General features: G+C 49.3%; 44 protein-coding genes and 1 other RNA gene (1 of these 45 running past the window's edge). 5 read left to right on the top strand and 40 right to left on the bottom strand.

Going from position 1 to position 57,671, the window contains the following annotated elements; translation table 11 throughout:
• The 5 genes from PGS38_RS00800 to PGS38_RS00780 all read right to left on the bottom strand — a co-directional run.
• Positions 1-1,175 carry the 5' portion of an aspartate kinase gene (locus PGS38_RS00800; RefSeq protein ID WP_117800910.1) on the bottom strand. Its footprint begins 145 nt before the window's first position, so only the first 1,175 of its 1,320 coding nucleotides appear in the window; its start codon is at positions 1,173-1,175; its stop codon lies off the left edge, out of view.
• A gap of 134 nt (positions 1,176-1,309) precedes the next feature.
• Complete coding sequence (locus PGS38_RS00795) at positions 1,310-2,629, bottom strand: glycoside hydrolase family 32 protein (protein WP_117801219.1); 1,320 nt, start codon at positions 2,627-2,629, stop codon at positions 1,310-1,312.
• A gap of 117 nt (positions 2,630-2,746) precedes the next feature.
• On the bottom strand, positions 2,747-3,607 hold the full coding sequence (locus PGS38_RS00790; RefSeq protein WP_022461494.1) for a carbohydrate ABC transporter permease: 861 nt from the start codon (positions 3,605-3,607) through the stop codon (positions 2,747-2,749).
• Positions 3,607-4,479 (bottom strand): carbohydrate ABC transporter permease, encoded by an 873-nt coding sequence (locus tag PGS38_RS00785; RefSeq protein WP_022461493.1) that lies wholly within the window; start codon positions 4,477-4,479, stop codon positions 3,607-3,609. The genes PGS38_RS00790 and PGS38_RS00785 overlap by 1 nt, the downstream gene beginning before the upstream one ends.
• 27 nt (positions 4,480-4,506) lie before the next feature.
• A complete protein-coding gene (locus PGS38_RS00780; RefSeq protein ID WP_117760371.1) occupies positions 4,507-5,880 on the bottom strand; it encodes an ABC transporter substrate-binding protein in 1,374 nt (457 codons plus the stop codon).
• Between the two features lie 312 nt (positions 5,881-6,192).
• Here PGS38_RS00780 and PGS38_RS00775 point away from each other — a divergent pair, with 312 nt between their 5' ends.
• Positions 6,193-7,221, top strand: coding sequence for a LacI family DNA-binding transcriptional regulator (locus tag PGS38_RS00775; RefSeq protein ID WP_055266684.1), 1,029 nt, complete (start codon positions 6,193-6,195; stop codon positions 7,219-7,221).
• A 114-nt stretch (positions 7,222-7,335) separates the two neighbouring features.
• Here PGS38_RS00775 and PGS38_RS00770 read toward each other — a convergent pair whose 3' ends face one another.
• The 8 genes from PGS38_RS00770 to PGS38_RS00735 form a co-directional block, all read right to left on the bottom strand.
• Complete coding sequence (locus PGS38_RS00770) at positions 7,336-8,031, bottom strand: L-ribulose-5-phosphate 4-epimerase (RefSeq protein ID WP_022461490.1); 696 nt, start codon at positions 8,029-8,031, stop codon at positions 7,336-7,338.
• Between the two features lie 34 nt (positions 8,032-8,065).
• Complete coding sequence (locus tag PGS38_RS00765; RefSeq protein ID WP_334294899.1) at positions 8,066-9,658, bottom strand: xylulokinase; 1,593 nt, start codon at positions 9,656-9,658, stop codon at positions 8,066-8,068.
• A gap of 32 nt (positions 9,659-9,690) precedes the next feature.
• Positions 9,691-10,809, bottom strand: a complete 1,119-nt coding sequence (locus PGS38_RS00760; RefSeq protein ID WP_118639903.1) for a GntR family transcriptional regulator — start codon at positions 10,807-10,809, stop codon at positions 9,691-9,693.
• Positions 10,810-11,196: 387 nt separating this feature from the next.
• The gene (locus tag PGS38_RS00755; RefSeq protein WP_243104817.1) at positions 11,197-11,814 is read right to left on the bottom strand and encodes a DUF5662 family protein; all 618 of its coding nucleotides are present in this window, start codon (positions 11,812-11,814) and stop codon (positions 11,197-11,199) included.
• A complete protein-coding gene (locus tag PGS38_RS00750; RefSeq protein ID WP_117804038.1) occupies positions 11,792-13,687 on the bottom strand; it encodes an alpha-amylase family glycosyl hydrolase in 1,896 nt (631 codons plus the stop codon). Before PGS38_RS00750 ends, PGS38_RS00755 begins: the two co-directional genes overlap by 23 nt.
• A gap of 96 nt (positions 13,688-13,783) precedes the next feature.
• On the bottom strand, positions 13,784-14,539 hold the full coding sequence (locus PGS38_RS00745) for an exodeoxyribonuclease III (RefSeq protein WP_117509068.1): 756 nt from the start codon (positions 14,537-14,539) through the stop codon (positions 13,784-13,786).
• An 81-nt stretch (positions 14,540-14,620) separates the two neighbouring features.
• Positions 14,621-16,081, bottom strand: coding sequence for an aminotransferase class I/II-fold pyridoxal phosphate-dependent enzyme (locus PGS38_RS00740; protein WP_158576401.1), 1,461 nt, complete (start codon positions 16,079-16,081; stop codon positions 14,621-14,623).
• 114 nt (positions 16,082-16,195) lie between these two features.
• Positions 16,196-17,260, bottom strand: a complete 1,065-nt coding sequence (locus PGS38_RS00735) for a branched-chain amino acid aminotransferase (RefSeq protein WP_117509070.1) — start codon at positions 17,258-17,260, stop codon at positions 16,196-16,198.
• Between the two features lie 278 nt (positions 17,261-17,538).
• On the opposite strand from PGS38_RS00735, the gene PGS38_RS00730 reads away from it, so the two are divergent.
• The 3 genes from PGS38_RS00730 (at position 17,539) to PGS38_RS00720 (ending at position 22,229) form a co-directional block, all read left to right on the top strand.
• Entirely contained in the window at positions 17,539-17,907 is a 369-nt protein-coding gene (locus PGS38_RS00730) for a DUF1292 domain-containing protein (RefSeq protein ID WP_118639905.1), read from the top strand.
• Between the two features lie 215 nt (positions 17,908-18,122).
• Positions 18,123-18,446 (top strand): helix-turn-helix domain-containing protein, encoded by a 324-nt coding sequence (locus PGS38_RS00725; protein WP_117800904.1) that lies wholly within the window; start codon positions 18,123-18,125, stop codon positions 18,444-18,446.
• 189 nt (positions 18,447-18,635) lie between these two features.
• Positions 18,636-22,229 (top strand): ABC transporter ATP-binding protein/permease, encoded by a 3,594-nt coding sequence (locus PGS38_RS00720; RefSeq protein ID WP_118639906.1) that lies wholly within the window; start codon positions 18,636-18,638, stop codon positions 22,227-22,229.
• A gap of 94 nt (positions 22,230-22,323) precedes the next feature.
• Here PGS38_RS00720 and PGS38_RS00715 read toward each other — a convergent pair whose 3' ends face one another.
• The 11 genes from PGS38_RS00715 to PGS38_RS00665 all read right to left on the bottom strand — a co-directional run bounded on the left by PGS38_RS00715 (position 22,324) and on the right by PGS38_RS00665 (position 37,397).
• The gene (locus tag PGS38_RS00715) at positions 22,324-23,634 is read right to left on the bottom strand and encodes a M18 family aminopeptidase (RefSeq protein WP_118639907.1); all 1,311 of its coding nucleotides are present in this window, start codon (positions 23,632-23,634) and stop codon (positions 22,324-22,326) included.
• A gap of 240 nt (positions 23,635-23,874) precedes the next feature.
• A complete protein-coding gene (locus tag PGS38_RS00710) occupies positions 23,875-25,800 on the bottom strand; it encodes an ABC transporter ATP-binding protein (RefSeq protein WP_118639908.1) in 1,926 nt (641 codons plus the stop codon).
• Between the two features lie 3 nt (positions 25,801-25,803).
• On the bottom strand, positions 25,804-27,552 hold the full coding sequence (locus PGS38_RS00705; protein ID WP_117760378.1) for an ABC transporter ATP-binding protein: 1,749 nt from the start codon (positions 27,550-27,552) through the stop codon (positions 25,804-25,806).
• On the bottom strand, positions 27,546-28,007 hold the full coding sequence (locus PGS38_RS00700; protein WP_242991099.1) for a MarR family winged helix-turn-helix transcriptional regulator: 462 nt from the start codon (positions 28,005-28,007) through the stop codon (positions 27,546-27,548). The genes PGS38_RS00705 and PGS38_RS00700 overlap by 7 nt, the downstream gene beginning before the upstream one ends.
• 236 nt (positions 28,008-28,243) lie before the next feature.
• The gene (locus PGS38_RS00695; RefSeq protein WP_118699889.1) at positions 28,244-30,031 is read right to left on the bottom strand and encodes a cobaltochelatase CobT-related protein; all 1,788 of its coding nucleotides are present in this window, start codon (positions 30,029-30,031) and stop codon (positions 28,244-28,246) included.
• Positions 30,032-30,042: 11 nt separating this feature from the next.
• The gene (locus tag PGS38_RS00690) at positions 30,043-30,954 is read right to left on the bottom strand and encodes an AAA family ATPase (RefSeq protein WP_118699890.1); all 912 of its coding nucleotides are present in this window, start codon (positions 30,952-30,954) and stop codon (positions 30,043-30,045) included.
• 185 nt (positions 30,955-31,139) lie between these two features.
• On the bottom strand, positions 31,140-32,597 hold the full coding sequence (locus PGS38_RS00685; RefSeq protein ID WP_118699891.1) for a radical SAM protein: 1,458 nt from the start codon (positions 32,595-32,597) through the stop codon (positions 31,140-31,142).
• Between the two features lie 229 nt (positions 32,598-32,826).
• Positions 32,827-33,285: a cyclase family protein gene (locus tag PGS38_RS00680; protein ID WP_117800885.1), complete on the bottom strand. Its 459-nt coding sequence runs from the start codon at positions 33,283-33,285 to the stop codon at positions 32,827-32,829.
• 323 nt (positions 33,286-33,608) lie between these two features.
• A complete protein-coding gene (gene aspS / locus PGS38_RS00675) occupies positions 33,609-34,943 on the bottom strand; it encodes an aspartate--tRNA(Asn) ligase (protein ID WP_330425640.1) in 1,335 nt (444 codons plus the stop codon).
• A 387-nt stretch (positions 34,944-35,330) separates the two neighbouring features.
• The gene (locus PGS38_RS00670) at positions 35,331-36,503 is read right to left on the bottom strand and encodes a metallophosphoesterase (protein WP_022463295.1); all 1,173 of its coding nucleotides are present in this window, start codon (positions 36,501-36,503) and stop codon (positions 35,331-35,333) included.
• 93 nt (positions 36,504-36,596) lie between these two features.
• Positions 36,597-37,397 carry a PHP-associated domain-containing protein gene (locus PGS38_RS00665; protein ID WP_055218178.1) on the bottom strand — a complete coding sequence of 267 codons (801 nt, stop codon included), beginning with the start codon at positions 37,395-37,397 and terminating at the stop codon, positions 36,597-36,599.
• A gap of 296 nt (positions 37,398-37,693) precedes the next feature.
• Between PGS38_RS00665 and PGS38_RS00660 the strand changes: the two genes are divergently transcribed.
• Positions 37,694-38,716, top strand: coding sequence for a hypothetical protein (locus PGS38_RS00660; RefSeq protein ID WP_118749852.1), 1,023 nt, complete (start codon positions 37,694-37,696; stop codon positions 38,714-38,716).
• A gap of 21 nt (positions 38,717-38,737) precedes the next feature.
• On the opposite strand, the gene PGS38_RS00655 is transcribed toward PGS38_RS00660, so the two are convergent.
• The 16 genes from PGS38_RS00655 to PGS38_RS00575 all read right to left on the bottom strand — a co-directional run bounded on the left by PGS38_RS00655 (position 38,738) and on the right by PGS38_RS00575 (position 57,412).
• Positions 38,738-39,286: a TetR/AcrR family transcriptional regulator C-terminal domain-containing protein gene (locus PGS38_RS00655; protein WP_055226495.1), complete on the bottom strand. Its 549-nt coding sequence runs from the start codon at positions 39,284-39,286 to the stop codon at positions 38,738-38,740.
• Positions 39,287-39,406: 120 nt separating this feature from the next.
• Positions 39,407-41,005, bottom strand: coding sequence for a sensor histidine kinase (locus PGS38_RS00650; RefSeq protein ID WP_243036448.1), 1,599 nt, complete (start codon positions 41,003-41,005; stop codon positions 39,407-39,409).
• Complete coding sequence (locus PGS38_RS00645) at positions 41,002-41,685, bottom strand: response regulator transcription factor (RefSeq protein ID WP_055218183.1); 684 nt, start codon at positions 41,683-41,685, stop codon at positions 41,002-41,004. Before PGS38_RS00645 ends, PGS38_RS00650 begins: the two co-directional genes overlap by 4 nt.
• Before the next feature lie 258 nt (positions 41,686-41,943).
• Entirely contained in the window at positions 41,944-43,047 is a 1,104-nt protein-coding gene (locus tag PGS38_RS00640; protein ID WP_117801211.1) for a glycerol dehydrogenase, read from the bottom strand.
• A 550-nt stretch (positions 43,048-43,597) separates the two neighbouring features.
• A complete protein-coding gene (locus PGS38_RS00630; RefSeq protein ID WP_118594709.1) occupies positions 43,598-44,887 on the bottom strand; it encodes an ATP-binding protein in 1,290 nt (429 codons plus the stop codon).
• A 223-nt stretch (positions 44,888-45,110) separates the two neighbouring features.
• A complete protein-coding gene (locus tag PGS38_RS00625) occupies positions 45,111-46,661 on the bottom strand; it encodes an ATP-binding cassette domain-containing protein (protein WP_117509081.1) in 1,551 nt (516 codons plus the stop codon).
• A gap of 313 nt (positions 46,662-46,974) precedes the next feature.
• The gene (locus PGS38_RS00620; protein ID WP_119188730.1) at positions 46,975-47,883 is read right to left on the bottom strand and encodes an aminoglycoside phosphotransferase family protein; all 909 of its coding nucleotides are present in this window, start codon (positions 47,881-47,883) and stop codon (positions 46,975-46,977) included.
• Positions 47,884-48,069: 186 nt separating this feature from the next.
• Positions 48,070-48,546 carry an LURP-one-related/scramblase family protein gene (locus PGS38_RS00615; protein WP_022463307.1) on the bottom strand — a complete coding sequence of 159 codons (477 nt, stop codon included), beginning with the start codon at positions 48,544-48,546 and terminating at the stop codon, positions 48,070-48,072.
• Positions 48,547-48,745: 199 nt separating this feature from the next.
• Positions 48,746-49,103, bottom strand: a transfer-messenger RNA (tmRNA) gene (gene ssrA / locus PGS38_RS00610).
• A gap of 128 nt (positions 49,104-49,231) precedes the next feature.
• Positions 49,232-49,702 carry an SsrA-binding protein SmpB gene (smpB, locus tag PGS38_RS00605; RefSeq protein WP_022463315.1) on the bottom strand — a complete coding sequence of 157 codons (471 nt, stop codon included), beginning with the start codon at positions 49,700-49,702 and terminating at the stop codon, positions 49,232-49,234.
• A gap of 19 nt (positions 49,703-49,721) precedes the next feature.
• Positions 49,722-51,551 (bottom strand): ribonuclease R, encoded by a 1,830-nt coding sequence (rnr, locus tag PGS38_RS00600; protein WP_416388404.1) that lies wholly within the window; start codon positions 51,549-51,551, stop codon positions 49,722-49,724.
• Positions 51,552-51,774: 223 nt separating this feature from the next.
• Positions 51,775-52,011, bottom strand: coding sequence for a preprotein translocase subunit SecG (secG, locus tag PGS38_RS00595; RefSeq protein WP_055226503.1), 237 nt, complete (start codon positions 52,009-52,011; stop codon positions 51,775-51,777).
• 85 nt (positions 52,012-52,096) lie between these two features.
• Entirely contained in the window at positions 52,097-53,440 is a 1,344-nt protein-coding gene (gene eno / locus PGS38_RS00590; RefSeq protein ID WP_118601218.1) for a phosphopyruvate hydratase, read from the bottom strand.
• Between the two features lie 561 nt (positions 53,441-54,001).
• Entirely contained in the window at positions 54,002-55,543 is a 1,542-nt protein-coding gene (gene gpmI, locus PGS38_RS00585; protein WP_022463319.1) for a 2,3-bisphosphoglycerate-independent phosphoglycerate mutase, read from the bottom strand.
• A gap of 180 nt (positions 55,544-55,723) precedes the next feature.
• On the bottom strand, positions 55,724-57,013 hold the full coding sequence (locus PGS38_RS00580; RefSeq protein ID WP_055267016.1) for a homoserine dehydrogenase: 1,290 nt from the start codon (positions 57,011-57,013) through the stop codon (positions 55,724-55,726).
• A gap of 15 nt (positions 57,014-57,028) precedes the next feature.
• Positions 57,029-57,412, bottom strand: coding sequence for a RidA family protein (locus PGS38_RS00575; protein ID WP_055218381.1), 384 nt, complete (start codon positions 57,410-57,412; stop codon positions 57,029-57,031).
• Between the last annotated feature and the right edge of the window lie 259 nt (positions 57,413-57,671).

The following is a 57,671-nucleotide window of genomic DNA, read 5'->3' as shown; positions in this document are numbered from 1 at the left end:
AAAATCCTTCCGGCTGTGCCTCTCGTTCTTCTCATGCCGCGTCCTACAACAGCAATCAGCGCCAGATCGGATTCAAGATCAATAGAATCCGGCTGTACGGCACGATGCAGTCCTGCGATAACCTGCTGTTCTTTTGCTGCAAACTCACTCTGATGAACAAATACCGTCATGGTATCGATGCCGGACGGCATATGTTCGAAGGAAAGATTGTTGTCCTCAAAAACACCGAGCACTTTTCTGCCAAAGCCGATCTCGGTATTCATCATGCTCTTCTCAACCGTGATGGATGCAAAGCCTTTCTTTCCGGCGATACCGGTGATGGTGAATTTCGGTTTGCTGCAGGTGTTCTCCACAATCATGGTTCCCGGATCCTGCGGTGCGTTGGTGTTCAGCACGTGGATCGGGATTCCCTCCTGACGGAGTGGGAAGATGGAGTCCTCATGAAGGACGGTAGCTCCCATGTAGGAAAGCTCACGCAGCTCACGGTAGGTAATGGTGGAAATGACTTCCGGATCCTTGACGATACGCGGATCGGTTACCAGGAAACCGGAAACATCGGTCCAGTTCTCGTAGATGTCAGCGTGTACGGCCTTTGCCACGATGGAACCAGTGATATCGGATCCGCCGCGGGAGAAGGTTTTTACGCTTCCGTCCGGTTTTGCGCCGTAGAATCCAGGAACGACTGCGTTATCCAGATCTTTTAAACGCTCGGAGAGCACTTCGTCAGTCTTGTCTGCAAGGAAGTTTCCGTTCTCGTCGAAGCAGATCACTTCTGCAGAATCAATATACGTATATCCCAGATAATTTGCCATCACGATACCGTTCAGGTACTCTCCGCGGGATGCGGCGTAGTCCTCTCCGGCTGCTGCGGCAAAGTTTTCTGCGATTTTTTCAAATTCCGGGGAAAGATCCAGGCTGAGGTTCAGACCGTCGATGATCTCCTGATATCTCGCTTTGATGTTCTGCAGTTTCTTCTTGAAATCTCTTCCAGCAACTGCAGTGCGATAGCAGTCATACAGCATATCGGTTACTTTCGTATCAGCAGAATTTCGTTTTCCAGGAGCGGAAGGTACCACGTATCTTCTTCCCTCATCTGCGCGGATGATGTCTCCGACCTTCTTAAACTGCTCTGCGCTCGCGAGGGAGCTGCCGCCGAATTTTACTACTTTCTTCATAATAATCTCTCCTTGCGTTCTTTTCGGATATCTTTCGAAATCTCGTTTTTCAGCCCGTCACTTTAACGTTAGAAAGCTGTTACGTACTAGATTAGAACAAAATCCCGTATGCGTCAAGAACTTTTTGGGCTGATTCATTCATTCCACAGATAAATTTCCGGTTTTTTCTCCATTTTATAGGAGAATGTCTCTCCAAGCCCGTAAACCGCCTGGCTTAATACGTACTCGCCGTTGTTTGCATAAATTTCGATCATATTCGGATCCACGAAAATCTCAAGAAGATCGCCCTCTTTTAACTGCGGCGTCTCGGCATGAAGCCATCCTTTTGCACCGGATGGATAGACATCCGTGCGGTCTGCGCAGACTTTTCCGCTCTGCCGCCAGATCTTATAGCCGCCGATTTCCAGGCTCTCACCCTCTTTTAATTCGGCGCGGATCATGGCACACTCTCCGCATGCCGAAACGAGGGAATCCGTCTTTTTGCAGAATCCGTCGCGGATCGCAGGCAGAACACGGAAGTAAATATGATCGTTCTGTACATCCACCACACGCGGCAGGCAGAACATGCCTTGCCATATACCATCTACCGGTTCCGGCATCCGAAGCCATGCGATGGAAATCCGGTTTCCGTCCGCATCCGTCATGGTCTGCGGTGCATAGAGGTCACCGCCGCAGTCCAGAAGCTGCCAGTTCTCCGGAAATTTCATTGTGCAGGTTTTTTCATCAAACTCAGGCAGCATACAGATCGCCCGATCCGCATAGCCGTCGGGGTCCTCGATCAGTTCCATCGGGGAGAATACAAAGACGCTGCGTCCGTTTACGTTAAAGAGATCCGGGCACTCCCACATCCAGCCGAGCTTCTGTTTCGTCGTCGCCTGTCCGGCCAGATGCCAGTGGGAAAGATCCTCACTCTTATAGAATAATGCCTCGCCCTTGTGATCCTTCGTCGTGCTTCCAAGCACCATATACCATGCGTCGCTTCCCTTCCAGACTTTCGGGTCACGCGTGTGCGTATTGTCGCCGATTTCCGGATCGGTGAGTGCCGGGATAACAACCTCCTTATCCCCGAAGACATCAAAATGCATACCGTCCTTCGAAGTAAGGTGAAGCTGCGCCGAGGTAAAATCCTGATCAAGGCACTGATGAATATCCTTCGGATTTACCTGATTATAGTGAACACCCGTGTAAAAGAGATGCATCACGCCGTTCTCTTCTACTGCGCTTCCGGAAAAGCAGCCGTTCTGGTCCTCGGAAAGACTCGGGAACAGGGCAACGCCGACATGCTCCCAGTGAATCAGATCCGGACTCACCGCATGGCCCCAGTGCATGGTGCCCCAGCGCGGCGCGTACGGAAAATGCTGATAAAAAAGATGATACTGTCCCTTATAATAAATCATGCCGTTCGGGTCATTCACCCAGTTGCCCGGCGCTTTTACGTGTAATCTGTTTTTCATGTGTTTGATTTCCTTTCTGTCTCTTTCTTGTTGTCTCTGATAAGAAAAGCCGGAAAAAGAAAGCATTTTTAATTCCGCCCTCCTTTGCCCGGCTTGTTCTTGATTTCTATGATTTACTTATTTAACTGCTCCGGCTACGACACCGTTGATGATCTGTTTCTGCAGTGCCACGTACAGAATCAGGATCGGGATGACGCAGAGCAGAAGACCTGCCATGATGGTTCCGTAATCTGCGGAGTAAGTTCCGTAGAAGCTGTAGGTGGAAAGCGGCAGAGTCAGCAGCTTTTTGTCGGTCAGCACCAGGGACGGCAGCAGGAAGTCATTCCAGAATGCCATCGCATTCATGATTACCATGGTGGAAATGATCGGCTTTAACAGCGGGAACACGATGCGGAAGAAGGTCTGGGTGTGGGTACAGCCGTCGATGTAAGCGGCCTCCTCCAGCGCCAGCGGGATACTTCCGCGGATGAATCCGTGGAACATGAACACGGACATCGCCATGGAAAATCCGGTGTGCATGAAGATCAGGGTCAGTCTGTGGTTCAGAATGTTTAAGGTTCCGCCGTATACACTGACAAGCGGGATCATGATTGCCTGGAACGGAATGATCATGGATGCAACCATCAGTGCAAAGATGATATTGGAAAATACGTTGACATTACGCACGATGTAGTAAGCCAGCATGGCTGCGAGTACCGTAACCAGTACGGTTGCTGTTACGGTTACAACCAGAGAGTTCTTGAAGGCATTCAGGAAGTTCATCTGATTGAATGCTTTTACAAAGTTGTCAAACGAAAGACCTTTGATCGTAAACAGCCAGGAGAACGGGCTCTTGATGATATCACGTTTCTGTTTTAAGGAGTTGATGATAACCATGACAAACGGGAACATGAACGCACAGAAAACGATGATCATAAGGAGCATAGCCAGCGCGTCAGTTACTTTTTTCTTTGTTCCGCCAATTTTCTTCTGATTCATTATGCTTCAACCTCCCTCTTCTTGGTGGTGTATACCTGAATACCACTGATGCAGGCTACAATGATAAACAGGATAAAGGCTTCTGCCTGGCCGACACCGAACTGTCTCGATGTGAATGCTTTCTCATATACGTGCATGGCTGCCATCTCGGTGGTTCCGTACGGAGCACCGCCGGTTAAGGACAGGTTGACATCGTATACCATGAACGCACGGGACAGGGTCAGGAAGAGGCAGATAGTAACGGAGGACATCATCAGCGGAAGGATAATGTTTTTCATTTTTACCCAGCCGGATGCACCGTCGATGCTTGCCGCCTCGAGCACGTCCTCGGAAAGTCCCATAAAGCCGGCGACGTAGATCAGGATCATATAGCCTGCCAGCTGCCATACTGAAACGAGCACCAGCGCTGCAAATGCTTTGTTCGGGGTAGAAAGCCAGGAAATTTCAAACAGGCTCCATCCTGTGGTCTCACCGATGCTGACGAAAACACGGGAGAATACGAACTGCCAGATGTATCCAAGTACGATACCGCCGATCAGGTTCGGGGTGAAAAATCCGGCGCGGAAGAAGTTCTGACCTTTGATGCCGCGGGTCAGGATATAAGCCAGTAAAAAGGCGATCACATTGACGAGAACAACAACCGCAATGACATATTTAAAGGTTAACAGCAGGGATTTCCAGAACTGCGCGTCGCGCATAACGGCTGCGAAGTTGGAAAGTCCTACAAAGTTTTTCACGCTGGAAACACCGTTCCAGTCGGTTAAGGTCAGGTAAATACCGTAGATAAACGGTACCATGACGACTGCCAGGAAGCAGAACAGGCCCGGCAGCGCAAATACACAGAAATCTTTTCCCTTGTTGCTTGATTTCATTTTCGTTCCTCCTTCATATCCTCCGGCTTACTGCTCATCCCAGTATGCCTGGATGGAATCTATCAGTTCCTCGCGGTCACTTCTTCCGGCCAGATATTTCTGCATTGCCGCACCAAGGACAGACCAGTGATCGTTCGGCACGATCGCAGATGCGTTGAATGCTCCGCCGTTCTGTACTTTTTCGTAAATGTCGCGGCTTAACGGATCGCTTGGCTCGTTCGGGTTGTTTTTAAACGGAGGGATCAGGCTGCAGGTCTTTACAACCATCTGCTGTCCGATCTCACTGTAAACCAGCCAGTTCAGGAACTCTTTTGCTGCTGCTTTCTGCTCGTCGGTAGCCACGATATCATCCAGCATGATCTGTTTGGACGGGGATGCCTGGATTTTGCTGTTGACGAAGTCGTCCGGATCATTGTTCAGGAAGTATGGAAGGAAACCGTACTCGTCGGTCGTCTCGGCTCCTGCCTCCTCAAGGTTCGGCCATGCCCAGTTTCCGTTGAACCAGAAAGCGGTTTTTCCGTCTGCCAGGTCAATTGCCATCTCATCGTAATCTGCGCCGAGTGGATCGCCCTTTGCTACGTTGTACTCTTTTAACAGGTCAAAGGTATTCAGGAACTCGTTCATGCGGGTGTAGTCCGGCAGATATAAGGTTCCGTCCTTCAGCTCGTTGATGACTTCTGCTGCACCGTCGGAGGTTCCGTTGTATGTCTCGTAGATGTACTGCAGCTGGTGTGCTCCAAGGGACCAGTCTTCTTTTGCCATGGAGATCGGATTCTTCATTCCGTTGTCCCGCAGGCTCTGGAGAAGTGCTGCGAAATCGTCCTGGGTTTTGATATCGGATGGATCGAACTCGGTACCTAAGGTATCTTCAATCACGCTCTTGTTGTAGATAATACCGCGGCCCTCGATACAGAGCGGGAAGCTGTAAACCTTTCCGTTGATTTTGGTCAGGTACTCTTCTGCCTCGCCGGTCCATGCTTCATTGCTTAAGTCGGCTGCTTTTTCTTCTGCCAGTGCAATGACATCGGTCGTATCCAGAATGGAAAGTGTCGGCGGGTTTCCGGAGTTGTAGAGGCTGACTACTTTGGTATAAGGAGAATCGCCGTCCGTTACCGGCATGATCTCAATATGTACGCCTGCTTTCTCCTCGAACACTTTTGCAATCTCTTCCAGTGCTGTCTGGATTTCTGCTTTTGTGTTCATGATGACGATACTCGTTCCGGAAAGCGACGTATCGTACTGGAAGGTATCAGTGGTCATGTCGATCGGCACTTCTTCTTTTACTGCGTTCGGGTCATCCGGATCGCTTGCGAAGCCGAAGGTGCATCCGGTCAGTGCAGAAGTAAGAAGCACGCCGGACATTCCAAGAGCTGCCGCCCTGGCACTAAATTTCTTTCTCATCACAATTCCTCCTGTTATCTCTGGACAGCTGGTCCTGTCCTTCGTTTTGTGTAACCGGTCAAGTAACCGGTTACTTTCGTTGTCTTTATCATAGCATTGACAGTGGGTTTCGTCAATATTTTCTTTACTTTTCGTGATTTTCCATAATTTTGTTTTTGGCTTTTGTGGAACTTTTACAAAACCGGTTACTTAACCGATTCCCGCTTGTTCCGGCGGGCGAGAAATGTTATACTATATTCATATATTATTTGTTTTTTTCTGAAAGCTTACATGATTCACGCAACACTTTTGAAGGGAAGGACACTTGAACTTATGGCACGAAAAAAAAATGTAACCTTTAATGATATTGCACAGTATACGCATTTTTCCAAAACAACCATTTCCCGGTATTTCAACAACCCGGATTCCCTGACACCGGAAAATCAGCAGATCATTTCCGATGCACTGGATAAACTGAACTATAAAGAAAACAAAGTGGCAAAAATTCTCGCGAACGGACAGACCGAATTTGTCGGCGTCCTGATCCCGAGTCTCTCCATGAACTACTATTCCGAGATGCTGAATCAGATTCTTGCTTCTTATGAGAAATATGGCTATAAATTCCTCGTCTTCGCCGGAAACGGCCACGACGAGACGGAGCACCGCTACATTCAGGAGCTGATGTCGTACAAAATCGAGGGCCTCATCGTCCTCTCCCATACACTCTCCTCCCGCGAACTCTCCGATCTGCAGATCCCGGTCGTTGCAATTGAGCGCGAAGACCAGTTCGTCAGCAGTGTCAATACAGACAACTACCTCGGCGCGTACGAAGCGACTTCGCTTCTGATTCATAACCACTGTGATGTCCTGATTCATCTGAACTCACCGACCAAAGAAAATGTTCCTGCCTACCGCCGTCTCGCCGGTTTCCAGGATGCCTGTGTAAAGGCCGGTGTACCGCACAAGGTTATCATTCGGGATTTTGGACTCTCCTATCAGGAAGCCGCAGCACCGCTGCAGGAAATCTTTGACAACATCGAACAAAAATATGCCGGTCAGAAAAAGGGCATCTTCCTCTCCAACGATGATCATGCCAATATTCTTTTAAATCTTCTGATCCGCAAATACCATACCCTGCCGGACGATTACGAACTCATCGGCTTCGACGGTGCGCCGATTTCCGAGCAGGCTATCTATCCGATCAGCACTGTCGGCCAGCAGATTGACCAGATTGCAGACGAGGCTGTTTCCCTTCTGGTCTCCCAGATGCAGGAACGGAAAAAACGCCACCCGGTGCCGCTTGCCGAGCCGGTTCACAAGACCGTTCCGCCGCTTCTGATCCGGCGTCAGACGACCACTTGATTTTAAAAGCAGATTTCTATCATAAAAATGTTTTTATCAAAAAAGTGTCATCCACCTGCGGGCTGTGTGCCCTGCAGTTTGTGGATGACACTTTTCTTATCTTCTTACTCTTTTTTAGTTCTGTCCGTAATAAGCATTTGCACCATGTTTACGGTAATAGTGTTTATCCTGCAGCTCCTGCGGTGCCGGCTGGATTCTCGGGTTGATGGTCTCGGCACGGTATGCCATTTTGGCAACCTCTTCGAGGACAACAGCATTGTGAACAGCCTCATGCGCATCTTTGCCCCAGGTGAACGGTCCGTGGTTCTTGCAAAGAACGGCCGGAACGGCTTTTACATCTTTTCCCATCCGTTTGAACTCATTGACGATCAGATGGCCGGTGTTTTCCTCGTATGCCTCGTCAATCTCTTCTTTTGTCAGGCAGCGCAGGCACGGTACTTCACCGTAGATGTAGTCTGCATGGGTTGTTCCGTAGCACGGAATGCTTCTTCCCGCCTGTGCCCAGCTTGTCGCATAGGAGGAATGGGTGTGAACAATGCCGCCGATCTCTGGAAATGCTTTGTACAGCTCCAGATGGGTCGGGGTGTCAGAAGACGGACGGTAGCGTCCTTCTACTTTGTTTCCGTTCAGATCCATGACAACCATATCGTCCGGTGTCAGCAGGTCGTAATCCACGCCGCTTGGTTTGATGACGAACAGACCGCTTTCCCGGTCAATCTCGCTGACATTTCCCCAGGTAAAGGTAACCAGTCCGTATTTTGGAAGAAGCATGTTGGCTTCGTATACTCTTTTTTTCAGTTCTTCTAACATTGTGTTGTCCTTTCTGTCTTTCCCAAACGATGGTTCATTTTAAGCTCTCTACTGCTGCACGCTCAATCGGCAGGCCTTTTTTGTAGCGCTCGGTGAATACTTCAAATCCAGCGACGTCTGCCGGGTCCGGATCCATCTTGGTTCCAGCATTTCCTGCGAAGACTTTTGCATCGAGGTAATCCTCGAGTGTTTCATTCTCTTCTTTATTGATCATATAAGAAGCCAGCAGTGCGATGCCCCAGGCTCCGCCCTCTCCTGCTGTCTCCATGACGGAAACCGGTGCGTCGATTGAACCTGCGAGGATCTTCTGGCCGACACCTTTTGTCTTGAAGAGACCGCCGTGGCCGAGAATCTGGTCGACCTGAACATGCTCCTCTTTCATCAGGATATCAAGGCCGACTTTCAGGGCGCCAAGGGAAGTAAACAGGTTGACTCTCATAAAGTTTGCCAGATTGAATTTCGCATCCGGAGTACGCGCGAAGACAGGACGGCCCTCGTTGAATCCGGTTACGTGCTCGCCGGAGAAGTAGTTGTAGGCAAGGAGTCCGCCGCAGTCTGCGTCGCCCTCCAGGGCTTTGTTGTACAGCTTGCCGAACAGATCATTCGTGCTGATTTCCATGCCGAAGGTCTGCGCAAATTCACGGAAGAGATTGACCCATGCATTCAGATCAGAAGTACAGTTCTGGCAGTGCACCATGGCAACCGGATGACCGGACGGGGTTGTTACCATATCGATCTCCGGGTATACTTTGGAAAGGTTCTTCTCCAGAACGATCATAGCAAAAACGGAAGTTCCGGCAGACACGTTTCCGGTTCTGACGCGGACGCTGTTTGTTGCTGCCATACCTGTTCCGGCATCTCCCTCCGGCGGGCAGAGCGGAATGCCTGCTTCCAGATTTCCGGACATGTCGAGAAGTGCGGCACCTTCTTTTGTCAGAACACCGGCATTGTCACCTGCGTTCAGAACGTGCGGCAGAACATCGAGTGCTTTCCATGAATATGCTTTGTCTGCGACTGCCTCGTCAAATTTGGCGATCATGTCGGCAAAGTAAGTGTTGGTTTCAGAATCGATTGGAAAGATTCCAGATGCCTCGCCGACACCAACGACACGCTCGCCGGTCATTTTCCACTGAATGTATCCGGCAAGGGTTGTCACGTAGTCGATATCTGCCACATGCGGCTCACCGTTTAAGATTGCCTGATACAGATGGGCGATAGTCCATCTCTGCGGGATGTGGAATCCGAAAAGATCGGTCAGCTTCTCGCTTGCTTCTTCTGTGATATTGTTTCTCCAGGTGCGGAACGGCACGAGGAGGTTTCCTGCTTTGTCAAATGCCATATAGCCGTGCATCATGGCACTGAAGCCGATGGCTCCGACGCGGGTCAGGGTAATGTCGTATTTTTCTTTGACATCAGCTGCCATTTTGGTATAGGCATCCTGCAGGCCCGTCCAGATGTCCTCGAGGGTGTAGGTCCACACGCCGTTGTCATAGCGGTTTTCCCACTCGTGATCTCCGGATGCGATCGGGGCGTTGTCTGCGCCGATCAGGACGGCTTTGATTCTGGTTGAGCCGAACTCAATGCCAAGTGCTGTTTTCTGTTCGAGGATTGCTGTTTTTGCATCCATTCCCATTGCTTTTTCCTCCCTTGGGTTCTTTTCTATTTTTTCGTCTCTGTTGACAGATTTTTTCCTGCAGTGGATTCTCTTACGATGAGTTCCGGGGAAATCAGGCGTTTGACGCTGCTTTCTTCTTCTGGGACTTTTCTGATTTTTTCGAGAATGAGCTCTGCTGCCATCTCACCGAGTTTTTCCTGCGGATGGGCAATGGTCGTGATCCCGATCGGACTGCTCTGGCCGATCAGCGAGTTGTCGTATCCGGTGACGGCGATGTCTTCCGGCACGGAGATTCCCTTTTCTTCCAGCATGGAGATGACGGCGAGCGCGATCTGGTCGTTGTAGCAGACGGCGGCATCGACGGACTTTTTGCTGTCGAGCAGCATGGAAAGCATCAGGGACGGTTTGGTTTTCCGGTCCTCGGTGTGAAACCAGATGACGTTTTCGGGATCGTACGGGATTCCGCTTTCCTGCAGCGCCTGCACGTAGCCTTTATGGCGCTGGGCGCCCTGGCTGTCGTCGGCCTTGAAGATGCCGATGATGTTTCGTCGGCCGGTCTCTAAAAGGTGCCGGGTCAGCAGATAGCCGCCTTTGCAGTCATCCATCAGAATGCAGGGCTTGTCTGCCATCTGGGGGTAGCAGCCCTGGATGAAGACATACGGGATCTGGTACTTGTCCAGCATTTCGTACAAGTTGATGTGGCGGCAGAGGATCTGGCTTTTGCTCGGCTCAATGATGAGGCCGTCGATGGGCTTGTCGAGGAGTTCTTTTAAGACTTTTTCTTCTTTGGAGCGGCTGTTGCAGGTGTTCTTTAAGATAATGCTGTAGCCGTTTTCGCTCAGCACTCGATCCATTCCCTGGATGAGGCGGGGGAAGATGTAGTCGGACAGGTAGGTGGTGGTGACGGCGATGTTTTTTGAATTATGACGCTGGATTACGCGCTCGGAGCAGAAGGTTCCTTTGCCGTGCCGAGCGGTGATGTAGCCTTCATTTTCGAGAAGAGCGAGGGCCTTTCGGACAGTGTGGCGTGAGAGGGCGTATTCCCGGGTCAGTTCGTTTTCGGAGGGAAGCTTCTGGCCGGGTTTTATGGTTCCGGAGAGAATCTGCTCTTTTAGGGCTTCCATCAGGGTGTAGTATTTGGCTTTGCCGGTGGTTGGTTCCATGTGATTGGTGATTCCCCTTTCTGGAATTTATAATACAACTTGTACGGTTGTTGTGACAAGTTGTATTTTTGTTGTGGGGAAGGGACGCTCAGGAGTATCGGGTGTCCGGGGTGTGGCTGTTTCGGAGGCTAGGAACTCTAAGGGTGTGAAAATTTGCTAAAAGCATTCCCCCAAATCAAAAACTCGCATACGCTCAGACAGTTTGATTTGGGGGAATAACGCAAATTTCCACGCCCTAAGGGTTCCTACGCCTCCTGCAAATGCCACGCCCCGGACACCCGATGCTCCTGAGCTGACTTTGGCCCCGTAAATGGAGGGAAGCGGTCCTGCGGTGGCTTCCCTTGGTTCACCAATAGAGTAAATGGGCGGGCGGGTGGGTCCAATACCTTAATGAGTGGACGGGAACACTTTTTTACGGATGGCTTCTTCATAGGCGGTGCATTCTGCAGACCGGTGCATCCGCGGGACGGGATCTCCTTTGAGGAAGTGGTGGCGGATATAGTAGAGGGTATCGTCTTCGCCGCGTTCCGAGAGCATGCGCAGCAGAAATTCGAGCTGCGAGAGTGTCTCGGGATGGACGAACCAGAGGTGGCCGATTCCTTTTTTGAGATACTGGTACGGCGCCTGATCGGTATAAGCGTCTCCGAGGTAGACGCGGGACGCGCTGATGCGGTCCATAATCATCTCGGCGACGTAGCGGCGCGGCATTGGGACGCCTTTGATGATGGTGTCACAATTGATACCGTAATCAATCCAGTATTCAAAATGATGTTTGTTGCGCCCTTTATGGTGCATCCAGGATTTTGACATGCCGGTGTCTTCGCGCTCGGCGTTATTGGGACTCCGGTCGCCCTGATAGTATTTCATGCCGACCAGAAATTCCGTCGGCGAATATTTCGAGAGGTCGTGCGTCAGTCCCTGCCAGTACAGTCCTATTTTGAAGCAGTACCGCATGACCCATATTTTGTGTGTGGTAATGGTTTTAAAGTGCTGCCATGCTTTCATCATTCTGTCTCTTCTCCTGCTTTCCTGTTAAAATTATGATACTGCGCGGCGGCACGATGACCGTTTTTGCGCTGACTTTTTTCTGATTTTCTTCTGTCAGGAATACTTCCGGTGTGTTGGTGTCGGCCGTCAGATACCAGACCTTCTGTTCCGGGAGGGACGGCAGTGCCAGCTCATGCGGATTCCAGTGCATGTTGTAGGCAATATAGAGGTCGTCGTCCTTGTTTCCGTCTTTGTCCTGGAAATAACTTCCGCAGTACATCACACCGATAAAACGGCACGTATTTTCCATCTGGGAGAACCAGGCTCTCTGGCTGTGGAAGGACATATCCGGGCAGCCGTAGGATTTGTAGTCGATGAGGCGCGGCTCGCGTTCGCCGTGCAGCGCCGGATGCGCTTTCCGGAAGGCGATTGCTGCTTTTACAAAGGCGGCAAACTCCGGATTCCGGGCGGCTGCTTTCCAGTCGATCCAGCCGGTTTTGTTGTCCTGGCACCAGGCGTTGTTGTTGCCCTTCTGGCTGTTGCCGAATTCATCGCCGCCGTAAATCAGCGGTGTTCCCTGGCTTGTCATCAGCATGAGAACGGCATTTTTCAGCTGGCGGAGACGCAGCGCGCGCACAGCCAGTTTCCGGGTCACGCCTTCTGCGCCGCAGTTCCAGGTCAGGTTTTCGTTGGAACCATCCATATTGTCTTCGCCGTTGTCCAGATTGTGTTTCTGTTCGTAGGAAACGCTGTCATACAGGGTAAAACCGTCGTGATCCGCAAGATAATTGATCACACCGTGTGTCTCCGGGCTTCTTCTCAGATAATAGGTGAAGTCGGAAAGGCTGCCCTCATCGCCTTTTAAGAAGCGGCGGATATGGTACTGGTAGCCCTGATTGTGTTCCCCTAAATTCCGGAACCACGGGCGTTTTCCCTGATAGATCCGTGCGCCGTCAAAACCGAGGAAAATCAGTTTCGTCTTCCGAAGGAGTGCATCTTTGGACGCTTCTTCTGCCAGCGATGCATCGCCGACCAGATGGAAACCGTCGATCTGATAGCGGAGCTGCCAGTGGTGCAGAACCTGCAGGACAAAACCAGAAGGCGTTCCCGGGGCAAAACAGAATTCCATCAGGCATTCGATACCATTCTCATGCAGGGCATCGACCATCTCTGCGAACTCTGCGACGGCATCTGAGGATGCAGCATACGAAGCTTTCGGAGCAAAATACAGGGCCTTTGTGCCGTATCCCCAATAATTCACGCGCTTCTCTTCCGCCGGCGCCGGATATACATAGGCCGGCTCCGTAAGGGAGGTCCACTCAAAAAACTCGTAGGACGGCATCAGCTCTACTGCATTGATACCGAGTTCTTTTAAGTATGGAATTTTTTCGATCACGCCGCGGAACGTTCCCTTGTTCTTTACACGGGAGCTTCCGTCTTTGGTGAAGCCGCGCACATGGAGCTTATACAGAATCGTCTCCTCATACGGCCGGTGCAGTGAGGTGGTGCGCATTACCGGGTACTCCGGGAGAATGCAGCAGCAGGCGCCCTCTTCTTTTTCCATCGGTGCACCGAAGGTTTCTCTTCCTTCTACTGCTCCCGCATACGGATCCAAGCAGAAAACTTCATCCATCCGGTAGGCATACGAAAACTTTCCTACCGTCAGGCCTGTGATTTCCACGGAACTGATCACGCCAGTGCGCTCCTCTTCCGGAAGCGGCACGGTAAGAAACGGTTTCTGGTGACCTTTCCGGTACAGCAGAAGCTCTGCTTTTTTTCCATCTGATACTTCTACGGCAAAATTGTATCCGTCTTTCGTCGCCGATGCGCCCATTTTCTCCGGATTTCCCGGTAAAATTCGATATTTTCCTCTGTTTTTTGTCTGTATCATAATTCCCGCCCTTATTTTTTATAATTTGTTGCAATTGTCATACTATTAATGTAAATCATTTGAATAAAATTGTCAATTGACCAATGTTACCAATTGTTATACCTCTAAATCCAGTTCCACCGGGCAATGGTCGGAACCGAGAATTTCGGTATGGATTTTGGCATCTGCAACTGCATCTTTTAAGGACTCTGATACCATAAAGTAATCAAGCCGCCATCCTGCATTCCGCTGGCGTGCCTGGAAGCGGTATGACCACCAGGAATACGTCACGGTGTCCGGATACAGCATACGGAAGGAATCAACAAAGCCTTTTTCTTTGATCACAGCAAATTTTTCGCGCTCCTCTTTCGTAAAGCCGGCGTTTTTCTCATTTGCCTTTGCATTTTTGATATCCATCTCGGTCGCTGCGACGTTCAGATCTCCGCAGAAAATCACCGGTTTTTCCTGCTCCAGTCCTTTTAAGTAAGAAAGAAACGCATCCTCCCACTCCATCCGGTAGGCAAGGCGTTTTAATTCATCCTGCGAATTCGGTGTGTAGACGGTTACAACAAAGTATTCCGGAAACTCTGCCGTGATCACACGGCCTTCCATATCATGTTCTTCGATTCCGATACCATAGCGAACAGAAATCGGCTCCTCTTTGGTAAACAGGGCCGTGCCGGAATATCCTTTCTTTTCCGCATAATTCCAATACTGATGATAGCCGGGCAGCTCAAGGTCGATCTGTCCTTCCTGCAGCTTTGTCTCCTGCAGGCAGAAAATATCGGCATCTGCCGCCTCAAAGTATTCCTGAAAACCTTTTTTCATGCAGGCTCTCAGTCCATTTACGTTCCAGGATATCATTTTTTTCATACGCAATTCATCTCCTTTTCCTGACAGTCTGTTCTCTGCGGTTTCTGTTGCAAAACGCTTGGAACCGACTTCCGTTTTCTTTTATTCCTCTTTCAGAACATACAGCACTTCCAGCGACGCATCCGACGGTCCGTGAAATTCGCAGCCGTCTGCTTTATACTGGCGCATCAGTTCCAACATTTCTCTGCTGTACCGCTCGCCCGGGCAGATGAGCGGGATTCCCGGCGGATATGGGGCTGCCATCTCGGCTGCAATTCGTCCTTCCGCTTCTGCAAACGGAACGGCTTCCTTCTCCGCAAAATATGCCTCGCGCGGTGTCTTTACCATCTCCGGCAGGCTGCGGAACAGCCACTGCTTTTCTGTAAACTTCGTCCGCCCCGTCGTTTTCCCGCTCTCTGCTGCCGAAATTCCTGCCAGCGCATCGATCAGCCGTGTGATATCTTCCTCGCTGTTTGCCCAGGTAATAACGCAGACCACGTTCTCCTCGTCGGCAAGCTCTGTACTGACGCGGTATTCCTCGTACAGACGCACCTGCAGATCGTAGCCGGAAATACCAAGTTCTCTTGCCGAGAATACAAGACGCGTCGGGTCGATCTTCCATACGCCGCACGTTCCTTCCATCTCAGTCCCAAGAGCTTCGATTCCTTTGATCTTTGCAAGCTCCTGCCGCGCCCTCTGGCCGAGTTCCAGCGCGCGTTCCATTCGCTCTTTTCCGTGCAGCGCCATCCCGCGCCGCGCCGCATCGAGGGATGCCATCAGAAGGTAGGACGGCGATGTACTCTGTACCATCTGCAGATTGGCGGCCACTCTTGCCTCATCGAGACGGCCAGAACCGAGTGATAAGAAGGAGCTCTGTGTAAAGGAACCCGCCGTTTTGTGGATACTCTGCGCGCAGGCATCCGCACCACTTTCCAGTGCGCCGAGAGGAAGCTGTTCGGAAAAATAGAGGTGCGATCCATGTGCTTCATCGACAAGAAGCGCTGCGTTGTGGCAGTGACAGATTTCTGCGATCGCCTGCAGATCACTGCAAAGACCGTAGTACGTCGGGCTGACCAGAAGTACGGCTTTCGCATCCGGCGTTTCCGCGAAGGCTTTTTCGATCGTCTCCGGCGTTACGCCGCCCCACATCTGCCATTTCGTGCTGTACTCCGGCATCACATAAACCGGTGTGGCTCCGCTTAAAATCAGGCCCATCAGCACCGATTTGTGCACGTTTCGCGGAACAATGATTTTTTCGCCCTCTTTCACAGACGAAAGCACCATCGCCTCGTTGCCGCATGTTGTGCCGTTGACAAGAAAAAAAGTTTTTTTTGCCTTCCACGTTTCCGCCGCCAGTTTCTGCGCCTCTGCAATCACGCCCTCCGCGTGATGCAGATCGTCAAGCCCTTCTGCCTCCGAGAGGTCATACGCCGCAAGCGACGCTCCGTTTAACGTCTCATCCAGCCCGCGCTCAAACCGGTGTCCCGGAATACGGAAATAGGCCGGTGCTTCCTCCCGGAACTGTTGTAACGCCTCCACAAGAGGCATTCGATTCTGATCCATTCTGCTTTGTTTCCTTTCAAACGATTTCTGAATCTTTTTCTGAAGCGAAAGAATCCTCCCCGCACCGCTGTGCGGGAAGGACCCCCTTATCTGCATTTTTCTGTTTTATATGGTTTATTCTACCGGAGTAGTCCAGCCATATTTATCTTCCAGTTTACCCCACTGGATACCGGTCAGGGTATCGTACAGTTTCTGGGTCAGCTCACCGATCTTGAAGTCATTTACAACAACAGAATCGTCCTTGTATACAAATTCACCAACCGGAGATACAACTGCTGCTGTACCAGTACCAAATGCTTCTTCCAGTGTGCCGTCATGACCTGCTTTCATCAGATCGTCAACCGACAGATGTGTTTCGTTTACTTTATATCCCCAGTCTCTTAAGATATGGATCAGGGAATCACGGGTTACGCCCGGAAGAACAGTTCCTTCCAGCGGTGCGGTGTAGATTTCGCCGGCAATCTTGAACATGATGTTCATGGTTCCAACTTCCTCTACATATTTACGATGTACGCCGTCCAGCCACAGAACCTGGGTGCATCCCATCTTCTCTGCTTTTACCTGGCCTGCGATGGAACTTGCATAGTTACCGCCGCATTTTGTAAATCCTGTGCCACCTTTGACTGCACGAACATATTCATCCTCAACCAGGATCTTAACCGGGTTGATGCCCTCTGCATAGTATGCTCCAACCGGAGTGGTGATGATAACGAATTTGTAGGATTTTGCCATATGTACGCCAAGGCTTGCCTCAGTAGCGAACATGAACGGACGGATGTAAAGAGATGTACCTGGCTCAGACGGTACCCAGTCTTCCTGTGCTTTAACCAGTGCTTTGACAGCCTCTACAAACATCTCCTCCGGTACGCCCGGCATGCAGAGTCTCTCGTTGGATTTAATCATACGGCGTGCGTTCATTTCCGGACGGAACAGCTGGATCTTTCCTTCTGCTGTTCTGTAGGCTTTCAGTCCCTCGAACGTTTCCTGTGCATAGTGAAGTACCATGGTTGCAGGATCCATCGGGATTCCGCCGTACGGTACGATTGCTGCATCATGCCATCCCTGCTCTTTGTCCCAGTCCATGACAAACATATAGTCTGTAAAGTGTTTTCCGAATCCAAGATTTTTCTGATCCGGTTTTTCCTGTAAATGTTCTCTTTTTTCAAATCTGATATCCATTTTTTGCCTCCCCGGCAGTTGAGGATAAGTTTGTTCAGCTGCCTGTATATTTAGATTCAATAGTGATAGTATAAAACTGTACCCGAAAACAGTCAATAGAAAATACGACTAATTTTTCATTTTTTCGTTCTTATTTGTTGTATCTTTTCCGTATTTTCCTGTATCAGCCGCATTTTTTCTGCTTTCCCGGCACAGCCATTGTGTTTTTTTTTATTATCTGTTAGAATGGCAGTCAAGAACCTGATAAGACTTGAACACGAAAAAGGAAGGTAATACAAATGAGTGAAGAATTATTCAACAGCGCATCCTGCAGCGGAGACTGCGCAGACTGCGGCAGCGACTGCCAGGATCTGGATCAGCCGACCGTTACCCTGACACTGGACGACGATACCGAAGTAAAATGTGCCGTACTGACCATTTTCCCGGCCCCGAACCAGAAAGAGTACATCGCTCTTCTGCCGCTCGATGAAAACGGCGAGAACGGGGACGGCGAAGTTTATCTGTACCGCTATTATGAAGAGAACGGCCAGCCAAACCTCGACAATATCGACTCGGATGAAGAGTACGAAATCGCAGCAGACGCATTCGACGAACTGATGGATACGGAGGAATTCAACGAGCTGGAAGAAAATTCCACCGAAGAGTAAGCGCACAGAATCTGAAACCGTTTCAAAACCCGGCAGGAGACCTTGTTTTCCTGCCGGGTTTTTCTTTTTCCCTCTCACGATCCAGTTATTTCTTATTTGTACAGCTTTTCTGCATCTCTCTTTAAGATCTGTTTCTATTCTTTTACAGAAGTATAATATATGTGAGTAGTATTTTTCATACTGCTACATTACATAGGAATACGAGGTATCTTTTTATGAGAGATAAAGATGTGATACAGCATATCCAGGATTTATGCCGCGAGCGCTCCTGGACTTATTACCGCCTTGCAAAAGAGGCAGACATTCCCTATTCTACCTTAAACAATATGGTAAACCGCACCAATATCCCAACCATCCCTACCCTGCAGAAGCTCTGCGACGCCTTTGGCATTACACTTGCCGATTTCTTTCTCGATGAGCCGGACGCTCTGCAGCTCACCGAAGGACAGCAGGAAATCATTACGCTTTACAATAATCTTTCGCTGGAGAAAAAGAAAATCTTAAAGGCTTATATGAAAGGTCTTCTGATGGAAGTCTGACTTTTCCGGCATCATAAGTATCACAGATAAAGAAAGTTCCGTTTTTTGTTTTTCCAAAACAGAGGCGGAACTTTTTTTCTGTCGATAAACTTTTCTTAAATTTTTCTAAAGCCCGGGACTTTTCCCGTATTTCGTTGTAGAATAAAGGACAACTGTTCACATATTAATCACAGAAGGAGTTACCCTTTCATGCTACAGATTCAGCATATCAAAAAAGAATACCGGACCGGGACGCTGGTACAGAAAGCGCTCGACGATGTGTCCTTAAATTTGCGCGACAACGAGTTTGTCGCTATTTTAGGGCCGAGCGGTTCCGGAAAGACGACGCTTCTGAATATCATCGGCGGCCTCGACCGCTACGACAGCGGCGATCTGATCATCAACGGCATTTCCACGAAAAAGTATAAGGACCGCGACTGGGATTCCTATCGGAACCACACGATCGGCTTTGTCTTCCAGAGCTACAACCTGATCCCGCACCAGACCGTCCTTGCAAACGTAGAGCTGGCGCTTACCATTTCCGGTGTTTCCAAAGAGGTGCGGCGCAAAAAAGCAATCGCGGCACTTGAAAAGGTCGGTCTTGGAAAACAGCTCCACAAGCGGCCGAGCCAGATGTCCGGCGGTCAGATGCAGCGTGTCGCCATCGCCCGCGCTCTTGTCAATGACCCGGAAATTCTGCTTGCCGATGAGCCGACCGGCGCGCTCGATTCCGACACCAGTATTCAGGTCATGGACCTGCTGCAGGAAGTTGCCAAAGAACGCCTTGTCGTCATGGTCACACACAATCCAGAGCTCGCCGAGCTTTACGCCAACCGGATCGTCACCCTGCGCGACGGTGTGATCTGCTCCGACACGAACCCGTTTGAGCCGGATTCCGAAACCCTGCTTCCTCCCAAGCACAAAAACATGGGCAAATCGTCGATGTCCTTTCTGACGGCGCTCTCCTTAAGTTTTAATAACCTGCGCACCAAGAAAGCGCGGACCTTGCTCACCTCGTTTGCCGGCTCAATCGGCATCATCGGCATTGCACTGATTCTGGCACTCTCCTCTGGTGTCAACGAGTATATTCAGAATATGGAAGAGGAAACTCTCTCCGAATATCCGCTTCAGATCCAGAGCACCGGCTTTGACCTCACTTCGATGATGGTCGGCTCACAGAATGCCGGCAAAGACGCAAAAGATTCCGGCAAAAAGAATGAAATCAAAGTCCAGGAAGTCGTGACCAACATGTTCTCCACCATGAACTCCAACGATCTCGCTTCCCTGAAAAAGTACCTTGACGGCGGTGCGGACGGCATTTCCGACTACACAAATGCCATCGAATATTCCTACTCCGTCACGCCGCAGATCTACCGCGAAGACGGCGATTCCATCCGCCAGGTGCACCCGGACCAGTCGTTCCGCTCGCTCGGCCTTGGCGCAAGCTCCAACAGCATCATGTCATCCATGATGAGCACCAACGTCTTTTACGAGATGCCGGACACCGCTTCCCTGTACGAGAACCAGTACGACTTAAAAGCCGGACACTGGCCGGAAAACTATAACGAATGTGTGCTTGTCCTCACTTCCGACGGCGGAATGAGTGATTTTCTGCTCTACACCCTGGGACTCCGCGATGCACTCGAGCTGGATGAGATGGTCCGCCAGTTTTTAAATGAAGAAACCGTCGAGACCCCTTCCTCTATCGGCACGTATTCCTACGATGATATTCTCGGCACCACGTTCCGTCTTGTGAACAGCGCAGACTGCTACGAATACGACAGTCAGTATCAGGTCTGGAAAGATAAAAGCGACAACGAAGACTATATGAAAAAGCTCGTTGCCAACGGCGAAAAGCTCACAATCACCGGTATTGTCCAGCCGTCCCCTGACTCTGCCGCCTCTGCCCTGACCGCCGGCATCAATTACCCGGCATCGCTGACCCGCCACGTTGTGGAGGAAGCAAAGAAATCCGAGATTGTGAAACAGCAGATGGCGGACTCCTCCATCGATATCTTTACGAATCAGGAATTCGGCACCGTGGATCAGAACAGCGGTCTTGATATGGATTCCTTTATCACTGTCAATGAGGACAAGCTGCAGAACGCTTTCCAGTTCGACGATTCCGCACTCTCCGGTGCTTTTTCCGGTGATTCCATGAACCTTGATTTATCCAGTGCCTTTGCGGACGCCGGAAGCAGCATGGATCTCGCGGGTGCGATTGACCTCAGTCAGATCTCTCTTAATTTCGACGGACTGCCGCAGCTTGATCTTGGCCAGATTTTATCCGGACTTACTCTCAATGTCAGCGAAGACGGCATGCAGGAACTAGCTTCCAGTCTCATGGAGGGCTATCAAGGCTACGCCTCGGAGCACCCGGAGGCGGATTATTCCCATTTACAGGAGGATTTCGTCTCCTACATCAATTCCACGGAAGCACAGGAAATCCTGCGGCGCCACATCCAGACCATCATTGCAGACGGCGGCGGTGTTTCCATTACACAGGAACAGATCCAGGAACTCATTCAGCGGATCTTCAAAGGGTATCAGGCATACCTGATCAAGATGGGCTACACCGATCCGGAACAGTTTGATGCTTATCTTGCGGAGTATCTGCAGACCGAAGAAGCTGTTCAGATCATCAACGACTGGATTTCCGAGGTGATGCAGAACAACGGCAATATCGAAATCACATCCGACCAGCTCACTGCGCTTGCGACGGAGCTTTCCAACGGTTATCTCGCTTACGTGAAGGAGAACGGCCTGCCGGATCCGACGGAGATGGGCCAGCACTTTATCGCCTATCTGAACACGGCGGACGGCCAGCAGCGGCTGAACAGCGGTATCACAAAAATCGTCGATCTCGACGGACTGCAGTCCCAGGTTTCTTCTGCGCTCACAAACTATATGGCAGGCGTTATGGGAAGCTACTCCGCTTCTGTCGCCTCGGTTCTGCAGACACAGATCACTTCCGCGATGGAACAGATGATGACGCAGATGGCCTCTGCAATTCAGTCCGAGATGGAGCGCGCCATGACGCAGGTCGGGAATTCTCTGCAGGATTCGATGGGCGATGCCATGAAGATTGACACCGATGCCTTTGCAAGTGCCTTCCAGATGAATATGACTGAGGATGATATGAAGGAGCTCTTCGCTTCTCTTAGTTCTTCCGGCTCTTCCACCTATGAGGGCAATCTGCAGAAACTGGGCTACGCTGATTTTGACGAACCTTCTTCGATCAGCATTTACCCGAAAAACTTTGAGAGCAAGGAACACGTTGTCTCCATCCTCGACGGCTACAATGACACGATGGAAAAAGAAGGCAAAAACGAGCAGGTAATCTCGTACACCGATGTAGTCGGCACTCTGATGTCCTCCGTCACGGATATCGTCAACATTATCAGCTACGTGCTGATCGCTTTCGTCGGCATTTCCCTTGTGGTTTCCTCGATTATGATCGGCGTCATCACCTATATCAGTGTTCTGGAACGTAAGAAAGAGATCGGTATCCTGCGCGCGATCGGTGCTTCGAAACGCAATATTTCGCAGGTCTTCAATGCCGAAACTTTCATCATCGGACTCTGTGCAGGACTGATCGGCATCGGGCTCTCGCTGCTTCTGATGATTCCGGGTAACCTTCTGATCCACCGTCTGGCGGATACGACGAAGGTCAGTGCTTCTCTTCCGCTCGTCCCGGCGCTTGTTCTGATTGCACTCAGCGTCGTTCTGACCCTGATCGGCGGTCTGATTCCGTCGAAGAAAGCGGCAAAAAGCGATCCGGTTACGGCACTCCGGACAGAATAATCTGATCCTTAAAACACACTTTGCAAGTACGCAAAAAGCGACCGGCAGAGGCTTTTCAAAAGTCCCGCCGGCCGCTTTTTTCTATCTTAAACTTTTATTTTTCTTCCAGAGAAAATCCATGCTCTGTCCGCACCAGTGTCGTCTCATAGAAGGTCTTTGCGAACTGCACCAGATAAGCAGTATCTTTGGCGCCTGCCGTCTCATACGGGGAATGCATCGCAAGCTGAGCCATTCCGATATCCACGCTTGTCACCGAGACAAGAGAGTTCAGAATTGCGCCAAGCGTGCTTCCGCCCGGAATGTCGGCGTGGTTTGCGAATACCTGGCACGGTACGCCGGCCTTCTCGCAAATCATCTTTGTTACGGCTTCCGAAACAGCATCGGTCGTGTATTTCTGGTTTGCACTCTGTTTGATGACTACGCCGCCGTTCATGTATACGCGGCTCTTCGGATCGTATTTCTCCGCATGTGCCGGGTGGAAGGCATGTGCATTGTCAGCAGAAACAAGGAAGCTTCCCGCAAGATCTCTGTGATATGCAATCGTGTCTTTTCCACAGGCTGCATTGATATGCTGCAGTGTCTCTGTCAGGAACGAAGAATCCGCACCCTGCTTTGTGAGGCTTCCTACCTCCTCATTGTCAAAGATTGCGCAGACATTGACCTGGCCTGTTGCCTTTGCAGCAAGAAAGCCCTTTAAGGAGCCAAACGCGCTCTGCAGGTCATCCAGACGCCCACTGGATAAAAACTCTTTTCCGGCACCCCAGATGGATCCTTCCACTCGGTTATACAGATAAAGCTCCATGGAGAGAATATCCTCTTTTGCGGTATCCGGCAGAAACAGCTCATAAAAATGATCTTTCGCTGTCTCATCACCGAGAATCGGGAGCATGTCGGTCTGCACACTGTATTTGATTCCGTTGTTGATGTCACGATTCAGATGAATCGGCAGATTCGGGATCGTCACCAGATCTCGTCCGGCATCAACCAGCACGGATTTCACGCTGTTTCCGTCACGTACCACCATGCGGCCCGCCAGGGAAAGCGGACGGTCAAACCATGGGGAACGGATCATTCCGCCGTAGCCCTCCACGTTCAGGCGGGTGTAATGACCATCCGTCACGAATGGGTCCTCTCCCTTTACTTTAAACGTCGGACAGTCGCTGTGGCTTGCGATGATCTGGTAGCTGGAAAATGCGCTCTCAGGGATCTGGAACGCAATCACCGAGGATTCATTTCTCGTCACATAATATTTTCCGCCCGGAACGAGACTCCATTCTTTTGTCTCCTCCAGTTTTGTATATCCATTTTCGTTCAGCAGATCGCCGGCTTCTTTTACCACATGAAACGGGCTTTTGCACCGCATGATAAAATTGAGCAGCTCCTGCGCTGTATTCAGGTATTCCATAGTTTTTCTCCTTTGCATATATTCAAACGCTTCTTCTATTTTATAAAATCCCGCTGTCTTTTTCAAGACCCAAAAACCTGCGGGAACTTACTGTATCACTCGCAATCATCATTTCGAAGCGGATATTCGCAATCCGCTTCGCTACTCGCACATAAAACCAGCCGCTGCTTCGCAAAAAAATCCCGCACAGACAGATTTTTATTTTCTGTCGTGCGGGACTTACTTTTTCCGTTTTTTCTGCTATGCGGAAACCTGATTTCCGGTATACAGCTGGTAATATTTTCCTTTCTGTTCCATCAGCTGATCATGGGTACCGCGCTCAATAATTTGTCCCTGCTCAAGAACCATGATACAATCGGCGTTTCGTACGGTGGACAGACGATGTGCGATAACAAAGGTTGTTCTTCCGCTCATCAGCTTATCCATACCATCCTGAACAATGCGCTCGGTACGGGTATCGATGGAGCTTGTCGCCTCATCGAGAATCAGTACCGGCGGATCTGCAATGGCTGCACGCGCGATCGCAAGAAGCTGCCGCTGACCCTGGGACAGATTCGCACCGTCTCCGGTCAGCATTGTGTCATAGCCCTGCGGCAGACGCATAATGAATCCGTGCGCATTCGCCAGTTTTGCTGCTGCTACAACCTCATCCTCCGTCGCATCGAGCTTTCCGAAGGCAATATTTTCTCTTACCGTTCCCGTAAACAGATGTGTATCCTGCAAAACAATGCCAAGCGATCTTCTCAGGTCATCTTTTTTGATCTTTCCAATGTTGATCTCATCGTAACGGATCTTACCTTTCTGAATATCATAGAAGCGGTTGATCAGATTGGTAATGGTTGTCTTTCCGGCTCCGGTAGAACCGACAAACGCGATCTTCTGACCCGGCTCTGCAAACAGCGATACATCGTGCAAAACAATTTTATCCGGGTTGTAGCCGAAATCAACATGTTCGAATACCACACGGCCCTGCAGCTCGCGGTAATCCACAGATCCATCTGCCTGGTGCGTATGCTTCCATGCCCATTTTCCGGTACGCTCTTTCGTCTCGGTGAGTTTTCCGTTTTCTTCCTTCGCATTGACAAGCGTTACATACCCCTCGTCCAGCTCCGGCTCTTCATCCATCAGTCGGAAAATACGTTCCGCTCCTGCAAGTGCCATAACAATTGCGTTCAGCTGCTGGCTGACCTGGTTGATCGGCATGTTAAAACTCTTGTTGAAGGTCAGAAAGCTTGCCAGACCACCGAGCGTAAAGCCACCGACGCTGCCAAGGGCAAGTGCACCGCCTACAATTGCACAGACAACATAGCTCATATTTCCAAGCTGTGCATTGATCGGTCCGATAACATTTGCAAACGCATTGGCATTGTAAGCACTCTCATACAGATTGTTATTAATTTCTTTGAATTTTTCGATATTCTCCTCTTCATGACAGAATACCTTGACAACCTTCTGGCCATCCATCATCTCTTCGATAAAGCCGTTGACTTTACCAAGATCCCTCTGCTGTTTTACAAAGAAATTTCCGGAAAATCCGGCCACCTTTTTTGTCACTCCCAGCATGATAGATACCATAACCAGCGTTGTAATCGTCAGCGGGATGTTCAGAATCAGCATACTGACAAAGACACTGACAATCGTGATTGCACTGTTGATGATCTGCGGGATACTCTGACTGATCATCTGACGCAGGGTATCAATATCATTTGTATAAATCGACATGATGTCGCCGTGCGCATGGGTATCAAAATATTTGATCGGCAGCTTTTCCATATTGCCGAACAGATCATTTCTCAGATTCCGCAGGGTTCCCTGGGATACATAAATCATGGTACGGTTCTGAACGAACGCAGCCACAATACCGATTCCGTAAAATCCGGCCACCCGCAAAATTGCGTGGAGCAGCGGGCCAAAATCCGGATCCGGCTGGGTCAGCATCGGCGTGATATAGCCGTCAATCAGCGTTTTCATAAACATCGTTCCCTGTACATTTGCCAGGACGTTGACAAAAATCGCAATGACAACAGCGATGCAGTGTACCGTATAATCCTTTAATACATATTTCATAATTCTGGTAAAGATCTTCATCGGATTCTTGACCTGCGTTTTCACCCCTCTTGGAGGTCTTGCTCCCGGCCCCTTTACCTGCTGTACTCTCTCTGCCATTCCTTACTCACCTCTCTTTTCGTCAAAGTCTCCGCCGCCACCGGTCTGAGACTCATATACTTCGCGGTAAATTTCATTGGTTTTCAGTAATTCCTCATGGCTTCCAAAACCATTTACTTTTCCGTTCTCCATGACAATAATGCGGTCTGCGTCCTGCACACTGGAAATACGCTGTGCAATGATCAGCTTTGTCGTTTCAGGGATCTCGGTCAGGAATGCCTTCCGGATTTTCGCGTCGGTTGCGGTATCGACAGCACTTGTACTGTCATCCAGAATCAGCACCTTTGGTTTCTTCAGCAGTGCTCTCGCGATACAGAGGCGCTGTTTCTGACCGCCGGATACGTTGGATCCGCCCTGCTCGATGTAGGTGTTATAGCCCTCCGGCATCCGATCGATAAATTCATCGGCGCAGGCAAGACGGCAGACACGCTTGCACTCTTCTTCCGAAGCATTTTTATCACCCCATCGGAGGTTGTCGAGAATAGTACCGGAAAACAGCACATTTTTCTGTAAAACAACGGCTACTTCATTTCGCAGCGTTTCCATATCGTAGGAGCGGACATCCTTTCCGCCGACCTTAACGGATCCATCTGTTACATCATACAGACGGCTGATCAGGTTGACAAGACTTGTCTTCGCACTTCCGGTTCCGCCAATAATACCGATTGTCTCACCCGATTGGATGGAAAGATTGATATCCGAAAGAACCGGCTCGCCGGCTCCTTTTTTGTAGTTGAAATAGACATGATCGAAGGTAATGCTTCCATCCGGAATCGAAAAGTCCGGATTCTCCGGATTATCGAGATCACTCTTCTCATTCAGGACTTCTGAAATACGGCGCGCACTTGCAAGGCTCATTGTGATCATAACGAATACCATGGAAAGCATCATAAGGCTCATCAGAATGTTCATGCAATAGGTCAGAAGGCTCATCAGTTCTCCGGTCGAAAGACTGCTTCCGACAATCATTTTGGCGCCAAGCCAGCTGATCAGAAGAATACAGCTGTACACGGTCAGCTGCATCAGCGGTGCATTAAAGGAAAGATTTTCTTCTGCTTTACAGAAAATTTTATAAATATTTTCGGACGCTTTGTGAAATTTTCCTGTCTCATAATCTTCGCGCACATACGCTTTTACCACACGGATTGCGGATACGTTTTCCTGCACACTCGCATTTAATTCATCATATTTTGGAAATGCCTGCTCGAAATATTTGGTTGCAGACCGCATGATCAGAAACAGACACGTTCCAAGAAGAATAACGGCCACCAGATAAATGCTCGCAAGGCGTGCATTGATGTAAAACGACATAATCATTGCAATGATCATACTCGCCGGTGCACGCATGCACATACGAAGGATCATCTGATATGCATTCTGCAGATTCGTCACATCTGTGGTCAGACGGGTGACAAGACCTGCTGTACTGAATTTGTCAATATTGGAAAAAGAATATTCCTGGATATTTTCAAACATGGCCTGACGCAGATTTTTTGCAAATCCGGCAGATGCCTTTGCTCCATATTTTCCGCCCATGATACCTGCAAACAGACCGATGGCTGCTGCCACTACCATGAATGCTCCCACCACGTAAATGTGATGGAGATCGCCTTTTTCTACACCGTTATCGATAATGGATGCCATCATAAGAGGAATGATCATCTCCATGATAACCTCCAGAATCATGAAAATCGGAGTGGCAATGGAGGCTTTTTTAAACTCTTTTACCTGTGCTCCAAGTGTTTTTAACATGATGTCTCTCCTAACATATTTTTTACGTTGTTTTTGACCTGATCGATGACACGGTAGAAAGTGTCAAGATCTTCTTTTGAAATTCCCGCAACCGTCTGTTCTTCCAGCATATCGATCATATCTTTCGTCTTCTCGTGAAGCTCTCTTCCGGTATCGGTCAGCACCAGTTTTTTCAGCCGCGCGTCATAGGGAACGGACTCCCGTTTGATGTAGCCCTTTTTCTCCATGAGCTTTAAAATGTTGGTCACGGTAGAGCGGCAGATCTTAAATTCCGCTTCAATATCTTTCTGGAAAATATCTTTGTGCTCGTTCCTGCACAGATAGCCCAAAATCCACCCGTGCATGGCCGTCAGTTCATCGACGCCCCGCTCTCTGGCGGCTGCCATCAGGTTCCGTGACATCATATTGTCCAGCGTCCGCAGTTCGTGGCCGATTTTTCTTTTTTTACAACACACGCTGCTTTTTTCCTCCTTTCCCCTTTGCTGCCGTCCCCATCTGTTCGTTATAAAACTGTTTGAATAAGGACTGTTCCATAAGCAACTGTTCTATAGATGACTGTTTCATATTAAACAATTCGCTATAGAACATTCTAGGAGATTTTGTGGGAAATGTCAACCTGTTTGCGTAAAAAAATCGAAAAAAATGCTCCGGATAAAAGTTTTTCACTTTCCGCCCGGAGCATTCCGCTCGTTTATTCTTCGATTTTTCTTCTTAAATAGCTTCCCACCATATGGGAAAAGTTGCGGATATCGCGCGCATACGCGAAATCCTTGCCGAAAATCTTCTGCTCCGCCATAAGCTCCGTCTCCTCGCCTACAAAGACCCCAAGCACCGAGACACCCTGCTGCCTGAGGCGCCGCACCTCAGTTGCCGTGTCATGCAGTGCATAGTCATCCCGGTACGGCTTTGGATTTCTCGCATTCGGCCGGTTCACCAGCACATCGTACGGCTTTCCGTCGCTTAAGAGGATCAGCAGCTTCCGGTCCTCCTGGCGTTTTAAAAGATCCATCCCCGCCGCCTTGACAGCAAGCCCGTCGCGGTTGTTTGAGGATGTGATATACTCAAAAATATTGCTGTTCTTCTCCCGCGGATCGTCGTAATCGCGCATCCGGTGCAGGATCGTGTAATCCCAGAACGTACAGAAGCTCATCACGCGGAACGGGATGTGCAGGCGGCTTAAGGTCTCCGCCAGAATGTACGTCTGCAGTGTCACATTCTCCTGGCGCGGCCGCTGGGAACCGCTCGCATCTACGAGAATATCCACGACAAAATCCAGCGAATTCCGCCGCTGCTCCAGCCGGAACAGATCCGCATTCTGGCTCCGTCCCACCTTCCACATCCGCGCGGGCTGTAAAATTCCGTGGTCTGCATCCGCAAACGACTGATCCTCCTGCAGCAGCATCGCTTTTTTCAGTTCCTGATACAGCAGCGAAATGTTCTGCCGCACCGCGCGGTGCTGGTCGTAATAGGCATGAAGGTTTTTATCCTTCTGCTTCTGCGCGTAGGAGAGCTGATAATACTTTCCGACCGGATTTTTCAGCACACCCTCCGTGTAATAGAGGCTGCAGTCGCTGTGGATGCCGCGGCAGAGCTGGTAATTCCGGCTTTTCTCCTCACTCTCCGAGAGCCACGTTTTTCCGTAATTGCGCTGAATGTACTGATACATCCGTGCCAACGCTTTCTCATCGACGACAACGATCTTTTTGGTATCGCTTCCCGCTGTTTTTTCTTTCTTCTCTTCCGCCTCTTTTGATGTGAAATTTGTCATATCAAGCGAAACTCGCTCCAGATATGTCTCGAGCCCGTCCTCGTACAGTTCCTCCGAAAGGAAATCCTTCCAGGAATACTCGGTGAGCTCCTCGATCGTTACCGCAAGAACCGAGGCAAGATCACCGTGCTTTTTCACAAATGCGGGATCGACGACCTTATTGTACAGCTCGTCCGTCACCCGGATCAGTTCCATTGTATCCGCTGTTTCGGATGCGTGCTTCAGCAGTTTCATCCACTCCCGCGTTTTCCCCGAGTATGAAGGGCTTTTTCCCTCGTCCTCCTCTCTTCTTCCGCGCAGATACTCCAGTTTCAGGCGGCCTGTCTCATTTCTGGATAGAGTTTCAAAAGAGTGGTCCAGTATTTCCTCCGCTGCTCTCCTTCGAAAGCCCTTGACACCGGGGCGCTCGCTTTCGAGCCGCTTCGATACGGCCTCCTCCGTCACCAGCTGGGCGAGCATCATCAGTTCTCCCTCCGCTGCGCCGCTGTAAACCTTCTTCACCAGATACAGGCTGTAGGCTTCCCGATCAAAGTAACACGAAAAGGCGCCCTGGCGGATTGTGTCGTACAGTACCGTATCCGGCTCCTTCGCATACCGCTCCACATCCGGGTTCAGCTTCAGCGTGTAGTCGCCGCTGACAGTCCAGACGAGATTGCGGATCCGGCTTTCCAGCTCCATCTCATGCGTTTTTAATGTTTCCTCTGTCACCATACGTATTTCCTCTAAAAAATATCCTGCGGCGTCCACTCTTCCGGAATCCGCGTGCGCACGACATCCCGCACGATCTCTTTTTCAAACAGGTCAAAGCATTTATTGACAATGCCGATCTGCACCGCAAGATACGGGGACAGCCCCTGGCGCATCGTGCCGATCGCTCCGAACAGACCGCGGAGGTCGAGCGCGCGCGTGGTGATTTCCGCCTGTTTTGCCTTTTTCTGCAGATCGAGGTAAAGGCCGGCCAGCGCTTCGCGTGCCGCCGGTTTCAGATCCGGGAATTTTGACTGCATCAGATAAAACAGTGTCTCTTCTGTAAGCGGCGGCATGTCAATCACCAGAAAGCGGGACACCAGCGCTTCATTCAGCTCCCTCGTTCCCGCATAGCCGTAATTCATCGTTCCGATTATCCGCGCCGCCGGGTGAAGCGGAATTTTATCGTAGCCCGGCACATCGATGATGCGGCGGTAGTCGAGCGCGGCGTGAAGAACACTGACAGCATCGTTTTTCGCCATGTTGATCTCATCGAGAATGCCAAAACCGCCTTCCTCTGCACAGCGGTAAATGCTGCCTTTCCGGAGTGTGACCTCCTGGTTCTGGAACGTATCTGTTCCGATCAGCTCGGCGCTTCCTGTGTTTACATGGAAGGAAACGTTGTACGTCGGTCTTCCGAAAATATACGCCAGTGTCTCTGCCAGCACGTTTTTTCCCGTTGCCTTCTCGCCGGTCAGCAGCAGATTTTCGCCCTGCAGCAGCGCGGCAATTGCCATCTCCAGAATCTCTTTTCCGAAAAACGGGATTTCCGGCGTGCTCATGCGGTTCTCTAAGCCCTCCGCCACCGGATAGCTCTCGCGGAATTTCCGCACACTCTCAATTAACGCCCCGCTTACGCCCTGTTCCTGTAAAAATGAATCGTTCATCTTCTATTTTTTAATCCTCTCTGTCGTTAAAATATCGCTTTGCTTCTCTATAGTATACGGGATCCGGCCGCTTTCTGCAAGGTCGGACTTTGGCTCACTGCCCGCACAAAAAGACACCGGAAAACAGGTTTTCGTCCCATTTTCCGGTGTCTTGCTTCTATTTTATCTTCGATTCATCGATCGCATTATCCGCGGATTCCGGAAAGAATCTCCTCTGTGGAAGCTTTTGCCTCCTCGTCCAGGTTCTCTTTCTTATAGTTCTCATATCTCTGTTTGTGATGCGGATTCTCTGCCCACAGCTCGTCTGCGGCTTTTTTCCAATCAGCAGCATACAGATCACATTTTCCGCACAGATGCTCTGCACTCTCCGGAGACTGCAGGTCGGTTGACTTCGCGCCGGTCTTCTCTACCATCTCACGCAGCAGTTCCGGATTTTCGAGCATCGGACATGGACGCAGGTGGTTGCGGTTGAACGGCTGTCCATCGCGGTATGCCTGGAACAGCGGCTGCTGCAGTGCTTCGATCAGGGAAACTTCGTTGATGTTGGCGCCGGAGTAATGGATGAAAACACACGGCTCCACATCGCCGTTTGCATTGATATGGCAGTAGTTTCTTCCTCCTGCGATACAGCCTCCGACAAACTCACCGTCGTTCTGGAAGTCCATAACAAAGATCTGTTTGTCACTCTTATCGGAACGGATCTCACGCAGTCTGTGATAGATATATTTTCTCTGCTCAACCGTCGGCATCAGCTCCGGTGCAGCGTCCATGCCGACCGGCATGAAGTGGAAATACCAGCTGTAACGGCATCCGTGCTCGATCAAAAGATCCAGGAACTCGTCACTTGTAACGGTCTCGAGGTTTGCTCTTGTGTAGCAGATGGAAGTACCAAAAAGCAGACCGTGTTTTTTCATCAGATCCATGGCTGCCAGAACTTTATCGAAAATACCCTCGCCGCGGCGTCCGTCGTTGACCTCCTCGAAGCCTTCCAGAGACAGGGAGAAGGAGATATTGCCGAGCTTCTGAACCGCCTCACAGAACTCCTCGTCGATCAGGGTTCCATTGGTGAAGCAGTGGAATTCACAGTCATGATGCTCTTCTGCCAGACGCAGGATGTCTTTTTTGCGCACAAGCGGTTCGCCGCCGGTGAACATGTAGAAGTAGGTTCCCAGCTCTTTTCCCTGGCTTATGATATCAGAAAGTTTCTCATAGGAAAGATTCAGCTTGTGGCCGTATTCTGCTGCCCAGCATCCGGTGCAGTGCAGGTTACAGGCACTTGTCGGGTCCATCAGCATCGTCCATGGGATGTTGCAGTTGTATTTTTCACGGTTCATACGGATCTGTTTCGTTCCGACGAAAGCTGCCTGGAATCCCAGGTTCAAAGCAGTCATTTTGATCACCTGCGGATCCAGCTCGTCCAGTCCGCGGTTGACATACTGTACCCATTTGTTGTCCGGATTCTGCAGCATGGTGCGGATATTGTCGAACGTTTTCTCCGCAAACATATTTCCGGTAAATTTCTGTACAAAATCCGTCAGATTCAGCAGTGCTTTTGTTCTGTCGTCTCCGTGGTTCACATATTTTAAAACACCATCGATCGCAGCGCCTGCAGCGGCTCTTTCTACTTTCATTTTTGCATCCATTGTTCACGATCTCCTTTGTAATAGTTTAATATTTTGCCCGGAATTGATCTGGTTTTGAATACCACATCCTGGCTTTTTCTCATTATATTCTCCATATTTGGAAAATACAACCCAAAATTCCCTCGTTTTGGACATATCAAAAAAAGTGTCCCACGCGGGAACACTTTTTCCTGTTTTTCTCTTTCTGTTATGTTTCACATTGCATTTTCTGATTCACACAGGGCATTTCCTAATTTTCGATCAGAACCGCACGGATCGGGCCGCCGTATTGGTGTTTCTTTTGGATCGGCGCAGCCACGAGAAAATAATGACCAGAGGTCACTTTCTCCAGATTCAGATTTTCAACAATCACCGTGCCTTTTTTCAGTAACTGCTGATGAACATCATTCCCTGATGTCTCATTTCCGACGGTTTCCTGCTCCACACCGAGCAGCACCAGTTTTTTCTCTGCCAGGTAATCTGCCCCATCGCGTGTAATCTGCGCATCGCCGCGGATCAGGAGACGTTCACAGTCTTCTTCCATGACCTCCTCGAGCACTTCTCTTGTCACTTTTCCCTCAAGCTCCGCCACCTGACAGATGCCAAGTGACCGGTCGAGCGTCGTCTGCGCCGTTCCTTCCTCCGTCATCAGATGACGCGGCGCGTCCATTGCGGAAAACTGCTCTCCGGAAATGTCATATAATTTCATATTTTCCTATCCTCAAACCGGGAAACTCCCGTCTTTCTTTTTTCCAATATTTGCCGATACTGCCAGATTCTGCCGGCAGCCAAACCTTGTTTAGTATAGCCTATTTTCGGACGCTTTACAAGGCTCATTTCTGCAAAAATTCTGACTTTTATACAGCAATCCTGTCTGCAATAAACAATTTGTCATTTTCACTCCCCTGGTGTATAACAGAAATATCCAAACGGTTACGCTATCTTTCAAAAGGGAGGGAAATCTTATGAAACTCCGGCTAAGCCCGTGGATCTGCGCCACGGCTTCGCCGGAGTTTTTTACACTCTTCTGGTTTACGGAATCAGACGGTGAATGTCTCTTGGAAACAGGGATGCGTTCCGCACATTTTCAAATCCGAGAAGCCGTGCCGTAAACCGCTCCAGCCCAAGACCGAGGCCGCCGTGCGGGGGCATGCCACAGCGGTGCATCATTAGATAGCTCTCAAACGCTTCAACATGCATGCCGCGGCTTTCGAGCTTTTCCACCTGCTCCCGGTAATTGTGGATGCGCTGGCCGCCGGTCGTCACCTCAAGGCCGCGGAACAGAAGGTCAAAGCTTTCCGTCTCTGCCGGATTTTCTCTGCTGTCCATCGCGTAGAACGGGCGCTTGGCGCTTGGATAATGTGTCACAAATACGAAGTCACTGCCTGTCGTTTTCTTCACATATTCGCACAGCAGTTTTTCCTCCTCCGGTTCAAAGTCCAGTTTCTCCGAAAAGGCTCTTTTGTATACGCGGCTCACCAGCTCTTTCGCCTCGGAAAAACGGATTCTCGGAATCTCCGTGATCACCGGCACCTCTGCTTTTAAAAGCGAAAGCTCCGCTCCGCATGTCTCCTGCAGCCGTCCAAATGTGTACCGCAGCATTTCCTGCTCCATCGCCATGATGTCCTCAAAATTCTCGATATAGCCCATCTCAAAGTCCACGCTTGTATATTCGTTCAGATGACGCGCCGTGTCGTGCTTCTCCGCCCGGAAGACCGGTGCGATCTCGTAGACACGCTCGAAGACGCCGACCATCATCTGCTTGTAAAACTGCGGGCTCTGCGCCAGATATGCCTGTTCGCCGAAATACGACAGGGAGAAGATATTAGCTCCGCCCTCGGCTCCCGCTGCTACGAGCTTCGGTGTGTGGATTTCGGTGAAGTGCTGTCCATCCAGAAATTCGCGGAACGCCTGACAGATCCTGGCCTGAATCTGGAAAACCGCGCGCTCTTTTTCATTTCGCAGCGTGATAGGCCGGTAGTCCAGCAGGTTCTCGATGGAAGTGTTGACCCGCTTCTGGTTGATGACAACCGGCGGTACTTCTTCCGGCTCGGAGAGGATTTCCACGTCTAACAGATGCAGGTCATACCCGCTTCTGGAACGCTCTTCACGGATCACCTCCGCGGTAAACCGGACACACGCCTCTTCTTTTAATTCCTCCAATGCAAACCGGGCATACGCCGGCTCGTACACGCACTGTACCATCTGCCGTTTCGTCCGAAGCAGCACAAATGCAAATGAGCTCATTTTTCGGATTTTGTAAATGCTTCCATGCAGCCGCACGATTTCGCCGATGTGTGCTCCTAACTGCTCTGCTTCGAGTTCCTCTGTTTTTCTTACTTTTACGGTATTCATTTCTGTCTTCATAGTCTTTTCTGCCTTTCTGTTCTGATTTTTCTTTATCGCCGCAAAATCAGCAGAAAATCCATATGGACATAATCTGTATGTCCCATACGATCACAACCCTTCTCTGATGTAAATTTCAAGTCATTCCCGCATGGATAAAAAATGGCAAAGAAAAACCACACGGGGTATTTCTTTTTCTCCCGGTGTGGTTTCCCTTTGCCTTATCTTCCACACAGGTACAACACAATCAGCGCCTGTACCTGTGAAGTATAGTAGTCTTCACTTTGATACAAGCGCTATCAATCGTCGTCCCTGTGCATCTGTACGCTGTGCATCTCGTTCATCGTTGATAACCTCTGTTTCGTAGTTTTGTTGTATTATAATTCTGCGTTCCGGTTTTGTCAACCCTTATTTTCCGTAATCGATGATCACCACTTCCGCTTTCGTCCCGATCCGCATCGGCGGTCCCCAGAGACCCACGCCGGATGTGACGATGCTGTACATGTCTCCGACTTTCTTCATCCCGCAGGCATTCTCCCACATCAGGCCGGTAAGGATATTGCCTGGGAAGAGCTGTCCGTCGTGCGTATGGCCGCCAAGATCAAGGTCTGCGCCTGCCTCTGCCAGCTCGGTCAGCTCCGACGGCTGGTGGTCAATCACAAAAACTGGAAGCGACTGGTCCAGTCCGGTAAGCAGTTCGGACGGCGTGTCGCGTGTCTCCTGCGTTTTGCGGATCCGGTCGGGATCTTTTCGGCCCGCCAGATAAAAGGCATCATCGATACAGACCACATCATCCTCCAGCAGATGAATCTTCGCGCGGTCCAGAAACTCACCGAACCGGCGGTCGGCGATGCGCTCCTCCTTCGTCTCAAACGTAAAGCCCGCGAGAATCTTCTCATCGAGATCGTGGTTGCCGTAGCAGGCGTACGTGCCGTACCGGCTCTTTAAGCCCGCCAGAAGATCCGCCACGCGGTCCGGCTCATAGATGGCATCGTACTCATTATCAAAAATATCCCCGGCAATCACAACGACATCCGGCTCCTCAGCATTAATTTTTTCCACCATCTCTTCCATCTGATGACTGCCGATGCTGTACCCCAGATGAAGATCTGCGACGAGAGCAATTTTCAGATGTGCATCCTTTTTCGATGGAACCTCATATCGTGTCGTGTAAATATGGACTGCATGCACCATTCCGTAGATGCACATTCCCGTCACAAAAAGGATCGCGCCAAGGCCGACCGCTTTCAATCCCATCGGAGAATACAGCCAAGTTTTCGTCAGTGCCGTATGCGCAAAAATGAAGCGCAGCAGCACCAGAATCGCGGTGAAGCCAAGAAAATACAGATACATGCCAAGCCAGCAGTTGCTGATGACCTTTAAAATCCGGTGAACGGGATCTCTTTTGATCAGAAAGCTCGTCAGCAGGGAAAGTGCAAAAAATGCATACAGCACCAAAATGACACCCAGCACGGCCGGATGGCGGAACAAAGGATGCACCTCCTTCATCCACCGCAGCAGCCAGTAGGCGGTAAATACATTTGCCAGTATGTAGACCGGCGCAAGAAATATTGCAAGCATACGTATGTTTCCTCTCTTTTTCGATTCAAATACAGGGCAGGAAAAAGCGTGCCGAACGAAACGTTTCCGGCACGCTTTTTTGCCAGGCATTCATCAGAGTTTTTTCTCTATGATATCAAACAGCTCACGTCTCCGCTTCCGCCAACGCCAGCCATTTGCAAGTTTGTTGTAGAAATAGAACGAATCCACAAGCACCATGTTCAGGCGGCCGATCCGGTCTTTCGTCGTTCCGTTGTAATGTTCGCCGCCGCATTCGATCTGCGGGCACGTTTTTACGTAGGCGATCAGATCATCCTCACTTCTGATAGTATCCGGCAGCTCGGTATACGCTTTTCCGATGCAGTCCAGCCGGTGCGCATCGCTTCCGCCAAAGCCGGGCTTATTGAATTTCTCCGCCAGCCGTTTCGCTTTTGCGTTCGTCTCCGCGCTCTCACACGCATTGAAAATTTCAACAAAATCGAACTGCGGGAGAAGCTGGGCAATCCGCTGCTGATACTTTTTCTTCCGTTCATTCGTGCTGATCATGCTCATAAATTTTTCGCCGTACGGATGCGCCGGTCCTAAAATTCCGCCGTACGCATGGACGATCTTGACAAGGATCGATCCCGGCAGACCGCGTAGCTCCAGAATTTTTAATTTTACGCCGAACGGCATAATCACAAGAATGTGGCCGCAGTCGCACGTATCGTACTCAACACCTTTTAATACCACAAAATCCTGGTGTGCTCTTCCCTTGATGGCATTCTTCCACTCGCGGTATCCGTCATAGGAATCGTGGTCGGATACCAACATTCCTCCAAATCCTTTTCGTTTCAGTGTTCGGATGTACTCCTCAATCATGACTTTTCCATCCATCGAACCCTCTTTTGTGTGGCAGTGCATATCAAATTTCATGCAAAACGCCTCCTTTTATCTTCCATGTTCGAAAACCATTTCGTTTTTCCTATTTTTCTGGAATCGTTTCGGATGGTTCCGCCGCGTTTTTGGCGCGGCAGAATCGATAGTTTGTACCATCTAACTTTATTTTACCACTTTTTCCACAAAAGAAAAAGAAATTTCTTCTGAAGATCTGGTAAATTTTCCTTAAGGAATGGAGTTTTTAGACAATTCCTGTTCTTTGTCCCTGTTTTTACCGTGTTCTTTTTGCTATGATAAAAACAGCTTATTTTACTTGATCGGAGGAACACATTATGAATTCACAGGACATCACCCGCGCACTGATCGACACAACAGTTGCACGCGCGATGGTGGAGATGGACGCAGATCCGAAACGCAGCGTCCGCAAGCTCTGCGATCTTGGCCGCCAATTTTCCCGCGGCCGCTTTCAGAATCAGATTTTTGCCATTTTTCAGGATCTTCTGCGCAACGATGAAAGCCCGTATTATCAGGCGATCGACTTTCTGCTGCGCAGCAACGATCCGGAAGCGCTTCGTCAGTTCGGCATCAACATCGGCTACAACAGTTTTACCTACGGTGCGCAGATTCTGCGCCAGAAGCAGAAAGAACTTTCCTTTGCTGTTCCCTGGGTTGTCAAGCTCCGTCTCGACAGCCGCATCCCGGACACTTATGATTCCTCGTTTTTTGCATCCGTGGTCAGAACCGGTCTGACATACGGCATCTACTCTTATCAGCTCCGCTCCATGGATCATCATGAGGATATGGAATCCTACCTTGCCGTCATCCAGTCGCATCCGGAATGCGCGTTTCTCTGGTTTCTTTCCAATACGCCGCTTACCGAAAAACAGCAGAAACTGCTTTTATCCTGCCCGAACCTGATGGTTTCTCTTCCAATTGATGCCCCCTCAACGGCTTCCATGGCAAAAGCCCTGCGCCATCAGAAAACGCTGTTCGGTATGCACAAAGTCTATCAGGATGCAGATGCTGCCGCTTATCTGCTCTCTTTTGACCACCTGTATTCCCAGATGGAACAGAGTGTCTTTTTCTTTCTGGTCGCAGATGATTCGTGCTCAAAAGAAAGTATCCGGGCTGTTTCCGATGTTGTTCAACAGTACCGCTTCACCCCCATACAGCCATTCTTCCCGATCGAAGTGCAGGAAGACTCCCGCAAAATTGAGCAGATTATCACCGCCCATCCGGCGTATCTGCTGCTTCTGCCGGATCACATGGCCCGCACACTCGATACGCCCACCGTTTCCTTTGAAGAGTTGTCTCTTCGGAATATATTTTACCGTGAACTGCTCGCAGATGCATAAAAGTACAGCCAAAGCGGAATTTTATTTCTTTGGTTCCGCTTTGGCTGCTATTTTTTCTGATGATCTATATATCACTTCTTTCAGTTCTTCGACAAACGTTTCCGGTTCCAGCTCGCTTTCCATGGAAAACCAGCGCAGAACTGCGGTCAGGAAGGCATCACAGAAGAACGTTACAAACAGTTTCTGATTCTGTACCTGAAAGAGATCCTGTACAAAAAACGCCATGACCGGCTCGAGCATCTCGTAAAAGTAATCCTTAAAACTGTTCTGCCCTTCGATCCTCAGGGCACTCTGGTAAAATGCTTTATTCTGATAGAAAATATTGCAGACCGCCACCAGCACATCCCATTCATTCTCAAAGTTCTTTCCGCCCATGTTTGTCAGAAAGTCCACATAAAAGATCCAGTTTACCAGATCGTATTTATCTTTAAAATGATAATAAAAGCTTTTCCGGTTCAGACCGCATTCCTCGCAGAGATCTGAAATACTGATTTTTGCAAAAGACTTGCGTACCATCAATTTTTTCATTGCATCTGCAAGCGCACTCTTTGTACTGTTGGAATCCGCCATCTCTTCTCTCCCTCTCTTTTTGACCGTTTGTGCTATTATTCTACACCATCTTTTTCCTTTATGCAAGAAAAGCGCACCAGGAAAAGGCTGTATTTCCTTTTTCTGGCACGCTTTTTGCAATCATGCTTCTTCCGTTTTTCCATCTGCCTCCAGTGTGAACCAGAATGCCACACCGTTGTCGTAATTCTGGCAGCCGCACTGCTGCTGGAAGGAATCCATAATGGCTTTTACGATGGAAAGGCCGATGCCGCTTCCGCCGTATTCCCTTGTTCTCGCTTTGTCCACCTTGAAGAATTTCACCCATACCTTGTCGAGATCCTCCTCCGGGATCGGGTCCCCGGTATTGAAAACGGTTGTCTTTACGACATTCCCTTCTTTTTTGCAGGTGATCTCAATCGTGTGGTCGTAGTCCAGATGGTTTAGGGCATTCGTCAGATAGTTGGTGATAACCTCCTCGACTTTGAATTCATCGCCCCAGACATAGAGCGGGTCGCCGCCGGTAAAGAGCACTTTTGCCTCTTTCTGGCGGATCAGGATGTCGGAGGACTGCAGCACGCCTCTGATCACGGCGTTCAGATCGAACCGTTCCATATTGACCTGATCCTCACCGAACTCGAGTTGGTTCAGGTTCAGGAGTTTTTTGACCATCTCGTTCATCTTTGCCGCCTCGTCGATGATGACATCACAGTAGAACTCGCGGCTTTCCTCATCGTCGTTGATGTTGTCTTTCAGGCCTTCCGCATAACCCTGAATCAGAGCGATCGGGGTTTTCAGCTCATGTGTGACATTTGAGAGGAACTCGCGGCGCATTTCATCAATCTGCGTTTTTTTGTCAATATCTTTCTGCAGCTCAACGTTCGCACTTTTCAGCTCGGAAATCGCCTGCTCAAGCTGTTCGGACATGACATTGAAGTTGTTTCCAAGCTCGCCGATCTCGTCTTTTCCGCCGCTCACGTAGCGGGCATCGAAGTCAAGGGCTGCCATTTTTTTCGAAATTTCGGTCAGCTCCTGCACCGGACGGACGATCTGGCGGGTGATGATCCAGATCACAATGGCACCGATGATGATGATCGGAATGCCGATAAAGAGGTAAAACTGGTTGGAAAGGCCGACCGCATCCGTGATGCTCTCCAGCGGGCATCTTGCAAAGTAGCAATTTCCATTGTCAAACCAGCCGATGATCTGCAGATACTCGGCATCGGCGTGGCTGTCGTAGAATTTCTGGATCTGATAGTTGTCTTTGCTGTCAACGACTTTGGTATTTGCCTGCTCGTTTCCGCTGATCAGGCCGAAGATCAGGGTCTGGAGGCTCTGGCGGTCGGTTGCGTTGGAATAGACGAAGCTGCTGAGCTCCGGTCCGGTAATAATGACTTTCAGGTTGTTGGTAGCGCAGAACTGCTCGAAGGTATCAGGGATATTGTCGCTGTCTCCGCCTGTCGCATTCAGTTTCTGAAAGCTCTCTGCCAGAATGTGTTCTTTATCCCGGATATAAAAGGACCCGAGAAAGAAGTAATTGATCAGGCCGATGATAAGCAGGGTAGCTGCCATGGTCGCAATAAAAGTGTAGGCAATTCGTTTTTTGACGGAGTGTTTTCTTCCCTTTTGTGGCATTTTCAAGTGAAACCGGTGCTTTTTCTCCGTCTGGTTTCCCATTGTCACACGGGAATCTTCTGCAGGCATCTCCACGGAAGTCTCATTTTGTTTTTCTGTTCCGTTCATGATTCGTCCGCCTCGAATTTATAGCCCATGCCCCAGATGGTCTTGATTAAATCGCCTTTGTCGCCCATTTTGCTGCGGAGTTTTTTGACGTGGGTGTCGATGGTGCGGGCGTCGCCGTAGTAGTCGTAGTTCCAGACGTTGTTCAGGATTTTTTCTCTGGAGAGGGCGATTCCCTGGTTTTCGAGGAAGTAGGTGAGGAGTTCGAATTCTTTATAGCTTAACTCCATTGGTTTTCCGTCGATGGATGCCATGTGGGCGGCTTTGTCGATGCGGATGCCGCCGGCTTCTAATACGTCGTCTTCGCCGGTTTTGCCGCTGCGGCGCAGGATGGCTTCGACGCGGGCGACGAGGATTTTCGGGGAGAATGGTTTTGAGATGTATTCGTCTACGCCGAGGTCAAAGCCGAGGAGTTCATCGCGTTCTTCGCTTTTGGCGGTGAGCATGATGATCGGGACTTTGGAGTTCTGGCGGATTTCGCGGCAGACCTGCCAGCCATCCATTTTGGGCATCATGACGTCGAGGATGATGAGGGCGATGTCTTTCTGGGCGTAGAAGGTGTCTACGGCCTGTTCGCCGTCACCGGCTTCGATGACGTCGTATCCGGCTTTTACTAAGAAATCTTTGACGAGTTTGCGCATGCGGCTTTCGTCGTCTACTACTAGGATTTTTAATTTTTCCATGAGTTTTGTCTCCTTTATATGACGGACGGAAAACGCCCGGCTGCCCGCCCGCTCGTGCTTTTTCCTGATCTCGTTGTGTTTTTACTTCTGATATTTTTACCATTTTACTTTAACATGGGTTTATGTTTTTTTTGTGAAATAGGATGAGTTTATTTTAACATATAGGAAGGGAGTTGGGAACTTCTATTTTTGTGTTGATTAAATTTGAGTATAAAAAAAGATCTCCTGAGGTTGGCAGGAGATCTTTTTTCATACGGGTTATTCTTCTTCGTCGAGATAGTATCTGCCGTAGGCGTCGGCTGCTTTGATGGCGGCGAAGACGGTCTCCGGGGTTACTTCGAATGGCATGTTGTGGAGGGTGTCGTTCTCTGCGCATGCGGTTTTGGCTACTTCCATGAGCTGGTCGTCGGTTACGTTTCCGGCACCGAGTTCAGCCAAGGTGACTGGGAGACCGACTTCGATGCACCATAAGATGATGTCTTCGAGTTCATCGAGCGGTACGTTTTCCAGGACGAGCTGAGTCAGGGTTCCGAAGGCTACTTTTTCACCGTGGTACATGTGATGGCACTCTTCGAGTACGGTGAAGCCGTTGTGGATGGCGTGGGCTCCTGCGAGGCCTGCGCTTTCAAAACCGATTCCGGAAAGGAGGGTGTTGGCCTCGATGACTTTCTCGACTGCCGGGGTGCATACGCCGGCTTCAAGAGCGATTTTGGCTTTTACGCCTTCTTCCATCAGAGTGTCAAAGCAGAGTTTCGCGAGTGCCATCGCTGCCTCGGTTGTTTTTCCACCGGCGCAGGAAGTAGCTCCGCTTCTCTGGCAGGCTCTTGCTTCAAAATAGGTGGCAAGTGCATCACCCATTCCGGCTACGGTCAGGCGGACTGGAGATTTTACGATGATGTCGGTATCCATCAGAACCAGGTTCGGGTTTGCCGGAAGGAAGAGGTATTTCTCGAATACACCCTCTTCTGTGTATACAACAGACAGTGCGCTGCACGGTGCATCGGTCGATGCAATGGTCGGGCAGATGAATACTGGTGTTTCTGCGTAGTAGGCAACTGCTTTTGCGGTATCAAAAATTTTGCCTCCGCCGACACCGATAACCAGATCACAGCCTTTTTCTTTCACGATAGCAACCAGACGGTTGATCTCACTCTCACAGCACTCGCCGTTGAAATAATCAAAAACAACGTCGCAGTCGCTTCCCGCAAAGCTTTCTTCGATCATTGCTCCGATCCGTCTGTAGCCTCCCTGGCTGATCAGAACCAGTGCTTTCTTTCCGCATTTTGCCGCATATGTTCCGATGTTTTTCATTTCCCCTGCGCCCTGTAAATATTTAGAAGGGCTAATTAAAATTTTTGCCATTTCTCTTACGCTCCTTTTTTGTTTTTTGAACGTCAGCCTCCGCTTCTGGCGTTTTCTGCGAAAAATGAGTTTACCGCAGAACTTGTCTTTATTATAATAACTGCGCTGTAAAATTGCAAGAATATTTCCATCCAAAATGAACCCCGGAAGTTCACATATTTCCCCGGGATTTTTCGGTTTATTCTGCCTGATCGTAAATGATTTTGCAACGCAGCAGTCCTGTGCGTCGTTTGGGTAGGTATACGGTGCAAACAGATAGACAACTGTCGGGGCATCGTAAAAAGCATTCTGGATTGTGCTGTCATCAGCGATGCTGTCGGCTTCGAGAATTTTGTCCAGTTCTTCCTTTTTGATCTTCTCCGGCTGGTAAAACGGGTGGAACGTCTGGCTTTGATTAAAGTAACCGCCCCTCTGATACGTTTTCACGTAAATTGGCTAAGGGTTGGCTGTGTTGACGATCGCATCGGCATGAACTTTTGTGATGTCGTTTCGGATGATTTTAAATGGCATGGGGATCACCTTCTTTCGTGGGATTTATAGCTGTTTTAATTTATAAGTTGCAAACAGCGTATAATGGTATATTTACCATCCGCTCCTGCTCTTTATACTTCAATGTTGAAAATCGAACTGCTTCTTCCGGCTGGAATTTTTCGCAATATGTTTTAAGACTATGGGATCGAATGTTCTGTTCCGCCTTTACTTCAATCGGCACAATACTCTTTGCCTTCTGAATCAGAAAATCCTGCTCGAAAGTTGCTTTTTCATTTCCATAATAATATGGCGTATAAGGGGTATCTGAAATCAACTGCTGCAGAACGTACTGTTCTGTAAGCGCGCCTTTAAATTCAACAAAAATATCGTTACCCTCCAATATGGATTCTGCTGGCAGTTCACTCATTGCTCCGAGCAGTCCTACATCCAGTACGAATAATTTATATGCATTCATATTTTTATACGCCTTCAGCGGCATATGAGGCTCATTTACCCGGTTGACTTTATATACTAATCCACAATCCAGAAGCCACTGAATTGCTATTTCAAATTCGCTGCTTCTGGCTCCTTTCTTTATCTGTCCAAAGAAAAATTTTTTATTCTCCTTCGCCAGCTGCATCGGAATAGAATCCCATACCATTCGTATTCTTGGGAGAACTTTTGCTTCAATATGCTTTCCAAAATCACCCTCATACTGCCGTACAATATCACTCTGTATCTGTCGTACTTCTGCATAATCTTTATTCAAGCGAAATGCATCTACAACTGCTGGCATGCCGCCTGTATAATAATAATTTTTCAGCCAGAACAAATATTTATCCGCAAAATTGTCAATTAAATTGTAATCCTTTGTTTCCAATGCACTTTCCAGCCCTTCTTCGTCCATAGCGCACAGGAATTCTCTAAAATTGAATGGATATAAATCCAGTAAATCTACTTTTCCCACCGGATAGGATATTCCCTCATGAAGCGCCACGCCAAGAAGTGAACCTGCTGCTATTACATGATATTCCGGTGCTTCTTCGCAAAAATATTTCAAAGATTCCAACGCTTTCGGTGCATTTTGAATTTCATCCAGAACAATCAATGTATTCTCTGGGGTGATCGTTACGCCTGATTCAATATTGAGGTTCATAATAATACGTTTTATATCGAAATCCGTATCGAAAACCGCCTGCATTCTCTGATTATTGTAAAAAGAAATGTAGGCGGTTTTTTCATAATATGTCTTACCAAATTCTTTCATTAACCACGTTTTACCAACCTGCCGGGCTCCCATTAAAATCAGTGGTTTTCTGTTACTTTTTTTCTTCCAGTCTAATAGTTTATCCATTGCAAATCGACGCATGCTGATCTTCCTCCATTTCTCTTTTTTATTATTTCACATTTTTCCCTGGTTATTCTTACTCTAATTTAACATTTTTCCCGACCTAATTCAATATAAAATTAACATTTTTCCCGACTTCACCGGAACAGAATCTGCTGTGAAACCTTCTCTTAAGACAAACATAATCTCTCCACGGAAAAATACGACAGCCAGCCACCGTCGTATTTTTCGTTATCAAATATTTTTATTTTTCTTCTCTGATCAGTCTGAGTCCGTCTTTTTCCAGCAGATACTCCTTCCCGCACACCTCTCCGATATACTTCCTGTCATGCGAAATGCTGATGATGGCGCCTGGAAATTCGCGGAGCATTTTTCTTATGACCGGTCCCGATAAGGGTGAAAAGTTTCGGGTTGGTTCATCCAGAATCAGCACATTGGCATTGCCAAGGCTCATTTTCAGAAGCAATACTTTTGCCTTCTGGCCGCCGGACAGTTCGCGGATGGGGTGATCCATCTCGTCTGCCGTGTACTTCAGCGATCCGAGATACGTCCGAATCTTCGTCCTCTCACTCTTCTCCCCGGTGGAATCCAGAAAATCGACCGGCGTCATGGAAAGATCCAGCTGATCCTCATAATTCTGCGGCATATAATCTACGCGGAGATCCTCCCGTTCTTTCAGCTCTGCCGCAATCTTTTTCAGCAGTGTCGTTTTACCTGCCCCGTTCGGGCCGACAATGCATATTTTTTCCGGTCCTCTTATCTTTAAGGTGATATTTTCCGCCAGAACCCGCTCCCCATCCGGCGTTTCCAGTTTCGGAAGCTGATATTCGATGACCGTTTTCCCGGCGGGCATGGCTGCCTCTGCTCCTCCAAGCTGGAAGTAAATCGCTTCCTCCTGCTCCGGCATTTCTGTCATGCGGGCATCTTCTTTTTCAAATCTGCGGTTCATCGCCTTTACGGTATGCATTTTATCCTTCAGATTTTTCGCCACGGACGGTGCCTGACGGGAACAGTTGTTCAAGGCGTTCTGCACGCTCTGGTATACCTTTCGGTATTTCTCATCGCGCAGCGCTTTCTCTCTCCTGTCACTCTGCGCCTTCTGTTCCTGGCGCTCGAAATTCTGCAGGCGCTCCTCTACATACGTCCGATAGGGAAGTTTCGCAACCGTGTATCTCGATTTTGTCTTCCGCACAATCTGTTCAATATGAATGACCATATTTGCCGTGTTTTCAATCAGCGTTTCATCGTGCGAAATAAAAACAACAATATGCTCCCATTCGCGGATCAGTTTCTCCAGAAGTTCCAGTGTCGCAAGATCAATATCATTTGACGGCTCATCCAGCAGAAGGACCGTGACATCCTCCATGAGAAGACGCATCATCTGCGCTTTCACCTTCTCGCCGCCGGAAAGCTCACTCATCTGCTGATCCCGATAGAAAAACTCTTCCGTCAGACCAAATTTTCTTGCCAGCACCGCCAGATCCTTCGGTGTCTGATCCCAGAACTTTTCTTTTTCATAGAAATACTCATACACCGTCTTCGTTTTCTCCGCCTCCGGAAGTTCCTGCGGCAGATATCCAAGCCGCTCCTTTCCGATGATGCGCTCGCCTGTGGATTCGATGTAATCTTCCGTCAGTGCGGGATCGTACATCCACTTCAGCAGCGTCGATTTTCCGTTTCCCTCCTCTCCAATGATAACGGCCTTATCACCGTCATTCAGTACAAGCTGAAAATCTTCGAGAATCACTCGCAGATCTTTTTTATGTGTCAGTGTTAATTTTTTTATCTGCATCATACAGAAGCCCCCTTTGCTCCGGCAGCCTCTTTTCTGCTTTTTTACGCAAAACGAGCCTGTCCTGCGTACGCAAAACAGACCCGCAAAAAAATATCCCTGTTCTATTCTCATAAAAAAGGGAAATGATTCAGCGATTCTCGTCTTTAAGCGTACACGAAAAACAGGCCTGTTTTCCAGGCTGTCCGTTCTTTGTGTTTTTCTTAAAGTCGATTATCGCAGAAACATTCCCTCACCTTTACACCAATGGTGCTCTTTCTTTTTATTTTCTGTTCCCTATTATAGGACAACTTACAGATAAATGCAATCCGTTTTTTTACAAATTGAGAAGTTCCTCTGCCAGCGCCTGTGCATGCTCCAGATACCAGCCGTCTTCGTCCTCTTCTGCTTCCACAAACTCGATATACTCATTCAGCGTGGCCAGCTTCACATCCAGATTGAACTGTTCGCGTGAAATCTTTGTCTTTAACGCTTCATACATCCGATCCAGAAACAGCTCTTTCTGTGCATTGTTCATGTAGAACGGGAAAGCACTCCGTGTCTCGGTCGCATGTGCCAGGAATCTTGCAATGTCCAGAGAATACGGCATCATTCCACCAAATCCCCAGTCAATCATGACAACATTTTCGCCGTCATAGATCACATTCCACTGCAGGAAATCACCGTTTGACATCGTACATGGACAGATCAGCTGGCGGTCCAGGAACATCTGATACGCTTTCCGCAGAATTGGATCATCCGCTACGGACGATGCTCGGCGCAGAACGCGTTTCCAGTATTCGACAAATCTCTGCTCCACTTCATTTTCCGGCGCTTTGTCCATCGACGGTGTCCAGAAATACGACTGAATTTTACTTAAGGTTTCTGCCGCTTTTTCTGTTGTCTCGTCCGTCATATCCCGCATGTCGTTTCCTTCTACATACTTCATGCAGATCCAGTCCGCATCCTCTGCCTGCCGCATGCCGACATACTGCGGTACGTGAAACTCTCCTTTTGACAGATACTGCGCATAAATCTGCGCTTCTTTGCTGCCGGTTTTCTTCAGTGTATATTTTCCTGCATCTGTCTCGATCACATACACATCGTACTCCCGCACTTCATCTTCCGCCTCGCCCCACTGCTCGCAGATGCGGGAAACTGCTTTTACCGATTCTCCGGTGATGTCTGATGCCATTTTTCGGATTTCATCTGACTCTACCGGTTTCTGAAAATTTCCTAACTCCATCTCTTTTGTTTTATCCTTCCCATTTTCACTTTATTCCAGTACTACATCACATCTGTGATGCTTTTGTCATTCTGTCTTCCAGTAACTCAATTTTTTCCATATGCTTTTTTATCCAATTACGCTTGCTCCAAACGGCATAAACGAGAGCCTTGCCAGCTCCCCTGCCGCCATTCCAGACACTGCCAGCTATCCATTATTTTGTGAACAGTTTGCCGCATCGATCGCCAGCACCAGTAATAATGCCGGAATTTCATTGCTCGGATTATCATACTCGATGACATACGTGTCACCCCAGCTCAGAAGTTTTTTATGTACGTGGACGACTGCACTGCAGGCTTCATATACATCGTAATCCCATCCCATGAAGTCACCTTCTGCACGCCATCCCATGAAATCTACATCGTATTTGGGACGGAACAGTGCAAAACGTTTTTCGATATGTCCCATTAACTGCCCGTTCCATTCAATTTCGAAAGTCGGAAGAAAGCAAAATAATTTCTGTTTGATAAACCCAATTTCATTATGCGCCGCATCGTACACATGCAGACGGTGTCCCAGCGAGATAAATTCATTTTTCACAAAATACTTTTGGTTCCCCTGCTCGTCATAGATATCATACGTGTCTGACCAGGAAAATACACGTTGTTTGATTAGTAACTGCATATCTGCTCCCCTTTTCATTTTTCTATCAGAAAATCGACTTTTTTATGGAAAATTTTTCCTTTTCCCCTTAATTTTCGACCGCGATTTTGACCCCATTTTTTTCGGTCTGAAACGGTCTAAAACGCTATTTTTGCCCTGTTTTTTCTACCCAAAATGTACAAAAAAACCGCTAAAACACTGGATTTTAGCGGTTTTTCAGGTATGGACCTGAGGGGAATCGAACCCCTGTCCGAAAGCCTATTCATTCAGGCATCTCCCATTACAGTCATTCTATTAAAGGTTCCCCCATCGGCACGCCGGATGACAGGCTTGCCGCTTCGGTAGCTTCATAAAATCTTCCATCTCCGCAAAGCTTTGGAAACGAAGTGCTCCGCATCTGTTTGATGCCAGGAGAATAGCCGCGGAAAACTATTCAGCTGACAACGCCGCACTTAGGCAGCGTACGCTACGTAATTATCGTCTGCGTTTAAATTTAGGTTCCAGGTTGATGACGCGGTCCCGGAGTCCACGAATGGCTTCCCAAACTTCAAAACCCCCGTCGAAACCAGTACAAGCCCGTGCTGGTTCTACAGACGCTTTTCTTTGATACGGGGACGCAAACAGATCGTCCCGGTGCAGTGAAAACTCTCTTTCAACTGCCGTATATTGTATTATAGTCTTTCCCCATACTTTTTGTCAAGGATTTTTAATACAGATTTTTAACTTTGAAATCTCTCTCCGCCTCACGTCTCTGATCCTTCTTTGCGATATCCTGCCGTTTATCATACAGTTTTTTACCGCGTGCCAGACCGATCTCGACTTTTACGAGGCTGCCTTTAAAATACACCTGCAGCGGAACGAGCGTGTAGCCTTTTTCCTTGATCTGCGCCTCAAGTTTGCGGATCTCATAGTCGTGCAGCAGCAGTTTCCGGATGCGCAGCGGGTCTTTATTGAATATGTTGCCCTTCTCGTACGGACTGATGTGCATGCCGTAGATGAATACCTCATCACGCTCAATGCGGATGAAGGACTCCTTGATGCTGCATTTTCCCATGCGGAGGGATTTTACCTCGGTACCGGCAAGGGAGATGCCGGCCTCGTATTTATCCTCGATAAAATAGTCATGATATGCCTTTTTATTGTTGGCAATCATTCGATTTCCTTTTTGTTTTGCCATAGCTTTTTCCTCCAGGGATTTATTCTGTCTCGGTTTCTTTTTCTACATACGTAAAATCGATTGTCCGGTTGGCAGGCTCGGCGTTTCGTACACGGACACGCACCGGCTCACCAAGGCGGAATACTCTTCCGTGCTGCTCTCCGACCAGACGGTAATTTTCTTCATCAAAATTATAATAATCGTCTTTCAGTGTCATGATGTGAACGAGTCCCTCAACTGTATTTTGCAACTCCACATAGAAGCCCCATCCGGTCACGCCGGAAATGACGCCGTCGTACTCTTCGCCGACATGCTCCAGCATATATTCGGCTTTCTTCAGCTTCACAGCCTCTCTTTCTGCCTCTGCAGCACGCTGCTCCATCGCACTCGACTGCTCCGCCACATGCTGCAAAATGGACGAATATTTGCCGATTCTGCCGCCCTTGTCGAGACGTCCCCGCAGATCATCCTTGATAATGCGGTGGATCTGCAGATCCGGGTAACGGCGGATTGGTGAGGTAAAATGGCAGTAATATGACGCTGCCAGTCCGAAGTGGCCGCTGCATTCCGGGGTATAAATGGCTCTTGCCATCGACCGGAGCAGCAGGCGGCTGATCAGCGGCTCTTCCGGGGTTCCCTCGATGCTGGTGAGAATCTTCTGCACCTCACCCGGCGTAATCTCATGGGAACGCTTTTCGACTTTGATGCCCTGTTCACGGATCAGCGTCAGCGTTGCCTCCATGCGGTCTCCGTCCGGCTTGTCATGCGTCCGGTATAAGAACGGGATTTCGCGTGTGCAGTATTCCTCTGCCACGGTCTCGTTCGCCATCAGCATGAAGTCCTCGATCATCCGTGTTGCCACGTTCGACGGATACGGGCGGATCTCCACCGGCGTCCCTTCTGCATCAAGAATTACTTTGCTCTCCGGGAATTCAAAATCAATTGCTCCGCGTTCTTTCCGACAGCTCCGGATCAGTGCAGACAGTTCCTGCATCTGGCGGAACATCGGAACCAGCTCATGATATTCCTCCAGCAGCTCCGGATGTGCTTCCGGCTCGGTCAGGATTGCATTGACGGCGGTGTAGGTCATGCGGCGGTCCACGCGGATCACCGTCTCAGCGATCTGATGGCCGATCACACGGCCTTTCTCGTTGATCGTCATAATACAGGAGAGTGCCAGGCGCTCCTGTCCTTCATTCAGGGAACAGATGCCGTTTGACAGACGCTTCGGCAGCATCGGAATAACGCGGTCCGGCAGATAGACACTGGTGCCGCGCTTTAACGCCTCACGGTCGAGGGCGGAATTTTCCTGCACATAGTTGCTGACATCAGCGATATGAACGCCAAGCGTCCACGTATCGCCCGCTTTTGTGACGGATACGGCGTCATCGAGGTCTTTGGCATCCTCGCCGTCGATTGTCACCATCTGCCAGCTTTTTAGATCGAGGCGGCCGTTGTAATCGTTTGGAATTACTTCCTCCGGGCATTTTTCTGCCTGTGTGATCACGCGTGCCGGGAACTCCTCCGGGATCTGGTAAGCGTCCACGACTGCCTGGATATCGACAGTCTGGATACGCGGCTTCTTCTCTGTGTCGCCGTCCTTTCCATTCTTTCTGCGGAATCGGTCATCGCGTCCTCTTCTGCCCTGCTCTCCGGCGCGGCGGTCTCTTTTTTCCCGTTTTTCCGTCGTTGTGGATGCACCGCGGCTCTTCTGGTAACGGCCGTCGGAGATCACATCGATTTTTCCTTCTTTTATCAGGATTTCCATAACCTCCGCAAGCTCCGACCGTTTTGCTTTCGGCACCTGCAGCAGCATGGCAATGTCTTTCAGACGCATCGGCTCATAGTTTTTCGAGCTTACGAGATCCATGAGCAGCGTCTTGCGGTTTTTCAGCAGTTTCGAACTTCTGGAACGCGGATGGCCCGCATGACCGCCATGGTTCCCGCTGTTCTGTCCTGCATGGGACGCCGCGCTGCCCTGCGGATATTTCCTCCGATCTTTTTTCTTCTTATTATCTTTCATCTATTATCTCCTCTTTGTAGAAAAAGACACCCTTACGCCTTCTCGTGGGAATAAGGATGTCTTTACTTTGCTAAAAATTCATGTTTAATACAACCGACAGTACAATAAACAGAACTGCCATGATTTTTGTTGCACGGATCAGAGTTCCTTCTGCAGAACGGCTTTTGTTTCTTCCCCAGTAAGTGTCTGAGATACCTGCGATAGCACCGAGACCCTGCTGTTTTCCTTCCTGCATCAATACAACAACGGTTAAAGCAATACAATCAATGACATAAATGACTGTCAAAATCGTTCTTAAAATTTCCACAATTACACCTCCTACGGCCAACTTATATTATTTTACCATAGCGGAAGAACGATTTCAACTGTTATTTGCCTATTTTAGCCGTTTTTCACCACTCTCTTACGCCGGTTCCCTTTTGCGGGAACGGATTCCGGTATTTCGCTTCCTCACCGAGGCGTTCCTCGATGCGGAGAAGCTCATTGTATTTCGCATTCCGCTCCGACCGGCACGGTGCTCCGGTTTTGATCTGGCCGGCGCCTGTCGCGACGGCAAGGTCTGCCAGAAAATCATCCTCTGTCTCTCCGGACCGGTGGGAAATGACGGCGCGGTACCCTGCTCTCTGCGCCATCTCCACCGCATCCAGCGCCTCAGAGAGCGTTCCGATCTGGTTTACCTTGATCAGAACCGCATTTGCCGTGCCAAGTGCAATGCCGCAGGAAAGCCTTCTTACATTCGTCACAAACAGATCATCCCCGACCAGCTGTACTCTGTTCCCGAGCGCTTCCGTCATCTGTTTCCAGCCTTCGAAATCGTCCTCGCACAGCCCGTCTTCGATGGATACGATCGGGTATTTTTCGATCAGTTCCTCATAGTAGGCAACCATTTCTGCGGTATCCCGAAATACTGTCTTTCCGCACTGACGGGATTCCCCGGGAAAGTAGTAGACGTTCCTGCTCTCCTCGTAGAGCTCGCTTGCCGCCGCATCGATCGCGATCATCACGTCGTTTCCGGGCGCATAGCCGGCTTTCTGGATCGCATTGACAATGAGCTGCAGTGCTTCATCGGAATCCTTTAAATCCGGCGCAAAGCCGCCCTCATCGCCGACAGAAGTCGAGTATCCCTTCTCCTTCAGGAGCTGCTTCAGCGTATGGTAAATCTCCGCGCACATGGAAAGACCCTCCCGGAATGAGGGAGCGCCGCACGGCATAATCATAAATTCCTGCAGATCGACGGTGTTGTCGGCATGACGGCCGCCGTTTAAAATATTCATCATCGGCACGGGCATACGGCTTGTGTGGCAGCCGCCCAGGTACTGGTACAGCGGCAGATGAATCGCATTTGCCGCCGCGCGCGCCACAGCAAGTGAGACACCGAGAATGGCGTTTGCCCCGAGGTTTTCTTTCGTTTCGGTTCCGTCTGCCTGGCACAGGATATGGTCGATCCGCTCCTGCTCGAGCGCATTCTCGCCGACAACGGCATCGGCCAGCACGGTATTGACCGCTTCTACAGCCTTTCTCACGCCCTGCCCCAGATAGCGCACTTCCTGATCTCTTTTTTCCAGTGCCTCAAATTTTCCTGTCGATGCCCCGGACGGCACCTGGGCACGCCCCATATGGCCTTCCAGTCCGAGAATCCCCTCCCCGACGGCCACTTCCACCTCTACGGTCGGATTTCCGCGCGAATCCAGAATTTCTCTTCCTGTCACGCTTCGAATTGGTAAATATCGAAACATAGTTTTCCCTCCTGTTTTGCTGCAAAGTGAACAGTAACCAAGTTTCTTCTCTGCGTTCACAGTATGACCGTGCTATGGGAAAAATATGTTGCTCTCTCTGTCGAAACCTCTTTTTTCCAGTCCTTATTCTTTTCAAACATAAAAAAACGCAATATGAAAGCCATCCGATTTTTCCATTTTCGGATGGCTTTCATAAGTTAGAACTGTGCATTGGACTGAATCCTTTCTTTTTTGTTCTTTTGTTCTTTTGTTTCACTTTGGGGTACTTCGTTACGTTTTCTTGGGTCCATACCTTCGCTTTCTTAGTTTATGGGGTAATTCGTTATGTTCTCGGTGGTCCGTCCTCTCTTTCTGTTTTTTTTCTTCCGTTTTCTTTTGTTGACTTTACTATATCAGTTTTCTCACCGTTTGTCAACACTTTATTTTTATTTTTTATCTGTTTTCCATTTTTATTCTGTCTCTTATTGCGTAATTATTTTTATTTTCAGATTATTATAATAAAATATCCCTGCCGCACCCGTTTCAAAACGAATCCGGCAGGGACATTTTCACGATTTCTCTTTATTTCTTAATCAGCAGGGATTTTCCTGTCATTTCTTTTGGCTGCTCCATGCCCATCAGCTCGATCAGAGTCGGTGCGATGTCTGCCAGGCAGCCGCCCTCTCTTAACGTGTAGGATGGATCTGCATTAACCAGAATGAACGGAACCGGATTGGTGGTATGAGCGGTGTATGGCTCGCCGGTCTCATAGTCTACAAGCTGCTCTGCATTTCCGTGGTCCGCACAGATAAACATCTGGCCGTCAACCTCTTTTAATGCATCAACTGCTTTGCCTACGCACTCATCAACAGCCTCAACTGCCTGGATTGCTGCGCTCTCAACGCCGGTATGGCCAACCATATCCGGATTTGCAAAGTTGATGATGATGACATCGTATTTCTGGGAACGGATGGCATCCGTCAGCTTGTCGCATACTTCGTAAGCACTCATCTCTGGTTTCAGGTCATAAGTAGCAACCTTCGGGGATTTCACAAGGATTCTGTCCTCACCTTTATTTGGCTCCTCAACGCCGCCATTGAAGAAGAAGGTTACATGTGCATATTTCTCGGTCTCGGCGATACGAGCCTGAGTCATGTTATGTGCTGCCAGATACTCACCGAAGGTATTGGTGATCTCTTCTTTTTTGAATGCAACGGATTTGTTCGGGATGGTCTCATCGTATTCCGTGAAGCATACGTAGGTCAGATCCAGACGTTTTTCTCTCTCAAATCCGGTGAACTCATCTGCACAGAATGCTCTTGTCAGCTCTCTTGCACGGTCCGGGCGGAAGTTGAAGAAAATCACAGAATCTTTATCCTGAATCGTTGCAACCGGTTTTCCGTCTTTTTTCAGAACGGTCGGCAGAACGAACTCATCGGTTTTTTCAGCATCATAGGAAGCCTGAACAGCCTCTGCCGCATCGGTTCCTTCTACGCCTTCCCCTTTTGTCAGAGCTTTGTAAGCCAGCTCGACACGATCCCAGCGGTTATCACGGTCCATTGCATAGTAACGGCCGGAGATCACGCCGATTTCGCCGACACCGATCTCATCCATTTTTGCCTGCAGCTGCTCTACATAAGATTTTCCGGATGCCGGAGGAGTGTCACGGCCATCCAGGAAGCAGTGTACATAAACTTTCTCGAGACCCTTACGTTTTGCCAGCTCCAGAAGTCCGAATACGTGGGTGATGTGGCTGTGAACACCGCCGTCAGAGAGAAGTCCGAACAGGTGCAGTGCGGAATTATTTGCTTTTGCATTTTCAACAGCCTTTACCAGCTCTTCATTCTCGAAGAAATCGCCGTCCTGGATTGCTTTCGTGATTCTGGTCAGCTCCTGATATACAACACGGCCTGCGCCCATGTTCAGATGGCCTACCTCAGAGTTACCCATCTGTCCGTCCGGAAGACCTACAGCAAGTCCGCTGGCCTGTCCTTTTACGTACGGGCACTGGCTCATCAGCTGGTCCATAATCGGAGTTTTCGCTTCGCAGACAGCGTTATGCTCGCATTTGTCATTCAGTCCATATCCGTCAAGAATCATTAATACGGTTGGTTTTTTACTCATTGTGAATTCCCTTCTTTACTTAAATTTTGGGTAACAATCCAGAGCCCCGTCTCGATTCCGCTTACGCTGCATCTCGATGTTGCTTTTCGCCATATGAAACTCAAGAAAAAGCGCTCCTTCATGCAAGCATGATTCGCGATTTTTCTTCCATTTCGCATGGCTCTGAATTGTTACATTTTGTTAGTATACCCGGATTGTCGAAGAAATCTCCTGGATCATCGACATTCCGCCTAAAATCTGCATGGCATCCTCAAAATGGCGCTCTTTGACCTCGTCCGTAATGACGACGATCTCGGCGTATTTTCCATTGACACGTTTCTGAAGCATCTGTGCAATCGAAACCTTGTTGTTTCCAAAGACAGAAGCTACCGATGCCAGCGTTCCATACCGATTTTCAATCTGCATGCGTACAAAATATTTCGACTTAATTTCGCCGACACGCTTGATCGGGCATTCCCGGTAGCATGTGCAGCCGATTCTGCCGCAGCAGTTCCATAAAATATTGCGCACAACATCGAAAATGTCGCCCACAACAGCACTCGCAGTCGGAAGCTCTCCGGCACCTCGCCCGTAAAACATCGTATCCTGTACGGCATCGCCTGTCAGGAATACGGCATTGTAGGAATCATTGACAGTCGCAAGCGGATGATTGCTGTCGATCAGCATCGGATGAACGCGGGCTTCGATTCCTTCCGGGGTATCTTTTGCCACGCCGAGCAGCTTGATCGTGCATCCCATCTCTTTTGCGTACTCGATATCGGTCGCCGTGATTTTGGTAATGCCTTCGGTGTAAACATCTTCAAATGTCACTCTGGAATTGAACGCTGCCGAAGCAAGGATTGCTACCTTGCGGCCGGCATCAAGACCTTCCACATCTGCGGTCGGGTCTGCTTCTGCATAGCCCATGTCCTGCGCCAGACGGAGCGCATCACCAAACTCCATGCCTTCCTGCGACATTTTTGTGAGAATGAAATTTGTGGTACCGTTGAAAATACCCATCAGCTCTGTGATATGATTGGCGGCAAGGCACTGTTTCACCGGACGGATGATCGGAATTCCTCCCGCCACAGATGCCTCATAGAGAAAATCTTTTCCGTTTCTCTTTGCTGTCGCAAGGATTTTTTTGCCCTCGGATGCCACCAGATCTTTGTTTGCCGTTACAACATTCTTTCCAGCATCCAGGCAGGCAAGAATGTAATTCATGGCCGGCTGTTTTCCACCCATAACCTCAACAACAATCTCGATTTCCGGGTCATTGGCAATCTCCTCGAAGCTGGTGGTAATGATGGAGGGATCGTCAACCTTTGCAGCTGCTTTTTCCACATTGCGCACGAGAATTTTTTTCAGCTCCACACGCGCTCCCAGCTTCGGAAGCATTTCCTCCTGCTGGCTTTTCAGCACTTTGTACACACCGGTACCGACGGTGCCAAGACCCAGCATTCCGATTTTAATTACTCTTTCCTCTGCCATACTCATCTCTCCCTCTTATTTCAGGGATACGATGCATTCAATTTCTACTTTTGCTGCTTTCGGAAGAGCAGCAACTGCTACACAGGAACGAGCCGGTTTGGACTCGCCAAAGAAAGCACCGTATACTTCATTTACCTTGGCAAAATCGTTCATATCGGTCAGGAAAATGGTTGTTTTCATCACTTTCGTGCGGTCAGTTCCTGCTGCTGTCATGATTGCGTCCAGATTCTTTAAAGAGAGGGTTGCCTGCTCTTCTACAGTCTCCGGGATCACGCTGCCATGCTCTACATCAAAGCCAAGCTGTCCGGAAATAAATAAAAGGCCGTTGTCTGCGACTGCCTGTACATAAGGTCCGATTGCTGCCGGTGCTTTTTCTGTATTAATGATTTCTCTTGCCATAATCATATTCTCCTTTATGCTTTCTTTCGCGTCGTCTAATTTGCCGCGTTTTTTCCCTCTATCATGCGGTTTTTCCGACACTTTTGTCGTTCCCATCATATCACATGTGGGAGATGTCCGCAAGTGCGAAAAAGCCGCTCCCGGACACAAGAAAAGTTCAGAATCGTTCATTTCACATATCCAAATTCTATTAATTCATGTATGAACGCACTCCGTCTAGGATATCTTTTGTGATATGTCGACATAACAGCAATCACTT

It is taken from the genome of Fusicatenibacter saccharivorans (assembly GCF_027667425.1).
Lineage (GTDB): Bacteria > Bacillota > Clostridia > Lachnospirales > Lachnospiraceae > Fusicatenibacter > Fusicatenibacter saccharivorans.
This window is presented reverse-complemented; position numbering and strand designations above follow the sequence as displayed.

What these genes read in the sequence shown, in the direction of transcription:
- PGS38_RS00795 (WP_117801219.1), bottom strand. Translation starts at nt 2,629, where the DNA reads ATGAAAAACAGATTACACGTAAAAGCGCCGGGCAACTGGGTGAATGAC.
- PGS38_RS00790 (WP_022461494.1), bottom strand. Translation starts at nt 3,607, where the DNA reads ATGAATCAGAAGAAAATTGGCGGAACAAAGAAAAAAGTAACTGACGCG.
- PGS38_RS00785 (WP_022461493.1), bottom strand. Translation starts at nt 4,479, where the DNA reads ATGAAATCAAGCAACAAGGGAAAAGATTTCTGTGTATTTGCGCTGCCG.
- PGS38_RS00780 (WP_117760371.1), bottom strand. Translation starts at nt 5,880, where the DNA reads ATGAGAAAGAAATTTAGTGCCAGGGCGGCAGCTCTTGGAATGTCCGGC.
- PGS38_RS00775 (WP_055266684.1), top strand. Translation starts at nt 6,193, where the DNA reads ATGGCACGAAAAAAAAATGTAACCTTTAATGATATTGCACAGTATACG.
- PGS38_RS00770 (WP_022461490.1), bottom strand. Translation starts at nt 8,031, where the DNA reads ATGTTAGAAGAACTGAAAAAAAGAGTATACGAAGCCAACATGCTTCTT.
- PGS38_RS00765 (WP_334294899.1), bottom strand. Translation starts at nt 9,658, where the DNA reads ATGGATGCAAAAACAGCAATCCTCGAACAGAAAACAGCACTTGGCATT.
- PGS38_RS00760 (WP_118639903.1), bottom strand. Translation starts at nt 10,809, where the DNA reads ATGGAACCAACCACCGGCAAAGCCAAATACTACACCCTGATGGAAGCC.
- PGS38_RS00755 (WP_243104817.1), bottom strand. Translation starts at nt 11,814, where the DNA reads ATGAAAGCATGGCAGCACTTTAAAACCATTACCACACACAAAATATGG.
- PGS38_RS00750 (WP_117804038.1), bottom strand. Translation starts at nt 13,687, where the DNA reads ATGATACAGACAAAAAACAGAGGAAAATATCGAATTTTACCGGGAAAT.
- PGS38_RS00745 (WP_117509068.1), bottom strand. Translation starts at nt 14,539, where the DNA reads ATGAAAAAAATGATATCCTGGAACGTAAATGGACTGAGAGCCTGCATG.
- PGS38_RS00740 (WP_158576401.1), bottom strand. Translation starts at nt 16,081, where the DNA reads ATGGATCAGAATCGAATGCCTCTTGTGGAGGCGTTACAACAGTTCCGG.
- PGS38_RS00735 (WP_117509070.1), bottom strand. Translation starts at nt 17,260, where the DNA reads ATGGATATCAGATTTGAAAAAAGAGAACATTTACAGGAAAAACCGGAT.
- PGS38_RS00730 (WP_118639905.1), top strand. Translation starts at nt 17,539, where the DNA reads ATGAGTGAAGAATTATTCAACAGCGCATCCTGCAGCGGAGACTGCGCA.
- PGS38_RS00725 (WP_117800904.1), top strand. Translation starts at nt 18,123, where the DNA reads ATGAGAGATAAAGATGTGATACAGCATATCCAGGATTTATGCCGCGAG.
- PGS38_RS00720 (WP_118639906.1), top strand. Translation starts at nt 18,636, where the DNA reads ATGCTACAGATTCAGCATATCAAAAAAGAATACCGGACCGGGACGCTG.
- PGS38_RS00715 (WP_118639907.1), bottom strand. Translation starts at nt 23,634, where the DNA reads ATGGAATACCTGAATACAGCGCAGGAGCTGCTCAATTTTATCATGCGG.
- PGS38_RS00710 (WP_118639908.1), bottom strand. Translation starts at nt 25,800, where the DNA reads ATGGCAGAGAGAGTACAGCAGGTAAAGGGGCCGGGAGCAAGACCTCCA.
- PGS38_RS00705 (WP_117760378.1), bottom strand. Translation starts at nt 27,552, where the DNA reads ATGTTAAAAACACTTGGAGCACAGGTAAAAGAGTTTAAAAAAGCCTCC.
- PGS38_RS00695 (WP_118699889.1), bottom strand. Translation starts at nt 30,031, where the DNA reads ATGGTGACAGAGGAAACATTAAAAACGCATGAGATGGAGCTGGAAAGC.
- PGS38_RS00690 (WP_118699890.1), bottom strand. Translation starts at nt 30,954, where the DNA reads ATGAACGATTCATTTTTACAGGAACAGGGCGTAAGCGGGGCGTTAATT.
- PGS38_RS00685 (WP_118699891.1), bottom strand. Translation starts at nt 32,597, where the DNA reads ATGGATGCAAAAATGAAAGTAGAAAGAGCCGCTGCAGGCGCTGCGATC.
- PGS38_RS00680 (WP_117800885.1), bottom strand. Translation starts at nt 33,285, where the DNA reads ATGAAATTATATGACATTTCCGGAGAGCAGTTTTCCGCAATGGACGCG.
- aspS (WP_330425640.1), bottom strand. Translation starts at nt 34,943, where the DNA reads ATGAAGACAGAAATGAATACCGTAAAAGTAAGAAAAACAGAGGAACTC.
- PGS38_RS00670 (WP_022463295.1), bottom strand. Translation starts at nt 36,503, where the DNA reads ATGCTTGCAATATTTCTTGCGCCGGTCTACATACTGGCAAATGTATTT.
- PGS38_RS00665 (WP_055218178.1), bottom strand. Translation starts at nt 37,397, where the DNA reads ATGAAATTTGATATGCACTGCCACACAAAAGAGGGTTCGATGGATGGA.
- PGS38_RS00660 (WP_118749852.1), top strand. Translation starts at nt 37,694, where the DNA reads ATGAATTCACAGGACATCACCCGCGCACTGATCGACACAACAGTTGCA.
- PGS38_RS00655 (WP_055226495.1), bottom strand. Translation starts at nt 39,286, where the DNA reads ATGGCGGATTCCAACAGTACAAAGAGTGCGCTTGCAGATGCAATGAAA.
- PGS38_RS00650 (WP_243036448.1), bottom strand. Translation starts at nt 41,005, where the DNA reads ATGAACGGAACAGAAAAACAAAATGAGACTTCCGTGGAGATGCCTGCA.
- PGS38_RS00645 (WP_055218183.1), bottom strand. Translation starts at nt 41,685, where the DNA reads ATGGAAAAATTAAAAATCCTAGTAGTAGACGACGAAAGCCGCATGCGC.
- PGS38_RS00640 (WP_117801211.1), bottom strand. Translation starts at nt 43,047, where the DNA reads ATGGCAAAAATTTTAATTAGCCCTTCTAAATATTTACAGGGCGCAGGG.
- PGS38_RS00630 (WP_118594709.1), bottom strand. Translation starts at nt 44,887, where the DNA reads ATGCGTCGATTTGCAATGGATAAACTATTAGACTGGAAGAAAAAAAGT.
- PGS38_RS00625 (WP_117509081.1), bottom strand. Translation starts at nt 46,661, where the DNA reads ATGATGCAGATAAAAAAATTAACACTGACACATAAAAAAGATCTGCGA.
- PGS38_RS00620 (WP_119188730.1), bottom strand. Translation starts at nt 47,883, where the DNA reads ATGGAGTTAGGAAATTTTCAGAAACCGGTAGAGTCAGATGAAATCCGA.
- PGS38_RS00615 (WP_022463307.1), bottom strand. Translation starts at nt 48,546, where the DNA reads ATGCAGTTACTAATCAAACAACGTGTATTTTCCTGGTCAGACACGTAT.
- smpB (WP_022463315.1), bottom strand. Translation starts at nt 49,702, where the DNA reads ATGGCAAAACAAAAAGGAAATCGAATGATTGCCAACAATAAAAAGGCA.
- rnr (WP_416388404.1), bottom strand. Translation starts at nt 51,551, where the DNA reads ATGGATCTCGTAAGCTCGAAAAACTATGAGCCGATGCGTCTGAAAGAC.
- eno (WP_118601218.1), bottom strand. Translation starts at nt 53,440, where the DNA reads ATGTTTCGATATTTACCAATTCGAAGCGTGACAGGAAGAGAAATTCTG.
- gpmI (WP_022463319.1), bottom strand. Translation starts at nt 55,543, where the DNA reads ATGAGTAAAAAACCAACCGTATTAATGATTCTTGACGGATATGGACTG.
- PGS38_RS00580 (WP_055267016.1), bottom strand. Translation starts at nt 57,013, where the DNA reads ATGGCAGAGGAAAGAGTAATTAAAATCGGAATGCTGGGTCTTGGCACC.
- PGS38_RS00575 (WP_055218381.1), bottom strand. Translation starts at nt 57,412, where the DNA reads ATGGCAAGAGAAATCATTAATACAGAAAAAGCACCGGCAGCAATCGGA.